General features: G+C 55.2%; 49 protein-coding genes (2 of these 49 running past the window's edge). 31 read left to right on the forward strand and 18 right to left on the reverse strand.

Translation table 11 applies throughout. From position 1 onward, the window contains the following. The 5 genes from aroA to ihfB form a co-directional block, all read left to right on the forward strand. Positions 1–718, forward strand: the 3' portion of a protein-coding gene (aroA, locus tag U9O48_RS08060; protein ID WP_285149146.1) for a 3-phosphoshikimate 1-carboxyvinyltransferase. 566 nt of this gene lie to the left of the window's left edge; only the last 718 of its 1284 coding nucleotides appear in the window; the start codon falls outside the window, past its left edge; its stop codon occupies positions 716–718. 153 nt (positions 719–871) lie between these two features. Further along, positions 872–1639, forward strand: a complete 768-nt coding sequence (locus U9O48_RS08065) for a M48 family metallopeptidase (protein WP_285149147.1) — start codon at positions 872–874, stop codon at positions 1637–1639. Between the two features lie 169 nt (positions 1640–1808). After that, positions 1809–2492, forward strand: coding sequence for a (d)CMP kinase (cmk, locus tag U9O48_RS08070; RefSeq protein ID WP_282492372.1), 684 nt, complete (start codon positions 1809–1811; stop codon positions 2490–2492). Between the two features lie 109 nt (positions 2493–2601). Continuing rightward, a complete protein-coding gene (gene rpsA / locus U9O48_RS08075; RefSeq protein ID WP_100776997.1) occupies positions 2602–4275 on the forward strand; it encodes a 30S ribosomal protein S1 in 1674 nt (557 codons plus the stop codon). Between the two features lie 237 nt (positions 4276–4512). Then, positions 4513–4800, forward strand: a complete 288-nt coding sequence (gene ihfB, locus U9O48_RS08080; RefSeq protein ID WP_012016828.1) for an integration host factor subunit beta — start codon at positions 4513–4515, stop codon at positions 4798–4800. Positions 4801–4856: 56 nt separating this feature from the next. Here ihfB and U9O48_RS08085 read toward each other — a convergent pair whose 3' ends face one another. Then, positions 4857–5015, reverse strand: a complete 159-nt coding sequence (locus U9O48_RS08085; RefSeq protein ID WP_324724031.1) for a hypothetical protein — start codon at positions 5013–5015, stop codon at positions 4857–4859. On the opposite strand from U9O48_RS08085, the gene U9O48_RS08090 reads away from it, so the two are divergent. The 7 genes from U9O48_RS08090 (at position 5014) to U9O48_RS08120 (ending at position 13318) form a co-directional block, all read left to right on the forward strand. Further along, the gene (locus U9O48_RS08090) at positions 5014–7278 is read left to right on the forward strand and encodes a ComEC family protein (RefSeq protein ID WP_324724032.1); all 2265 of its coding nucleotides are present in this window, start codon (positions 5014–5016) and stop codon (positions 7276–7278) included. The two genes, U9O48_RS08085 and U9O48_RS08090, sit on opposite strands and share 2 nt — an antisense overlap. 36 nt (positions 7279–7314) lie before the next feature. After that, positions 7315–9063 carry a lipid A ABC transporter ATP-binding protein/permease MsbA gene (gene msbA / locus U9O48_RS08095; RefSeq protein ID WP_282492375.1) on the forward strand — a complete coding sequence of 583 codons (1749 nt, stop codon included), beginning with the start codon at positions 7315–7317 and terminating at the stop codon, positions 9061–9063. Further along, positions 9060–10037, forward strand: a complete 978-nt coding sequence (gene lpxK, locus U9O48_RS08100; protein WP_324724035.1) for a tetraacyldisaccharide 4'-kinase — start codon at positions 9060–9062, stop codon at positions 10035–10037. Before msbA ends, lpxK begins: the two co-directional genes overlap by 4 nt. Before the next feature lie 43 nt (positions 10038–10080). Next, a complete protein-coding gene (locus U9O48_RS08105) occupies positions 10081–11310 on the forward strand; it encodes a winged helix-turn-helix domain-containing protein (protein ID WP_324724037.1) in 1230 nt (409 codons plus the stop codon). Between the two features lie 45 nt (positions 11311–11355). Then, the gene (gene ycaR, locus U9O48_RS08110; protein WP_282492378.1) at positions 11356–11538 is read left to right on the forward strand and encodes a protein YcaR; all 183 of its coding nucleotides are present in this window, start codon (positions 11356–11358) and stop codon (positions 11536–11538) included. Next, on the forward strand, positions 11535–12281 hold the full coding sequence (kdsB, locus tag U9O48_RS08115; protein ID WP_282492379.1) for a 3-deoxy-manno-octulosonate cytidylyltransferase: 747 nt from the start codon (positions 11535–11537) through the stop codon (positions 12279–12281). Before ycaR ends, kdsB begins: the two co-directional genes overlap by 4 nt. A gap of 143 nt (positions 12282–12424) precedes the next feature. Then, entirely contained in the window at positions 12425–13318 is an 894-nt protein-coding gene (locus U9O48_RS08120; RefSeq protein ID WP_100776991.1) for a YcbJ family phosphotransferase, read from the forward strand. Here the strand turns inward: U9O48_RS08120 and elyC are convergent. Next, positions 13295–14074 carry an envelope biogenesis factor ElyC gene (gene elyC / locus U9O48_RS08125; protein WP_285145421.1) on the reverse strand — a complete coding sequence of 260 codons (780 nt, stop codon included), beginning with the start codon at positions 14072–14074 and terminating at the stop codon, positions 13295–13297. The two genes, U9O48_RS08120 and elyC, sit on opposite strands and share 24 nt — an antisense overlap. A 124-nt stretch (positions 14075–14198) precedes the next feature. On the opposite strand from elyC, the gene cmoM reads away from it, so the two are divergent. From cmoM to U9O48_RS08160, 7 genes are all read left to right on the forward strand, one after another. Then, on the forward strand, positions 14199–14978 hold the full coding sequence (gene cmoM / locus U9O48_RS08130; protein WP_282492381.1) for a tRNA uridine 5-oxyacetic acid(34) methyltransferase CmoM: 780 nt from the start codon (positions 14199–14201) through the stop codon (positions 14976–14978). A gap of 3 nt (positions 14979–14981) precedes the next feature. Beyond that, entirely contained in the window at positions 14982–16304 is a 1323-nt protein-coding gene (gene mukF, locus U9O48_RS08135; protein WP_282492382.1) for a chromosome partition protein MukF, read from the forward strand. After that, positions 16285–16989 (forward strand): chromosome partition protein MukE, encoded by a 705-nt coding sequence (gene mukE, locus U9O48_RS08140; protein ID WP_282492383.1) that lies wholly within the window; start codon positions 16285–16287, stop codon positions 16987–16989. Before mukF ends, mukE begins: the two co-directional genes overlap by 20 nt. Then, positions 16989–21437 carry a chromosome partition protein MukB gene (gene mukB / locus U9O48_RS08145; RefSeq protein WP_285145420.1) on the forward strand — a complete coding sequence of 1483 codons (4449 nt, stop codon included), beginning with the start codon at positions 16989–16991 and terminating at the stop codon, positions 21435–21437. The genes mukE and mukB overlap by 1 nt, the downstream gene beginning before the upstream one ends. 182 nt (positions 21438–21619) lie before the next feature. Then, a complete protein-coding gene (gene ldtD / locus U9O48_RS08150; protein ID WP_285149154.1) occupies positions 21620–23443 on the forward strand; it encodes a L,D-transpeptidase in 1824 nt (607 codons plus the stop codon). Positions 23444–23618: 175 nt separating this feature from the next. Continuing rightward, a complete protein-coding gene (locus U9O48_RS08155) occupies positions 23619–24170 on the forward strand; it encodes a YcbK family protein (RefSeq protein WP_282492386.1) in 552 nt (183 codons plus the stop codon). A 15-nt stretch (positions 24171–24185) separates the two neighbouring features. Continuing rightward, complete coding sequence (locus U9O48_RS08160; RefSeq protein WP_282492388.1) at positions 24186–24833, forward strand: MBL fold metallo-hydrolase; 648 nt, start codon at positions 24186–24188, stop codon at positions 24831–24833. 76 nt (positions 24834–24909) lie between these two features. On the opposite strand, the gene aspC is transcribed toward U9O48_RS08160, so the two are convergent. From aspC to pncB, 4 genes are all read right to left on the reverse strand, one after another. Then, positions 24910–26100, reverse strand: coding sequence for an aspartate transaminase (aspC, locus tag U9O48_RS08165; RefSeq protein ID WP_282492389.1), 1191 nt, complete (start codon positions 26098–26100; stop codon positions 24910–24912). 184 nt (positions 26101–26284) lie between these two features. After that, positions 26285–27388: a porin gene (locus U9O48_RS08170; protein ID WP_285149155.1), complete on the reverse strand. Its 1104-nt coding sequence runs from the start codon at positions 27386–27388 to the stop codon at positions 26285–26287. Between the two features lie 606 nt (positions 27389–27994). Then, complete coding sequence (gene asnS / locus U9O48_RS08175; protein WP_324724040.1) at positions 27995–29395, reverse strand: asparagine--tRNA ligase; 1401 nt, start codon at positions 29393–29395, stop codon at positions 27995–27997. Positions 29396–29559: 164 nt separating this feature from the next. Continuing rightward, positions 29560–30762 carry a nicotinate phosphoribosyltransferase gene (pncB, locus tag U9O48_RS08180; protein ID WP_324724041.1) on the reverse strand — a complete coding sequence of 401 codons (1203 nt, stop codon included), beginning with the start codon at positions 30760–30762 and terminating at the stop codon, positions 29560–29562. 265 nt (positions 30763–31027) lie between these two features. Between pncB and pepN the strand changes: the two genes are divergently transcribed. Beyond that, the gene (pepN, locus tag U9O48_RS08185) at positions 31028–33640 is read left to right on the forward strand and encodes an aminopeptidase N (protein ID WP_324724042.1); all 2613 of its coding nucleotides are present in this window, start codon (positions 31028–31030) and stop codon (positions 33638–33640) included. A 90-nt stretch (positions 33641–33730) separates the two neighbouring features. Here the strand turns inward: pepN and ssuB are convergent, their stop codons facing one another. Genes ssuB through ssuE form a run of 5 tightly spaced genes read right to left on the reverse strand, consistent with a single transcriptional unit; the run spans position 33731 to position 37957 of the window. Beyond that, positions 33731–34498, reverse strand: a complete 768-nt coding sequence (ssuB, locus tag U9O48_RS08190; protein ID WP_285145413.1) for an aliphatic sulfonates ABC transporter ATP-binding protein — start codon at positions 34496–34498, stop codon at positions 33731–33733. Then, complete coding sequence (ssuC, locus tag U9O48_RS08195) at positions 34495–35286, reverse strand: aliphatic sulfonate ABC transporter permease SsuC (RefSeq protein WP_285149158.1); 792 nt, start codon at positions 35284–35286, stop codon at positions 34495–34497. The genes ssuB and ssuC overlap by 4 nt, the downstream gene beginning before the upstream one ends. 10 nt (positions 35287–35296) lie before the next feature. Further along, positions 35297–36442, reverse strand: coding sequence for an FMNH2-dependent alkanesulfonate monooxygenase (gene ssuD / locus U9O48_RS08200; protein WP_285149159.1), 1146 nt, complete (start codon positions 36440–36442; stop codon positions 35297–35299). After that, positions 36439–37389, reverse strand: a complete 951-nt coding sequence (locus U9O48_RS08205; protein WP_285149160.1) for a sulfonate ABC transporter substrate-binding protein — start codon at positions 37387–37389, stop codon at positions 36439–36441. The genes ssuD and U9O48_RS08205 overlap by 4 nt, the downstream gene beginning before the upstream one ends. After that, entirely contained in the window at positions 37382–37957 is a 576-nt protein-coding gene (gene ssuE, locus U9O48_RS08210) for an NADPH-dependent FMN reductase (RefSeq protein WP_282492398.1), read from the reverse strand. The genes U9O48_RS08205 and ssuE overlap by 8 nt, the downstream gene beginning before the upstream one ends. Before the next feature lie 247 nt (positions 37958–38204). On the opposite strand from ssuE, the gene pyrD reads away from it, so the two are divergent. After that, the gene (gene pyrD / locus U9O48_RS08215) at positions 38205–39215 is read left to right on the forward strand and encodes a quinone-dependent dihydroorotate dehydrogenase (protein WP_285145409.1); all 1011 of its coding nucleotides are present in this window, start codon (positions 38205–38207) and stop codon (positions 39213–39215) included. A 166-nt stretch (positions 39216–39381) separates the two neighbouring features. Beyond that, entirely contained in the window at positions 39382–39924 is a 543-nt protein-coding gene (zapC, locus tag U9O48_RS08220) for a cell division protein ZapC (RefSeq protein ID WP_095281468.1), read from the forward strand. Here zapC and U9O48_RS08225 read toward each other — a convergent pair. Continuing rightward, entirely contained in the window at positions 39921–41033 is a 1113-nt protein-coding gene (locus U9O48_RS08225; protein ID WP_285149161.1) for a YcbX family protein, read from the reverse strand. The two genes, zapC and U9O48_RS08225, sit on opposite strands and share 4 nt — an antisense overlap. A 103-nt stretch (positions 41034–41136) precedes the next feature. On the opposite strand from U9O48_RS08225, the gene rlmKL reads away from it, so the two are divergent. From rlmKL to rmf, 6 genes are all read left to right on the forward strand, one after another. After that, a complete protein-coding gene (gene rlmKL / locus U9O48_RS08230) occupies positions 41137–43245 on the forward strand; it encodes a bifunctional 23S rRNA (guanine(2069)-N(7))-methyltransferase RlmK/23S rRNA (guanine(2445)-N(2))-methyltransferase RlmL (protein ID WP_285145407.1) in 2109 nt (702 codons plus the stop codon). Positions 43246–43257: 12 nt separating this feature from the next. After that, on the forward strand, positions 43258–45165 hold the full coding sequence (locus U9O48_RS08235) for an ABC transporter ATP-binding protein (RefSeq protein WP_282492403.1): 1908 nt from the start codon (positions 43258–43260) through the stop codon (positions 45163–45165). Positions 45166–45178: 13 nt separating this feature from the next. Then, on the forward strand, positions 45179–46432 hold the full coding sequence (gene pqiA / locus U9O48_RS08240; RefSeq protein ID WP_285149162.1) for a membrane integrity-associated transporter subunit PqiA: 1254 nt from the start codon (positions 45179–45181) through the stop codon (positions 46430–46432). 4 nt (positions 46433–46436) lie between these two features. Continuing rightward, entirely contained in the window at positions 46437–48077 is a 1641-nt protein-coding gene (gene pqiB / locus U9O48_RS08245) for an intermembrane transport protein PqiB (RefSeq protein WP_282492405.1), read from the forward strand. After that, the gene (pqiC, locus tag U9O48_RS08250) at positions 48074–48640 is read left to right on the forward strand and encodes a membrane integrity-associated transporter subunit PqiC (RefSeq protein ID WP_095281474.1); all 567 of its coding nucleotides are present in this window, start codon (positions 48074–48076) and stop codon (positions 48638–48640) included. The genes pqiB and pqiC overlap by 4 nt, the downstream gene beginning before the upstream one ends. A gap of 254 nt (positions 48641–48894) precedes the next feature. Then, complete coding sequence (rmf, locus tag U9O48_RS08255) at positions 48895–49062, forward strand: ribosome modulation factor (RefSeq protein ID WP_100780687.1); 168 nt, start codon at positions 48895–48897, stop codon at positions 49060–49062. Positions 49063–49137: 75 nt separating this feature from the next. Here the strand turns inward: rmf and fabA are convergent, their stop codons facing one another. Beyond that, a complete protein-coding gene (gene fabA / locus U9O48_RS08260; protein WP_285145405.1) occupies positions 49138–49656 on the reverse strand; it encodes a bifunctional 3-hydroxydecanoyl-ACP dehydratase/trans-2-decenoyl-ACP isomerase in 519 nt (172 codons plus the stop codon). 68 nt (positions 49657–49724) lie between these two features. Beyond that, on the reverse strand, positions 49725–51485 hold the full coding sequence (locus U9O48_RS08265; RefSeq protein ID WP_285149163.1) for a Lon protease family protein: 1761 nt from the start codon (positions 51483–51485) through the stop codon (positions 49725–49727). Between the two features lie 185 nt (positions 51486–51670). Between U9O48_RS08265 and matP the strand changes: the two genes are divergently transcribed. Then, a complete protein-coding gene (gene matP / locus U9O48_RS08270; protein ID WP_282492407.1) occupies positions 51671–52123 on the forward strand; it encodes a macrodomain Ter protein MatP in 453 nt (150 codons plus the stop codon). A gap of 64 nt (positions 52124–52187) precedes the next feature. On the opposite strand, the gene ompA is transcribed toward matP, so the two are convergent. Further along, the gene (ompA, locus tag U9O48_RS08275; protein ID WP_324724045.1) at positions 52188–53243 is read right to left on the reverse strand and encodes a porin OmpA; all 1056 of its coding nucleotides are present in this window, start codon (positions 53241–53243) and stop codon (positions 52188–52190) included. A 356-nt stretch (positions 53244–53599) separates the two neighbouring features. After that, the gene (gene sulA, locus U9O48_RS08280; protein ID WP_282492409.1) at positions 53600–54109 is read right to left on the reverse strand and encodes an SOS-induced cell division inhibitor SulA; all 510 of its coding nucleotides are present in this window, start codon (positions 54107–54109) and stop codon (positions 53600–53602) included. Positions 54110–54327: 218 nt separating this feature from the next. Here sulA and U9O48_RS08285 point away from each other — a divergent pair, with 218 nt between their 5' ends. Beyond that, a complete protein-coding gene (locus U9O48_RS08285; RefSeq protein WP_324724047.1) occupies positions 54328–54954 on the forward strand; it encodes a TfoX/Sxy family DNA transformation protein in 627 nt (208 codons plus the stop codon). Here U9O48_RS08285 and yccS read toward each other — a convergent pair. After that, on the reverse strand, positions 54911–57073 hold the full coding sequence (gene yccS, locus U9O48_RS08290; protein WP_324724048.1) for a YccS family putative transporter: 2163 nt from the start codon (positions 57071–57073) through the stop codon (positions 54911–54913). The genes U9O48_RS08285 and yccS overlap by 44 nt on opposite strands. Positions 57074–57092: 19 nt before the next feature. After that, positions 57093–57539: a YccF domain-containing protein gene (locus U9O48_RS08295; RefSeq protein WP_282492412.1), complete on the reverse strand. Its 447-nt coding sequence runs from the start codon at positions 57537–57539 to the stop codon at positions 57093–57095. A gap of 123 nt (positions 57540–57662) precedes the next feature. Between U9O48_RS08295 and helD the strand changes: the two genes are divergently transcribed. Beyond that, positions 57663–57671: the 5' portion of a DNA helicase IV gene (gene helD / locus U9O48_RS08300; RefSeq protein ID WP_324724049.1), read on the forward strand. 2046 nt of this gene lie beyond the right edge of the window; 9 of the gene's 2055 nt are visible here — the first part of the coding sequence; the start codon lies at positions 57663–57665; the stop codon falls past the right edge of the window.

The following is a 57671-nucleotide window of genomic DNA, read 5'->3' on the forward strand; positions in this document are numbered from 1 at the left end:
TACCATCAAAGGCGAGCTGGTTTCTAAGCCTTACATCGATATCACCCTGCATCTGATGAAGACCTTTGGCGTTGAAGTTGAAAACCAGGCGTATCAGCGCTTTGTGGTGCGCGGTGGGCAGGAGTACCAGTCGCCGGGCAACTACCTGGTGGAAGGCGATGCGTCATCTGCGTCCTATTTCCTCGCGGCGGGCGCGATTAAGGGCGGCACCGTTAAAGTCACCGGTATCGGTCGTAACAGCGTTCAGGGCGATATTCGCTTTGCCGACGTGCTGGAAAAAATGGGTGCCGAAATCACCTGGGGTGATGACTTTATCGCTTGCACGCGCGGTGAGCTGAACGCGATCGATATGGACATGAACCATATCCCTGATGCGGCGATGACTATTGCCACGGCAGCGCTGTTTGCCAACGGCACCACTACGCTGCGCAATATCTACAACTGGCGTGTGAAAGAGACCGATCGCCTGTTCGCGATGGCGACGGAGCTGCGTAAAGTGGGTGCCGAAGTGGAAGAGGGCGAAGACTATATTCGCGTGACACCGCCGGCCAACCTGCAGGTCGCTGAAATTGGTACTTACAACGATCACCGCATGGCGATGTGTTTCTCGCTGGTGGCGTTGTCTGATACACCGGTCACTATTCTTGATCCGAAATGCACCGCGAAAACCTTCCCGGATTATTTCGAGCAGCTGGCGCGCATCAGTACGCTTGCCTGAGTACACATGCCCGATATGAAAAAGCCGACCATGAGTCGGCTTTTTTTTGGTCCCGTTTCAAACTTTTTTAAGGATCCACAGGAGTGCTATCTTCGCGTGAACTTTGTGGGATAACCCATAATTTTTCAATATGTTAATCAACGGAAGATAGATATGAATAATCGTAAACTGCTTTTATCGCTGGCGATTGCTGCCACGCTGCTTTCTGGCTGTAAAAACATGGGCGGCGTCGATGCAAATGGGCTCGCCAGCGCCGGGATGTCCGCCTATCAGGCCGCTACCCTCACGGATGCTGATGCAAAAGCAATCGCCAACGGCGGCTGTAAGGAGCTGGACAGCCAAAATGATATTGCTGGCGCTTCAAGCAAATACACTAAGCGTATCAATAAAATAGCTAAGGCGTTGGGCAATAATATTAACGGCACACCCGTCAACTATAAGGTGTATTTGACCAGCGATATCAATGCCTGGGCGATGGCAAATGGTTGCGTCCGTGTATACAGCAGCCTGATGGATATGATGACAGACAACGAAATTGAAGGTGTGCTGGGTCATGAGCTAGGGCATGTGGCGTTAGGTCATTCCCGTAAAGCGATGCAGACAGCTTATGCCACCGTAGCGGCTCGCGATGCCGTCTCTGCAACCAGCGGGGTGGCGGCTCAGCTTACGCAATCGCAGTTAGGTGATATTGCCGAAGGGGCAATAAACTCTGCGTTTTCGCGTAGTCAGGAATCAGAAGCCGATGATTTCTCTTATGATCTGCTCAAAAAACGCAAAATCAGTACTGCGGGCTTAGCCAGTAGCTTCGACAAACTGGCTGCGCTCGACGGCGCTCATGCCAAATCCCTGTTTGATTCACATCCGCCTTCGGCTGAACGTGCCCAGCATATCCGCGATCGTATTGCGGCAGACAAGAAGTAACGCTTTGACTTACGGGTTGGTTTCACACCAGCCCGTACTTTAATGTCTATTTCTTCTACACTCACCTTCAAACATTCCGTTATTTACACGCAACATTAACGGTTGCTGGCAATGGCGCGTATAATGCGCGGCGTTTATGTAACTGACGCCTCTAATGAAGGAGAGAACGATGACAGCAATTGCCCCGGTAATTACCATTGATGGGCCAAGCGGTGCAGGTAAAGGCACCTTGTGCAAAGCGATGGCGGAAGCATTGCAATGGCATCTTTTAGACTCAGGAGCAATCTATCGCGTTCTGGCGTTAGCGGCACTGCATCATCATGTGGATGTGGCTTCTGAAGAAGCACTAGTCCCGCTGGCAGCACATCTTGACGTCCGCTTCGTCTCGACGAATGGCAATCTTGAGGTCATCCTTGAAGGGGAAGACGTCAGCGGTGAGATCCGCACCCAGGAAGTGGCGAATGCTGCATCACAGGTGGCTGCGTTCCCGCGCGTTCGCGAGGCGCTGCTGCGTCGTCAGCGTGCGTTCCGAGAAGCGCCTGGTCTGATAGCGGACGGTCGTGACATGGGAACCGTGGTATTTCCTGATGCGCCTGTGAAGATTTTCCTTGACGCTTCTTCGGAAGAGCGCGCGCAACGTCGTATGCTTCAGTTGCAGGAAAATGGCTTTAGTGTTAACTTTGAACGCCTTTTATCCGAGATAAAAGAGCGCGATGACCGCGATCGGAATCGTGCTGTAGCGCCACTTGTTCCGGCAGACGATGCTTTAGTGCTCGATTCTACCCGTTTAACTATTGAGCAAGTGATTGAAAAAGCGTTACAATACGCGCGCCAGAAATTGGCACTCGCTTAATCGCGACAGATTTGTAGTACCCCCGCTGCAATGGATTGACGGCGGGTATGTGAAACAACCCCATCCGGCATGGAGCCAGGTGGACGTTATATTAACCTGAAGATTAAACATGACTGAATCTTTTGCTCAACTATTTGAAGAATCCTTAAAAACAATCGAAACCCGTCCGGGTTCCATCGTTCGTGGTGTTGTTGTTGCTATCGACAAAGATATCGTACTGGTTGACGCCGGTCTGAAATCTGAGTCTGCCATTCCGGCAGAGCAGTTCAAAAACGCCCAGGGCGAGCTGGAAATCCAGGTAGGTGACGAAGTTGACGTTGCACTGGATGCAGTAGAAGACGGCTTCGGTGAAACTCTGCTGTCCCGTGAAAAAGCTAAACGTCACGAAGCTTGGATCACGCTGGAAAAAGCTTACGAAGAAGCTGAAACTGTAGTCGGTGTTATCAACGGCAAAGTTAAAGGTGGCTTCACTGTTGAGCTGAACGGTATTCGCGCGTTCCTGCCAGGTTCTCTGGTAGACGTTCGTCCGGTTCGCGACACTCTGCACCTCGAAGGCAAAGAGCTTGAGTTCAAAGTTATCAAGCTTGACCAGAAGCGTAACAACGTTGTTGTTTCCCGTCGTGCCGTTATCGAATCCGAGAACAGCGCAGAGCGCGATCAGCTGCTGGAAAACCTGCAGGAAGGCATGGAAGTTAAAGGTATCGTTAAGAACCTCACTGACTACGGTGCATTCGTTGATCTGGGTGGCGTTGATGGCCTGCTGCACATCACCGACATGGCGTGGAAACGCGTTAAACACCCAAGCGAAATCGTGAACGTTGGCGACGAAATCACTGTTAAAGTGCTGAAGTTCGACCGCGAGCGTACTCGTGTATCTCTGGGCCTGAAACAGCTGGGCGAAGATCCATGGGTCGCTATCGCTAAACGTTACCCAGAAGGTACTAAACTGACTGGTCGCGTTACCAACCTGACCGACTACGGCTGCTTCGTTGAAATCGAAGAAGGCGTTGAAGGCCTGGTGCACGTTTCCGAAATGGACTGGACCAACAAAAACATCCACCCATCCAAAGTTGTTAACGTTGGTGATGTAGTGGAAGTGATGGTTCTGGATATCGACGAAGAACGTCGTCGTATCTCCCTGGGCCTGAAGCAGTGCAAAAACAACCCATGGCAGCAGTTCGCGGAAACCCACAACAAGGGCGACCGTGTTGAAGGTAAAATCAAGTCTATCACTGACTTCGGTATCTTCATCGGCCTAGACGGCGGCATCGACGGCCTGGTTCACCTGTCTGACATCTCCTGGAACGTTGCAGGCGAAGAAGCAGTACGTGAATACAAAAAAGGCGACGAAATCGCTGCAGTTGTTCTGCAGGTTGACGCAGAACGTGAGCGTATCTCTCTGGGCGTTAAACAGCTCGCAGAAGATCCGTTCAACAACTGGGTTGCACTGAACAAGAAAGGCGCAATCGTAAACGGTAAAGTGACTGCAGTTGACGCGAAAGGCGCAACCGTAGAACTGGCTGACGGCGTTGAAGGTTACCTGCGCGCTTCTGAAGCTTCACGTGACCGCGTTGAAGATGCAACTCTGGTTCTGAGCGTTGGCGATGACGTTGAAGCTAAATTCACCGGCGTTGACCGTAAGAACCGTGCAATCAGCCTGTCTGTTCGTGCTAAAGACGAAGCTGATGAGAAAGATGCCATCGCAACTGTTAACAAACAGGAAGATGCAGGTTTCTCCAACAACGCAATGGCTGAAGCTTTCAAAGCAGCTAAAGGCGAGTAATTCAAGAGCTCTAAGTCATTTGAGCGGTAACAAGGCAACGAGCCTGAGAACCCCAGGAGCCTACTTAAGTAAGTGACTGGGGTGTGCAGGCGAAGTTAACGTAGTGACCGCTCGAAGGATAACGAGCAGACTTGACAGATTGCAGGATTCGTTCTGTAATCAATAACAAAGGGCGGCTACGGCCGCCCTTGTTTAATAAGCTGTTCAGCTAATTGGTTTGAAGGAACCGGAGGAATCATGACCAAGTCAGAATTGATTGAAAGACTTGCCAGTCAACAATCGCACATCCCCGCAAAAGCAGTGGAAGATGCAGTGAAAGAGATGCTAGAGCATATGGCCTCGACTCTTGCACAAGGCGAGCGCATTGAAATCCGCGGTTTCGGTAGTTTCTCTCTGCATTATCGTGCTCCACGAACCGGGCGTAACCCGAAGACTGGCGATAAAGTCGACCTGGAAGGCAAATACGTTCCGCACTTTAAGCCGGGTAAAGAACTGCGCGATCGCGCCAATATTTACGGGAACTGAGTTTAGCCTGCGGGCGAAACTGGGTTATCTAAAGAAAGCACCTTCGGGTGCTTTTTTTATTGGCGACAACCCAAACTGGAAGCCTCCACGCATTTCATATTTATCATTGCTGCAAACGGGAATAATCCCTTCGGCAAGGACTGTAATTTCACTTTTTCCTCCCTGACGCCCTGATATTCCTGATGCACACTGCCCCGAAACAGGGAGGTGTTCATGGGTGTTCCTGCAATCAGTGCTTGTCTCATCATGGCGATAATACCGTTGCTGTGGCTGCCTTCGCTGCCCGGTCTGCCAGTCATCTGGGTATGTATTGCCGTTGGCATTCTGCTGGCTGCACAGCGTCTGATCTATCTGCGCTATACCGGCTTATGGCTGCTGTTTTTTGCCTGGGGTGTGTTAGCGGCGCAGGAAGCCGTCTGGCCGATGCAGCATCTAACGGATGGGTCACAGCAGGCTGAAGTGGTGATTACCGCCACTGATGGGGCCACCACGCATCAGGGACAGATTGAGCGCCTGAACGGCAAGCCCTGGCGTTCAACGACCGGTGTAATGCTATACGGCAATTACTTACCGCAGCCCGCGTGTGCGGGACAGCGGTGGGCAATGACACTGCGCCTTCGCGCCGTTCACGGTGAGCTCAACGACGGCGGATACGACTCGCAGCGTAGCGCGCTAGCTTCACATCAGCCTTTAACCGGCAGATTCACTCACGCAGAAGTGCTGGAGGCAAACTGCAGTTTGCGGGCACGATATCTCAACTCCCTCACCGTAGAGCTGAAACCTTATCAGTGGGGCGCCGTTATTCTCGGGTTGGGGATGGGCGAGCGACTGGCGGTCACGCAAGAGGTCAAAAAGCTAATGCGTGAGACCGGCACATTGCACCTGATGGCGATCTCAGGTTTGCATATTGCTCTTGCGGCATCCCTCGTCTGGCTTATCGTGCGTGGACTCCAGTTTTTACTTCCGTGTCAGTGGATAGACTGGCGCACGCCGTTGCTGGCAGGCGTTTGCTTCGCGGCGTTTTATGCATGGCTCACCGGGATGCAACCGCCAGCATTGCGAACGGTCGTCTCGATCGCGGTGCTGGCTACGCTGCGCCTGAGCGGAAGGCAGTGGTCGCCGTGGCAGGTCTGGCTGTGCTGTGTGGCGGCAATTCTGTTTATCGATCCGCTGGCCGTGCTTTCGCAAAGTCTGGCTCTGTCAGCGTTCGCCGTCGCCGCGCTGATTTTCTGGTATCAGTGGCTGCCATTCCCTCAGTGGCCGGTACCCCGGTGGATAAAACAGCTGCTGGCATTGCTGCATCTGCAACTGGGTATGCTGTTTTTGCTCTTACCGCTCCAGGTCAGTATTTTTCACGGGATGAGCATTTCCTCTCTGGTCGCCAATCTCTTTGCCGTGCCACTGGTTACCTTTATCTCCGTGCCGCTGATTTTGGCCGGAATGCTATTGCATCTGAGCGGACTCGGTTTGCTGGAAGCAAAGATCTGGTTTCTGGCCGACAAATCGCTGGATGTGCTCTTTCGACTGTTAAAGGCATTACCGGATGGCTGGATCGATATTGATGAGCGCTGGCTGGCGGCGGCCTCTCTTCCCTGGCTTGCCATTATGGTCTGGCGTGTACATGCCTGGAGATCGGCCCCGGCCGTGTGCATCGCGGGAAGTGTATTGCTGACATTTCCTTTGTGGCGCTCGCACAAAACAGAAGGCTGGACGGTTCATATGCTGGATATCGGACAGGGCCTGGCGATGGTCGTTGAACGTCAGGGGAAGGCGATTTTATACGATACCGGGTTAGCCTGGCCGGGTGGCGACAGTGGGCAGCAGCAGATCATCCCCTGGCTGCGCTGGCATCATCTGACGCCGGAAGGGGTGATTATTAGTCACGAGCACATGGACCATATCGGCGGATTGAACTCGTTGCTTAATGCCTGGCCTGCGATGTGGATAAGGAGTCCGCTGGGTTGGGCCGGGCATCAGCCCTGTTTTCGTGGCGAGCACTGGCAGTGGCAGGGCCTGACCTTTACGGTCCACTGGCCGCCAAAGGAATATCAGGCGCAGGGAAATAACCATTCGTGCGTGGTGAAAATTGACGATGGCGAGCACAGCGTGTTGCTCACCGGGGATATCGAAGCGACAGCCGAGCAGTTGATGTTAAGCCATCGCTGGCAGTGGCTAAGGTCTACACTTATCCAGGTGCCGCATCATGGGAGTAATACCTCGTCTTCACTGCCGCTTGTCCAGCGCGTGGAAGGGAAGGTCGCTTTAGCCTCTGCGGCGCGCTACAACGCATGGCATTTTCCGTCAGTAAAAGTCGTCAGGCGCTATAAAAAGGAGGGCTATTCTTGGTTCGATACACCGCAATCCGGGCAAATCTCAGTCAGTTTTTCGCCACGAGGCTGGCAAATCCTCCGCTTACGAGATCAAATTTTACCTCGTTGGTATCATCAGTGGTTTGGCGCGCCCGTAGATAACGGGTAGAATATGCGGCTATTTCAACAAATGCTGGTTTTATGAATGCATAACGACAAAGATCTCTCCACGTGGCAGACCTTCCGCCGACTCTGGCCGATGATTGCACCCTTCAAAACAGGTCTGATCGTGGCGGGTGTCGCGTTAATCCTCAACGCAGCAAGCGATACCTTTATGCTGTCGCTCCTCAAACCGTTACTGGATGACGGTTTTGGTAAAACGGATCGCTCAGTGTTGCTATGGATGCCTCTGGTGGTTATCGGACTGATGATCTTACGTGGCATCACCAGCTATATCTCCAGCTACTGCATTTCCTGGGTATCGGGAAAAGTGGTGATGACCATGCGTCGCCGCCTGTTCAGCCATATGATGGGCATGCCGGTCTCCTTCTTTGACAAGCAGTCCACCGGGACCTTGCTGTCGCGCATCACCTATGATTCTGAGCAAGTCGCGTCGTCCTCTTCCAGCGCCCTGATTACCGTGGTGCGTGAAGGTGCGTCGATCATCGGCCTGTTCATCATGATGTTCTATTACAGCTGGCAGCTGTCGATCATTCTGATTGTGCTGGCACCGATTGTGTCGATCGCTATCCGCGTGGTCTCTAAGCGTTTCCGTAACATCAGCAAAAACATGCAGAACACGATGGGGCAGGTGACCACCAGTGCCGAGCAAATGCTGAAAGGCCATAAAGAAGTGTTGATCTTTGGCGGCCAGGACGTCGAAACAAAACGCTTCGATAAAGTCAGCAATAAAATGCGTCTGCAGGGGATGAAAATGGTTTCGGCCTCGTCCATCTCTGACCCAATCATTCAACTGATTGCCTCTCTGGCGCTGGCATTTGTTCTCTATGCTGCGAGCTTCCCGAGCGTCATGGAGACCTTAACCGCCGGTACCATTACCGTGGTCTTCTCCTCGATGATTGCGCTGATGCGCCCGCTGAAATCCCTGACCAACGTCAACGCCCAGTTCCAGCGCGGTATGGCGGCCTGTCAGACGCTGTTCAGCATTCTGGATACGGAGCAGGAAAAAGACGAAGGCAAACGCGTGATTGAACGCGCCAACGGCGACGTTGAATTCCGTAACGTCACCTTCACCTATCCTGGTCGTGAAACACCCGCCCTGCGCAATATCAGCCTGAACATTCCGGCCGGTAAAACCGTGGCGCTGGTGGGCCGTTCGGGTTCCGGTAAATCGACTATCGCCAGCCTGATGACCCGTTTTTACGACATCGACGAAGGCGAAATCCTGCTCGACGGCCACGATCTGCGGGAATACACCCTGCAGTCGCTGCGTAATCAGGTGGCGCTGGTGTCTCAAAACGTTCACCTGTTCAACGATACGGTTGCCAACAACATCGCTTACGCCCGTACGGAAGAGTACAGCCGCGAAGCGATCGAGAATGCGGCGCGTATGGCCTATGCGATGGACTTTATCAATAAGATGGACAACGGTCTGGATACGGTCATTGGCGAGAACGGCGTGCTGCTTTCCGGCGGTCAGCGCCAGCGTATCGCTATTGCCCGTGCGCTGCTGCGCGACAGCCCGATTCTGATTCTGGATGAAGCCACTTCGGCGCTGGATACTGAGTCAGAACGCGCGATTCAGTCGGCGCTGGACGAACTGCAGAAAAACCGTACCTCACTGGTGATTGCGCACCGTCTGTCGACTATCGAGCAGGCGGACGAAATCGTGGTTGTGGAAGACGGCATCATTGTTGAACGTGGAAGCCATGCGGATCTTATCGAGCACCGTGGCGTTTACGCTCAGCTTCATAAAATGCAGTTTGGCGCATGATTGCACGCATCTGGTCCGGGGAATCTCCTCTCTGGCTGCTGCTGTTGCCGCTCTCCTGGCTGTATGGCCTGGTGAGCGGCATCATTCGTTTGAGCTATCGCCTGGGGCTTAAAAAATCCTGGCGAGCGCCGGTACCCGTTGTAGTCGTCGGAAACCTCACCGCCGGAGGCAACGGGAAAACCCCCGTGGTGATCTGGCTGGTAGAACAGCTGAAAAAAAGGGGCGTTCGTGTCGGCGTGGTGTCGCGCGGTTACGGCGGAAAAGCCGAGCGCTATCCACTGCTGCTGACATCTGCCACCACTACAGCGCAAGCCGGGGATGAACCCGTACTCATCTTCCAGCGCACCGGCGCACCGGTCGCCGTTTCTCCCAACCGCAGCGAAGCTGTTCAGGCGCTGCTGGCAGAACATCCTCTACAAATCATTATCACCGACGACGGCTTACAGCATTACGCCCTGGCGCGTGACAAAGAGATCGTGGTGATTGATGGCGTGCGCCGTTTCGGCAACGGCTGGTGGTTACCTGCCGGGCCGATGCGCGAGCGTGCCTCCCGTCTGGGTTCCGTCGATGCGGTGATCGTGAATGGCGGCGAAGCGCGGTCCGGCGAAATCCCGATGACCTTAAAGCCAGGTCTGGCGGTGAATTTACTCACGGGCGAACATCGAGAAATCACGCAACTGCCTTCTCTGGTTGCCATGGCCGGTATTGGTCATCCTCCGCGCTTTTTTGCCACTTTAGAAAGCAATGGCGCAACGCTTGAAAACCGAATCCCGCTCGCCGACCACCAGGCGCTGAGTCTGGAGAGCGTTGAGCCTCTGGCCGCTCCTCACCAGAATTTGATCATGACCGAAAAAGATGCGGTCAAATGCCGGGCCTTTGCCAAAGCCAACTGGTGGTATCTGCCCGTTAACGCAGAGCTGAGCGGCGACAAACCCGAACACTTGCTCCAGGAACTGATGGCGCTGGTGCGCTAAGTCGAATGCGGTTCTGGTAGCGCGAAGACTGACAGGAAAACGCATGTCTCTACCGCAACTTTCGCTAAGTGCCGCACGCCATTTACACCTCGCCGCACAGGGGCTGTTGAAAAAGCCCCGCCGTCGCCCACAGCCCGCCGATATTCTCTTTGCCATCCAGCGCATGTCGCTGCTGCAAATCGACACCATTAATATCGTCGCCCGCAGCCCCTATCTGGTGCTGTTCAGTCGTCTCGGGAATTATCCCGCGCAGTGGCTGGATGACGCCCTGAGTCAGGGCGAACTCATGGAATACTGGGCGCACGAAGCCTGTTTCCTGCCGCGCAGCGATTTCAGTCTGGTGCGCCATCGCATGCTTGCGCCTGAGAAAATGGGCTGGAAGTACCGGCAAGAGTGGATGCAGGAAAATGCCGATGAGATTGACCAGCTGATCGCCCATATTCAAGACAACGGCCCGGTGCGCTCCGCCGATTTTGAACATCCGCGCAAAGGCACCAGCGGTTGGTGGGAGTGGAAACCGCATAAGCGTCATCTGGAAGGGCTGTTCACCTCCGGGAAAGTGATGGTGGTGGAGCGGCGCAATTTCCAGCGCGTCTACGATCTGACTCACCGGGTGATGCCGCACTGGGACGACGAGCGCGATCTGCTCGATCAGGCCACGGCTGAAAATATGATGCTGGAAAACAGCGCCCGCAGCCTGGGAATTTTCCGCGGCCAGTGGCTGGCGGATTACTATCGTCTGCGTCAGCCTGCGCTGAAACCGCTGCTCGAAAGCTGGCTGAACAATCAGCGCGTGTTGCGCGTGGAAGTCGAGCGGCTTGGCGAAATGTGGCTCCATGCGGATCTCTTCCCGCTGTTACCTCAGGCTGAGGACGATAAGCTGACCGCGTCACACAGCGCGGTCTTATCTCCCTTCGATCCCGTCGTCTGGGACCGCAAACGCGCCGAGCAGCTGTTTGATTTCACCTATCGTCTGGAATGCTACACCCCCGCGCCAAAGCGTCAGTTTGGCTATTTTGTCCTGCCTCTGCTGCATAAAGGCCGTCTGGTCGGGCGAATGGACGCGAAAATGCATCGCAAAACCGGCGTTCTCGAAATCATTTCGCTTTATCTGGAAGAGGGTGTGAAGGTCAGCGCAACGCTGGAGAAAGGTCTCACTTCCGCGCTCAACGATTTTGCCCTCTGGCAGCAGGCTCGTCAGATCACCCTGGCACGACTGCCGGACGGGTTGTTTGCGGGCTGTCGGAGTGGCTGGGAAATAGACATAGCCTGAAAAAGGAATGTGGTAAGCTTTAGCGATAACCTATACGGAGGAACTATGGATCACCGTTTACTTGAAATCATTGCCTGCCCGGTGTGCAACGGCAAACTGTATTACAGCCAGGATAAGCAAGAGCTGATTTGCAAAATCGACAACCTGGCATTCCCGTTTCGTGACGGCATCCCCGTCCTGCTGGAAACCGAAGCCCGTACGCTGGCGGCAGAAGAGAGCAGACCATGAGTTTTGTTGTCATCATCCCGGCACGTTTCGCCTCAACCCGTTTACCGGGCAAACCTCTGGTCGATATCAACGGTAAACCGATGATTGTTCACGTGCTCGACCGGGCGCGCGAATCCGGTGCCGAGCGCGTCATCGTCGCCACCGATCATGAAGACGTGGCGCGTGCGGTGGAAGCGGCGGGCGGCGAAGTGTGCATGACCCGCGCGGATCACCAGTCCGGTACTGAACGTCTGGCGGAAGTGGTTGAGAAATGCGGTTTTAGCGATGACACGGTGATCGTTAACGTGCAGGGCGATGAGCCGATGATCCCGGCGGTCATTATCCGTCAGGTTGCGGAAAACCTCGCGCAGCGCAAAGTGGGAATGGCAACGCTGGCGGTGCCGATTCATCACGCGGAAGAGGCGTTTAATCCGAACGCCGTAAAAGTGGTGATGGACGCGGAAGGTTACGCGCTCTATTTCTCCCGTGCGACCATCCCCTGGGATCGCGACCGTTTTGCCCAGTCTAAAGAGGCCATCGGCGATACGTTCCTGCGCCATTTGGGCATTTACGGCTACCGCGCTGGCTTTATCCGCCGCTACGTGACCTGGGCACCAAGCCCGCTGGAGCAGATCGAAATGCTCGAGCAGCTGCGTGTGCTGTGGTATGGCGAAAAGATCCATGTGGCTGTGGCCGAGGAAGTACCGGGAACCGGAGTGGATACCCCGGAAGATCTCGAACGCGTGCGCGCAGAACTGAAATAATCTCCATCATCCCCTCGTTCGGGGGGATGTTTTACCGCCACGTTTTATCTCATTTTTCTGGCTTCAAATTGATCTCATGAGGGTGACATCCGTCGGCTACGCGCTCATTATGAAAGCAGTAGTTTTGATGGGGGTAATCTCATATGGAACAATTGCGTGCTGAGCTGAGCCACCTGCTGGGCGAAAAACTCAGTCGGGTGGAGTGCGTGAGCGAGAAGGCGGACACTTCCCTGTGGTCGCTGTATGACAGTAACGGCAATCCCATGCCGTTAATGGCGAGAAGCTTTACCTCCCCGGGCGTCGCCAGGCAGCTGGCGTGGAAAATGTCGATGCTGGCGCGTAGCGGGACAGTGCGGATGCCGACGGTGTACGGCGTCATGACCCACGAAGAGCATCCCGGCCCGGATGTGCTGCTGATTGAGCGGCTGCGCGGTGTCCCGGTCGAAGCTCCCGCCAGAACGCCGGATCGCTGGGAACAGCTCAAAGATCAGATCGTCGAAGGGTTGTTGTCATGGCATCGCCAGGACAGCCGTGGGCTGGTAGGCCCGGTAGACAGCACCCAGGAAAACCTCTGGCCGCTCTGGTATCGCCAGCGGGTGGAAGTGCTCTGGGGAACCCTCAATCAGTTCAACAATACCGGGCTGAGCATGCAGGATAAGCGTATTTTATTCCGCACCCGCGAATGCCTGCCGACGATGTTCGAGGGTTTTAACGACAACTGTGTGTTAGTTCACGGCAATTTTACCCTGCGCAGCATGCTAAAAGATGCCCGTAGCGATCAGCTTCTGGCGATGGTCGGGCCGGGCATTATGCTGTGGGCACCGCGCGAATATGAACTCTTCCGCTTAGGCGAAAGCGCGCTGGCTGAGAGTTTGATGTGGCACTATCTGCAGCGAGCGCCAGTATCGGAATCCTTCCTCTGGCGTCGCTGGCTGTATCTCTTGTGGGATGAAGTCGCGCAGCTGGTGAATACCGGGCGTTTTAACCGCGCGAACTTTGATATGGCGACGAAATCACTCCTGCCCTGGCTCGCCTGACGAGCCTTTCAGCCACTGCCAGAGTCGCCCGAGGGATTCATACCCGACGCGATCGCTGTGCATCAGCCAGGTCGGAGACGGAATGATGCGCTCCCACGGGTTGAGCGGGGCGTCGATCGCCAGCTGATTCGCCGGGGCCGGGAGCGGGTGCAATCCGGCATGTTCAAAGAAAATCATCGCCCGCGGCAGATGCGAGGCGGAGGTTACCAGCAGGAAAGGCGCATCACCGATCGCCTGTTTCACGGCGGCGGCTTCTTCTTCCGTATCTTTCGGGCTGTCGAGGGTAATAATCGCCGAGCGCGGCACGCCAAGGGATTCCGCCACGCGCGCCCCGGCTTCTGCGGTACTGATCGGGTTGGTTTGAGCGGCGGCACCCGTGAAGATCATTTTCGATCCCGGATTGGCCAGCCACAGGCGAATCCCTTCGTTGAGCCGCGGCAAGCTGTTATTGATCAGGTTCGAACTGGGCGCCCATTTCTCGTCCCAGGTGTACCCGCCACCCAGCACCACGATGTACTCCACTTTCTGATTTCCCTGCCACGTCGGGTACTTATCTTCGATAGGGCGCAATAGCCCATCCGCCACCGGTTGCAGACTTAACAGCAGCAACGCCAGCCAACCCGTCGTAATGACGATTTTACCGCTTCGTTGAAAACGGGTGAACCAGACTAACAGCAGCCCGAGCGCAATGAACATCAGCAGGAGAGGGAGGGGAAGCATCATCCCTCCAATGTATTTCTTTAGGGTAAAAAGCATCCTTTTTGGTTCCTTTTTTAACCATACAGCAGGTGATTACACGCGATATTACACCAGAGAGGTTCATTCTCCGCGCGGGTGTGACAAAATAGCGGTTTTGCTGTTAGCGGATGGAACTCTCCCAATGCGGGATCGCAATTTTGATGACATCGCGGAAAAGTTTTCGCGGAACATTTACGGCACCACCAAGGGGCAGTTGCGTCAGACGATCCTGTGGCAGGATCTCGACACCGTACTGGCCACCTTTGGTGACCGAAAGTTGCGGGTTCTGGACGCGGGCGGCGGTGAAGGTCAGACCGCCATTTTAATGGCGCAGCGCGGCCATCACGTCACGCTTTGCGATCTCTCTTCTGAAATGGTCGAACGTGCAAAACGCGCGGCAGAAGAGAAAGGTGTGAGCGACAACATGCATTTTATACATTGCGCCGCTCAGGACATTGCGCAGCATTTGGAAACTCAGGTTGATCTGATATTGTTTCATGCTGTGCTGGAGTGGGTCGCCGAGCCGCAGGAGATGCTAAAAATCCTGTGGTCTGTGCTGACGCCCGGCGGCGCATTGTCGCTGATGTTCTACAATGCTAACGGCCTGCTGATGCGTAACGTCCTGGTGGGCAATTTCGGCTATGTACAGCAGGGCATGTATAAAAAGAAACGGCGCACGCTTTCGCCGGATTTCCCCCGCGATCCGCAGCAGGTCTACGGCTGGCTGGAAGAGATGGGCTGGGAGATCACCGGGAAAACGGGCGTCAGGGTGTTTCATGATTATCTGCGCGATAAACAAAAACAGCATGACTGTCTTGACGCGTTAACAGAAATAGAAACGCGGTATTGCCGTCAGGAACCCTTTATCAGTCTTGGGCGATACATTCACGTCATCGCGCGCAAGCCGCAGAAGCAAGGATAATTTATGAGTGAATTTTCCCAGACAGTCCCCGAACTGGTTGCCTGGGCCAGGAAAAACGATTTCTCCATCTCGCTGCCGGTCGACAGACTCTCATTCCTGCTGGCGGTTGCTACGCTGAACGGCGAACGTCTGGATGGAGAAATGAGCGAGGGTGAACTGGTGGACGCGTTCCGCCATGTCAGTGATGCGTTTGAGCAAACCAGCGAAACCATTAACGTGCGTGCCAACAACGCGATCAACGAGATGGTGCGTCAACGTCTGCTGAACCGCTTTACCAGCGAGCAGGCGGAAGGAAACGCCATCTATCGTCTGACGCCTCTGGGCATCGGCATCACGGATTACTACATTCGCCAGCGCGAATTCTCCACGCTGCGTCTCTCAATGCAGCTGTCGATTGTGGCGGGCGAACTGAAACGCGCGGCCGATGCGGCGGACGAAAATGGGGATGAATTCCACTGGCATCGCAACGTCTACGCCCCGCTGAAATACTCGGTGGCCGAGATTTTCGACAGCATCGATCTGACCCAGCGTCTGATGGACGAACAGCAGCAGCAGGTGAAAGACGATATCGCGCAGCTGCTGAATAAAGACTGGCGCGCGGCGATCTCCAGCTGTGAACTTCTATTGTCAGAAACCTCTGGTACTTTGCGCGAGCTGCAGGACACGCTGGAAGCGGCGGGGGATAAACTCCAGGCGAACTTGCTGCGCATCCAGGATGCGACGCTGGCCCATGACGATCTGCATTTTGTCGACCGTCTGGTGTTTGATCTGCAAAGCAAGCTCGACCGCATTATCAGCTGGGGTCAACAGTCGATCGATCTCTGGATCGGCTATGACCGTCACGTGCATAAATTTATCCGAACAGCCATCGACATGGATAAGAACCGCGTGTTCGCCCAGCGTCTGCGCCAGTCGGTACAGAGTTATTTCGATGCGCCGTGGGCGCTGACCCACGCCAACGCCGATCGTCTGCTGGATATGCGCGACGAAGAGATGGCGCTGCGCGACGAAGAGGTTACCGGTGAACTGCCTCCGGATCTGGAGTTTGAAGAATTCAACGAAATTCGCGAGCAACTTGCGGCAATGATCGAAGAACAGCTCGCCGTCTATAAAACCAGACAAGTGCCGCTGGATCTTGGTCTCGTGGTGCGCGACTATCTGGTGCAATACCCGCGTGCGCGCCATTTTGATATCGCCCGCATTGTCGTCGACCAGGCCGTGCGCCTGGGCGTCGCGCAAGCAGATTTCACCGGACTGCCACCGAAGTGGCAGCCGATTAACGATTACGGAGCCAAGGTACAGGCGCATGTCATTGACAAATATTGAACAAGTGATGCCAGTAAAACTGGCCCAGGCGCTGGCAAATCCGTTATTTCCGGCGCTGGACAGCCAGCTGCGTGCCGGTCGTCACATTGGTCTTGACGAGCTGGATAATCACGCATTTCTGATGGACTTCCAGGAGTATCTGGAAGAGTTTTACGCCCGCTATAACGTCGAGCTGATCCGCGCGCCGGAAGGTTTTTTCTACCTCCGCCCGCGTTCTACGACGCTTATCCCGCGCTCGGTGCTGTCCGAGCTGGACATGATGGTCGGCAAGATCCTGTGCTATCTCTACCTGAGCCCGGAACGTCTGGCGAACGAAGGGATCTTCACCCAGCAGGAGCTGTATGAAGAGCTGCTGAGCCTGGCGGACGAGAGCAAACTGCTCAAGCTGGTCAACAACCGCTCTACCGGCTCTGACCTTGACCGTCAGAAGTTACAGGAAAAGGTGCGCTCTTCCCTGAACCGTCTGCGCCGTCTGGGGATGGTCTGGTTTATGGGCCACGACAGCAGCAAATTCCGCATTACCGAATCCGTGTTCCGCTTTGGCGCTGACGTGCGCACTGGCGACGACCCGCGTGAAGCGCAGCTGCGCATGATCCGCGACGGTGAAGCCATGCCATTAGAAAACAATTTACAGCTCAATGATGAGATTGAAGAGAGTCAGCCGGATAGCGGGGAGGAAGAATAATGATTGAACGCGGTAAATTTCGTTCGCTAACGCTGGTTAACTGGAACGGTTTCTTCGCCCGAACCTTCGATCTGGATGAGCTGGTCACGACGCTCTCCGGCGGTAACGGGGCGGGTAAGTCCACCACCATGGCGGCCTTCGTCACGGCGTTGATCCCCGATCTGACGCTGCTGCACTTCCGAAACACCACCGAAGCGGGCGCGACAAGCGGTTCCCGCGATAAAGGTCTGCACGGTAAGCTGAAAGCGGGCGTCTGTTATTCGGTGCTGGATGTCATTAACTCCCGCCATCAGCGCGTGGTGGTCGGTGTGCGTCTGCAGCAAATTGCGGGTCGCGACCGTAAAGTCGACATCAAACCCTTCGCCATTCAGGGGCTGCCGACCTCGGTTCAACCGACCTCTTTGCTGACGGAAACCCTGAACGATCGTCAGGCGCGCGTGTTGCCGCTCAACGAACTGAAGGACAAACTCGAAGCAATCGAAGGCGTCCAGTTCAAGCAGTTCAACTCGATTACCGATTACCACTCGCTGATGTTCGATCTGGGCGTTGTCGCGCGTCGTCTGCGCACCGCATCGGACCGTAGCAAATACTATCGCCTGATTGAAGCCTCCCTGTACGGCGGGATCTCCAGCGCCATTACCCGCTCCCTGCGCGACTACCTGTTGCCAGAAAACAGCGGCGTGCGTAAAGCCTTCCAGGACATGGAAGCGGCGCTGCGCGAAAACCGCATGACGCTCGAAGCGATTCGCGTCACTCAGTCTGACCGCGACCTGTTCAAACATCTGATCAGCGAAGCGACTAACTACGTGGCGGCGGACTATATGCGCCACGCCAACGAGCGTCGCATTCATCTGGATAAAGCGCTGGAGTATCGCCGCGAGCTGTTCACCTCGCGTAAACAGCTGGTGGCCGAGCAGTATAAACACGTTGAGATGGCCCGCGAGCTGGGCGAACACAACGGCGCGGAAGGGGATCTCGAAGCCGATTATCAGGCCGCCAGCGATCACCTGAATCTGGTGCAAACGGCCCTGCGTCAGCAGGAGAAAATCGAGCGCTACGAAGCCGATCTCGATGAGCTGCAGATCCGCCTCGAAGAACAAAATGAAGTGGTGGCCGAAGCCGCCGACATGCAGGAAGAGAAAGAGGCGCGCGCTGAAGCCGCTGAGCTGGAAGTGGATGAGCTGAAAAATCAGCTGGCCGACTACCAGCAGGCGCTCGATGTTCAGCAGACCCGCGCCATTCAGTACACTCAGGCGTTACAGGCGCTGCAACGCGCGAAAGAGCTGTGCCATCTTCCGGATTTAACGCCGGACAGTGCCGACGAGTGGCTGGAAACCTTCCAGGCAAAAGAACAGGAAGCGACGGAGAAATTACTCTCCCTCGATCAGAAAATGAGCGTGGCGCAAGCGGCGCACAGTCAGTTTGAGCAGGCGTACCAGCTGGTCGCGGCGATCAACGGCCCGCTGGCGCGTAGTGATGCCTGGGGAGTGGCGCGTGAATTGCTGCGCGACGGTGTCAACCAGCGCCATCTGGCGGAGCAGGTGCAGCCGCTGCGCATGCGTCTGAACGAGCTGGAACAGCGTCTGCGTGAACAGCAGGAGGCCGAACGCCTGCTGGCTGAATTCTGCAAGCGTCAGGGTAAGCATGTCGATATCGACGACCTGGAAACTTTGCATCAGGAGCTGGAAGCGCGCATCGCGTCTCTGTCCGACAGCGTCTCCAGCGCCAGCGAGCAGCGCATGGTGCTGCGCCAGGAGCTGGAACAGCTTCAGTCGCGTACTCAGACTCTGCTGCAACGTGCTCCTGTCTGGCTGGCCGCGCAGAGCAGCCTGAATCAGCTGAGCGAGCAGTGCGGCGAAGAGTTCGAATCCAGCTCTGAAGTGACCGAATATCTGCAACAGTTGCTGGAGCGCGAGCGTGAAGCCATTGTTGAGCGTGATGAAGTCGGCGCGCGTAAAAACGCTGTCGATGAAGAAATTGAACGCTTAAGTCAGCCAGGCGGCGCGGAAGATGCCCGTCTGAATGCGCTGGCAGAACGTTTTGGCGGCGTGCTGCTGTCCGAAATCTACGACGACGTCAGCCTTGAAGATGCGCCGTATTACTCCGCGCTGTATGGCCCGTCCCGTCATGCGATCGTCGTTCCGGATTTGTCGCTGATTGCCGATCAGCTGGAAGGGCTGGAAGAGTGTCCGGAAGATCTCTATCTGATCGAAGGAGATCCGCAGTCCTTCGATGACAGCGTGTTCAACGTCGATGAGCTGGAAAAAGCGGTGGTGGTGAAAGTCGCCGACCGCCAGTGGCGTTATTCTCGCTTCCCGACGCTGCCGATCTTTGGCCGCGCCGCGCGTGAAAACCGTATCGAAAGCCTGCACGCGGAACGTCAAACCCTGTCTGAACGCTTCGCGACGCTGTCGTTTGACGTGCAGAAAACCCAGCGTTTACACCAGGCATTCAGCCGCTTTATCGGCAGTCACGTGGCCGTGGCCTTTGAGGCCGATCCTGAAGCTGAAATCCGTAAACTCAACACCCGCCGTGGCGAACTGGAACGTGCCCTGAGCAATCATGAAAATGATAATCAGCAGAGCCGCGTACAGTTTGAACAGGCGAAAGAGGGCGTCGCTGCCCTGAACCGTATCCTGCCGCGTCTGAATCTGCTGGGTGACGAAACCCTGGCCGATCGCGTGGATGAAATTCAGGAACGTCTGGATGAAGCCCAGGAAGCCGCGCGCTTTGTGCAGCAGCACGGCAACCAGCTCGCGAAGCTGGAGCCGGTGCTGTCGGTTCTGCAAAGCGACCCGGAACAGTACGAACAGCTGAAAGAAGATTACGCCTACTCCCAGCAGATGCAGCGTGATGCGCGCCAGCAGGCGTTTGCCCTGACCGAAGTGGTGCAGCGTCGTGCGCACTTCGGTTACAGCGACTCGGCAGAAATGCTGAGCGGCAACAGCGATTTGAACGAAAAACTGCGCCAGCGTCTGGAGCAAGCGGAAGCGGAGCGCAGCCGCAGCCGCGATGCCCTGCGCAGCCACGCCGCGCAGCTCGGCCAGTACAATCAGGTTCTGGCGTCGCTGAAAAGCTCCTTCGATACCAAGAAAGAGCTGCTCACCGACCTGCATAAAGAGCTGCAGGATATCGGCGTTCGCGCGGACAGCGGGGCGGAAGAGCGCGCGCGCATTCGTCGCGACGAACTGCACAGCCAGCTGAGTAACAACCGTACCCGTCGTCATCAGCTGGAAAAAGCCCTGACCCTGTGCGAAGCGGAGATGGATAACCTGACCCGTCGCCTGCGCAAGCTGGAACGCGATTATCACGAAATGCGCGAGCAAGTCGTGACCGCCAAAGCGGGCTGGTGTGCGGTCATGCGTCTGGTAAAAGACAGCGGCGTTGAACGTCGACTACACCGTCGCGAGCTGGCTTATCTCTCGGGTGATGAGCTGCGTTCGATGTCGGATAAGGCGCTGGGTGCGCTGCGCCCGGCAGTGGCAGACAACGAACATCTGCGCGATGTGCTGCGTATGTCTGAAGATCCGAAACGTCCTGAGCGTAAAATTCAGTTCTTCGTGGCGGTTTATCAGCACCTGCGTGAACGTATTCGTCAGGATATCATTCGTACGGACGATCCGGTCGAAGCCATCGAACAGATGGAAATCGAGCTGGGCCGTCTGACGGAAGAGCTGACCTCTCGCGAGCAGAAGCTGGCGATCAGCTCCCGCAGCGTGGCGAACATTATTCGCAAAACCATCCAGCGCGAGCAGAACCGTATTCGTATGCTCAACCAGGGCCTGCAGAGCGTGTCGTTCGGCCAGGTGAACAGCGTGCGTCTGAACGTCAACGTTCGTGAAGCGCATGCCACTCTGCTGGATGTGCTCTCGGAGCAGCACGAGCAGCATCAGGATCTGTTTAACAGCAACCGCCTGACCTTCTCGGAAGCGCTGGCGAAGCTCTATCAGCGTCTTAATCCGCAGATCGATATGGGCCAGCGCACGCCGCAAACCATCGGTGAAGAGCTGCTGGATTACCGTAACTATCTGGAAATGGAAGTTGAGGTTAACCGTGGTTCCGACGGCTGGCTGCGCGCAGAGTCTGGCGCGCTCTCTACCGGGGAGGCGATCGGTACCGGGATGTCGATTCTGGTGATGGTCGTGCAGAGCTGGGAAGATGAAGCGCGACGCCTGCGCGGCAAGGATATCTCGCCGTGCCGTCTGCTGTTCCTCGATGAGGCTGCCCGACTCGATGCCCGTTCCATCGCCACGCTGTTTGAACTGTGTGACCGTCTGGATATGCAGCTGATTATCGCAGCACCTGAAAACATCAGTCCGGAAAAAGGCACGACCTACAAACTGGTGCGTAAGGTGTTCAATAATACCGAGCACGTACACGTCGTGGGCCTGCGCGGTTTTGCACCGCAGCCGCCGGAGTCGTTACCGGGTACGGCAGACGCGTCGTAACGCGTTTTTGATGAAAAGGGCGGCACAAGGGTGCTGCCCTTTTTATTTGCTTAACTTGCGCTTCACGCTGCGTTATCTTTAAACTTCTTTACATAAGGTAAGGCAGTAGCGTCTGTGCCTTTCTATAATGAAGAAAAGCCCCGGTGTTGTGGGCAGGTCGTAAAGCAAACAGGGGGCAAGGGATGTTGCTAAAGAAAATTCATGGTCGTCAGCTGTCCGCACTCAGTGTGTGCCTGACGTTAATATTCGCTCCACTGTTTAATGCCAGGGCCGATGAGCCTGAAGTGGTTCCCGTCGACAGTTCTGCAACGATGGGCGCACAGCCGACTTCGCTGCTACAGCCGCTGGAGCAATCCAGTGCGACCGCCATTATGGCGGGCATCAAACAGCTGCCGGCCGATGTGGACACACAAGCGCTGCGCCAGCAGCTGCAAACCGGACTGCCTGCGGGATATACGCCCGCTTATCTTAATCAGCTCACCTTAATCTATGCCGCGCGCGACATGAAGCCGATGTGGGAAGACCGCGATGCCGTCCGTGCCTTCCAGCAACAGCTGGCGGAAGTGGCCATCGCCGGTTTTCAGCCGCAGTTCACCGCCTGGGTGGAGCTTCTGACCGACCCGACCGTGACGGGCATGGCGCGTGATGTTGTCCTGTCCGACGCGATGATGGGCTATTTGCAGTTCGTGGCGGGAATTCCGGTCAACGGCAACCGCTGGCTGTACAGTGAAAAGCCTTACAAACTGGCGACACCTGCGCTTTCGGTGATTAACCAGTGGCAGGTGGCGCTGGACAAAGGGACGCTGCCGCGCTTTATCGCGAGCCTGGCTCCGGCGCATCCGCAATATGCCACGATGCACCAGTCGTTATTGCAGCTGGTGGCCGATACTCGTCCGTGGCCTCAGCTCAAAAGCACTGCCTCACTGCGCCCTGGCCAGTGGAGTAGCGATGTTCCGGCGCTGCGCGAAATCCTGCGTCGTACCGGTGAGTCTGATGCAGGGGCGAAAATTGCGCTGCCGGGCGATGATCCCCAGAGCGTGGTGGTCAGTCCATCTGCGCCTGTTGTGAAGAAAAAATCTGCTGTGCCAGCCGATAAACCTGCGGCCTACGACCGTGAACTGGTTGCCGCCGTGAAGGCGTTTCAGGCTGCGCAGGGACTGGGTGCCGACGGAGTGATTGGGCAGTCTACGCGCGACTGGCTGAATGTCTCTCCGGCTCAGCGCGCAGGCGTGCTGGCGTTGAATATTCAGCGCTTACGTTTGCTTCCGGGCACCTTATCCACCGGTATTATGGTTAACATCCCGGCCTACTCGCTGGTCTATTACCAGAACGGCAGCGAAGTGCTGGCCTCCCGCGTGATTGTGGGCCGTCCGGATCGCAAAACGCCGATGATGAGCAGCGCGCTGAACAACGTGGTGGTCAACCCGCCGTGGAACGTGCCGCCGACTCTCGCGCGAAAAGACATCCTGCCGAAAGTGTGGAATGACCCGGGTTATCTCGAACGTCACGGCTACACGATGATGCGCGGCTGGAACAGCAACCAGCCGATTGATCCGTATCAGGTCGACTGGTCAACGATTACGGCATCGAACCTGCCATTCCGCTTCCAGCAGGCGCCGGGCGAGCGTAACTCGCTGGGCCGGTACAAGTTCAATATGCCAAGTTCGGATGCGATCTATCTGCACGATACGCCGAACCATAACCTGTTCCAGAAAGATACGCGCGCCCTGAGTTCCGGCTGCGTTCGTGTCAATAAAGCGTCTGAACTGGCTAATATGCTGCTGGGGGATGCGGGCTGGAACGACACGCGGATTTCCGATGCGCTGAAAGAAGGGAACACGCGCTACGTGAATATTCGGCAAAATATTCCGGTCAATCTTTACTACCTGACGGCGTTTGTCGGCGCCGATGGGCGGACCCAATATCGTACAGATATTTACAATTATGATCTCACCGCGCGATCCGGCGCACAAATTTTGCCAAAAGCTGAACAATTAATCAGGTAAATGAAGTAGTTCGGGAAAATTGATTGTCGTAAGTTATGGTAGAGAAGGGGCAATATCGCTGTAAGCCCCGTCTTTACTGGGGTTGGGCACCTTGACGCCAACAGTTCTGGCAGTTATGGTGCCCTTCGTGCGCTAAGCATATTTACGATAACATTGACCTGTAGACCTGATTATCATGGACAAATTTGACGCTAATCGCCGCAAGCTGCTGGCGCTAGGTGGTGTTGCGCTGGGCGCAGCGGCCATCTTACCGACGCCAGCATTTGCCACCCTCTCGACACCACGTCCGCGTATTTTAACGCTCAACAATCTTCACACCGGTGAGACGTTGAAAGCGGAGTTTTTCGATGGCAGAGGCTATATTCAGGATGAATTAGCAAGACTCAACCATTTTTTCCGTGATTACCGCGCGAATAAAATCAAAGCCATCGACCCAGGATTGTTTGATCAGCTTTTCCGCCTCCAGGGCCTGCTCGGAACCCGCAAGCCGGTGCAACTCGTTTCCGGTTATCGCTCTATTGATACCAATAACGAACTGCGCGCCCATAGCCGTGGGGTAGCCAAAAAAAGCTATCACACCAAAGGACAGGCGATGGATTTTCACATCGAAGGCGTTTCATTAGCCAATATTCGCAAAGCTGCGTTATCTATGCGCGCAGGTGGTGTAGGATATTACCCACGTAGCAACTTTGTGCATATTGATACCGGGCCAGCACGGCACTGGTAATAATGAAGGAGCAGTATGAACTATCGTATTATTCCGGTGACTGCGTTCTCCCAGAACTGTTCATTAATCTGGTGTGAACAAACCAAACTGGCCGCGCTTGTCGATCCCGGCGGAGATGCTGAGAAGATCAAGCAGGAAGTCGAAGCGTCCGGCGTGACGCTGATGCAGATTTTGCTGACCCATGGCCATCTTGACCATGTGGGGGCTGCGGCGGAGCTGGCACAACATTACGGTGTGCCCGTGATTGGACCGGAAAAAGAAGATGAGTTCTGGCTGCAGGGTTTACCTGCCCAAAGCCGGATGTTTGGCCTCGATGAGTGTCAGCCTCTGACGCCCGATCGTTGGCTGAACGAAGGCGAGAGCGTTAGCGTCGGAAACGTGACGCTTCAGGTATTGCACTGCCCGGGCCACACGCCGGGGCATATCGTCTTCTTTGACGACCAGTCACGGTTGCTCGTTTCGGGCGATGTGATTTTCAAAGGCGGCGTAGGACGCAGCGACTTCCCTCGCGGCGACCACGGTCAGTTGATCCAGTCGATTAAACAGAAGTTACTGCCGTTAGGCGATGATGTGACGTTTATTCCAGGGCACGGCCCGATGTCGACGTTAGGATATGAGCGGGTACATAACCCGTTCCTACAGGATGAAATGCCTGTCTGGTAAATCCCATTAAAAAAGCCTGCATAATGCAGGCTTTTTTGTAGGTCGGGTAAGCGTAAGCGCCACCCGACAGACTTTTTTACAGCACAGCCACAATCGCTTCGCACAGCGGCGCCATGTTGTCCGGCGTCATACCCGCCACGTTCACACGCCCTGAAGCCACAGCATACACACCAAACTCTTCGCGCAGACGCAGAACCTGCTCTTTAGTCAGGCCGCTGAACGAGAACATCCCGTTCTGTTTGATGATGAAGCTGAAGTCGCGATCCGCGCCTTTCTCCGCCAGCGTGTTCACGAACAGCAGGCGCATGCGCTGGATACGCTGACGCATGTCGTTCAGCTCTTGCTCCCAGATGGCGCGCAGGGCGTCATTGCTGAGGATGGTCGCGACCACAGAGGCACCGTGTGCCGGTGGGTTGGAGTAGTTGGCACGAATGACCGACTTCATCTGGCTGAACGCGCGATCAACGGTTTGCTCATCGGCAGCCACCAGCGTACAGGCACCCACGCGCTCATTGTACAGGCCAAAGTTCTTGGAATAAGAACTCGCGACGATCAGTTCCTGATGAACAGCCGCAAAGGCGCGCAGGCCTTCAGCATCTTCTTCCAGACCGCGAGCAAAGCCCTGATAGGCGAAGTCGAACAGCGGCAGCCAGCCTTTTTCTACGGACAGTTTTGCCAGCTGTTCCCACTGCTCCAGCGTCGGATCAATACCGGTTGGATTGTGGCAGCAGCCGTGGAACAGCACTACGTCACCGGCCTGGGCTTCGTTCAGGCTGGACAGCAATCCGTCGAAGTCCAGCGTGTGGTTCGCCGCGTCATAATAAGCATATTCGCGCACTTCCAGACCCGCGGAGTTAAACACGCTCTTATGGTTCGGCCAGCTCGGGTTGCTCACCCAAACACGCTTCACAGAGGTGTTCTTCGCGAGGAAATCCGCCGCGACGCGTAATGCGCCGGTACCGCCAGGCGTCTGGGCTGTGCGGGCACGCTTATCGCTGATAATCGTGCTGCCTTTGCCAAACAGCAGTTCCTGAGTGCAACGACCAAATTCCGGGATACCGTCGATACCGAGGTAGTTTTTGGTGTTTTCGTTTTCCAGCAGATACTGCTCAGCTTTTTTAACGCTGGTCAGGACCGGAGTCTTGCCGGTTTCATCTTTATAGACACCAATACCCAGGTTGATTTTTCCAGGGCGATCATCGGCACGAAACAGATCGGCCAGGCCCAGAATAGGGTCGGCAGGGGCGGCGGTAATGTTCTCAAACATGACGAGGTTCCATTGTGATTACAGAAGTGAAATCCGCTATCAGGTTAACGGTAGATTTACAAAATGCCAACCGTTTGCGACAAAAAGCGTGCGCCTTTTCAAAAGACGCCATTTTTTTCTTTCAGCCATAAAAAAACAGGACCGAAGTCCTGTTTTCTAGGCATTTAGCAGAGAGGGCTGCTTATTAGAACTGGTAAGTTACACCAACAGTTGCCTGGTTGTCTGAACCAACCCAGCTGGTAGATGCATCTTCGTCATCCAGCAGGTTAAAGCGGTAGTCGCCGTAGACGTTGAAGTTCTTGTTGAAGTAGTAAGTTGCGCCAGTGGTGATGTATTTCGCCAGGTCACGGTCGCCGATACCGTTCAGGTCTTTGCCTTTAGACTGAACGTAAGAAACGGATGGACGCAGACCGAAGTCGAACTGGTACTGTGCAATCACTTCGAAGTTCTGAGTTTTGTTAGCTACGTTGTACACGTTGCCGTCTGCGTCAGGTGTGTTAGTGTCGCCGCTGTTGCCCAGGATGCTCATGTTACGGGTTTCAGCATACACGGTTGCCAGGTAGATGTTGTTCGCGTCGTATTTCGCGCCAACAGCCCAGGATTCAGCCTTATCGCCTTTACCGTCTTGTTTCTGCTCCAGAGTACGGTTTGCAGTGCTGTATGCACCGATCAGACCGAAACCTTCACCGAATTCGTAACCCAGGGACAGACCAACGCCGTCTCCGTTAGCTTGTTTCAGGTTCGTACGGTCGTTTTTACCCTGATACTGAACGCCAAAGTTCAGACCATCAACCAGACCGAAGAAGTTGCTGTTACGGTAGGTCAACAGGCCAGTAGAACGGCTGGTCATGTAGTTATCAGTGTATGCACCACCCCAGGTTTCACCGGAGAAAGATGGCGCCATATCGGTGTAGGATTCTACGTCGTAAACGATACCGTAGTTACGGCCGTAGTCCAGGGAGCCAGCGTCAGAAACTTTGATACCTGCGAATGCCAGACGAGTTACGTTGTCCTGATCACCTTCAGCTTTACCAGCCTTAGCACGGTATTCCCACTGACCGTAACCAGTCACCTGATCGTTAACCTGAGTTTCGCCTTTGAAGCCGATCTGGCCGTAAGAGGAATCAGAGTTTTTGTGTTCGCCGGAAGTGGTGAAGCCATGCTCACCAACAACTTTACCGTAGAAGTCCAGTTTGTTGCCGTTTTTGTTATAGATTTCTGCAGCGTTTGCTGCACCGGCTACCAGCAGGGCAGGGATAACCACTGCCAGGATATTGCGCTTCATCATTATTTATTACCCTCATTGGTTTTTTTATGACACTCGCCACTGCCGTCAATAAATTCTGTCAATAAATATTTCCGGAACTATTGATGAGAGTTAGGTGTCTTTATGTATCTGACAGGCATCTTTCCATTCATATAGCCGTTTCGCTAGCCTGAAAGTGCTACAAAGATAAAGATTGAGTAACAAAAAGAAATAATGTGTAACTAAATGTGAATTATTGGGAACTTTGTGAAGCACCTCAAATTTCAGAACTGATTGCTGAATAAAAACACTAACCCATTCCTATATATATGAATTGCTTATATTTAATTTTGATAAAGGCGTTTCGTGTCAACAGAAGTTAAACAACTCACTTTTTCTTATTGTTTACATTAGCCATCCAGGTGGCTGTGTAAGTGAGCGTTTTTTGTGCTAAAGCATTTCAATGGCATTAGGCGCAATAAGAATGCGGTTTATTTTTTGTTCGTAGATGTTTCGTGGAAATAAAACGTAACAGGTGGAATATTTGGCGGGGTTGCAATTGGAAGTTACTGACTTTCGGCTGACATAAATTGACAGTGCAGAATAAAATAACGGCCAGCAGTTGCTGGCCGTTATTAATAGTTGCGTTTAGAAACTGGCGTTGCGTGGGGTACGTGGGAACGGAATCACATCACGCACGTTCTGCACACCGGTGACATAGGCAATCAAACGCTCGAAGCCCAGACCAAAACCAGAGTGTGGCACGGTGCCGTAACGGCGCAGGTCACGATACCAGCTGTAATCGGCTGGATTCAGACCCATTTCTTCCATACGCGCATCGAGCACGTCCAGACGCTCTTCACGCTGGGAGCCACCGATGATCTCACCGATGCCTGGGGCCAGCACGTCCATCGCGGCAACGGTTTTACCGTCTTCGTTAAGGCGCATGTAGAAGGCCTTAATGTCTTTCGGATAGTTTTTCACAACCACCGGCGCTTTGAAGTATTTCTCAGCCAGGTAACGTTCGTGTTCGGAAGACAGATCCACGCCCCAGTAAACCGGGTTCTCGAATTTCTCGCCGCATTTCTCCAGAATCGCCACCGCGTCGGTGTAATCCACCTGGGCAAAGTCTGCAGAGACGAAACGCTCCAGACGGGCAACCGCATCGCTGTCGACGCGCTCTGCGAAGAATTTCATGTCGTCAGCGCGCTCTTCCAGAACCGCTTTGAAGACATACTTCAACATCGCTTCAGCCAGACCGGCCACGTCATTCAGATCGGCAAACGCCACTTCCGGCTCCAGCATCCAGAATTCCGCCAGGTGGCGGCTGGTATTGGAGTTTTCAGCACGGAAGGTTGGGCCGAAGGTGTAGATTTTGGACAACGCACAGGCGTAAGTTTCGCCGTTCAGCTGGCCGGATACGGTCAGGAACGCTTCTTTACCGAAGAAGTCCTGGTCGAAATCGACTTTACCTTCTGGCGTACGCGGCAGGTTTTCCAGATCCAGCGTCGAAACGCGGAACATCTCGCCCGCGCCTTCGGTATCGGATGCGGTAATCAGCGGGGTAGACACCCAGAAGTAACCCTGCTCGTCGAAGAAACGATGCAGCGCTTGCGCCAGTGTGTGACGAACACGCGCTACGGCACCAATCATGTTGGTACGCGGGCGCAAGTGAGCCACTTCGCGTAGGTATTCGATGCTGTGACGTTTTGCCGCCATCGGGTAGGTGTCTGGATCTTCAACCCAGCCGGTCACTTCGACAGACGTTGCCTGCAGTTCGAAGCTCTGGCCCTGGCCAGGAGAGGCGACGACAGTCCCGGTCACGATCACGGAACAGCCGGTGGTCAGGCGCAGCACTTCGTCATTGTAATTGGGCAGAGAATTATTAATTACGGCCTGTACAGGATCAAAGCAGGAACCGTCATAGACGGCGAGGAAGGAGATGCCAGCTTTAGAATCTCGGCGAGTACGCACCCATCCGCGCACGGTGACTTCTTGGTCAACGGCGACGCGGCCCTGGAGTACGTCGGCTACAGGCACAACGCTCATAATATTCTCTCTGTTAATAGTCGGAAAAAATAGATATTTGTCCGCCCTTATAGGGGGGATATCTATGTTACCTGGCATCCGCCGTCAGACAAGCAGATTTCGCAGCGAAAAGAGAGAAATTAGTAAAAATTTAGGCAGGGGGCCGGTAAGCCCCCACAAGAGGATTAGCTGGCTTTCTTAATCTGGGGCAGATCGAAGGCTTTTCGCAAGGCGCGCACGAAGGCTTTGTCATGACAGATGGTTTTACCCGGGCTGTCAGAGAGCTTGGCGACCGGCTTGCCGTTACATTCCACCAGTTTGATCACGATATTCAGCGGTTTCACCTGAGGGATATCGCAGGTCAGTCGTGTACCGATCCCAAAGCTCAGGTTAACGCGGGAGGAGAACTGGCGGTAGAGATCGATCGCTTTCGGCAGATCGAGGTTATCCGAGAAGACCAGCACTTTGGTGAGCGGATCGATACCCAGCTTCTGATAATGGGCGATCGCTTTTTCACCCCATTCCACCGGATCCCCGGAGTCATGGCGTAGGCCCTGATAGCGGTTGGCAAATTCCGGCCCGAAGTCGCGCAGGAACGCGTCCATCGTAATACAGTCCGTGAGGGCAATTCCCAGCTGGTCCGGATATTCTTCAAGCCAGGCGGCGAGCGCGGCGCGCTGGCTGGTGGCGAGATCGGGGCTGATCTGCTGATGTGCCTGGAACCATTCGTGGGCCTGAGTGCCCATCGGCGTCAGGTTGCGGCGACGCGCTAAATCGTAGTTACTGGTGCCGACAAACCACTGCTCCTGCTGCAAACGTTCGACAATCGCCTGCTGCACTTCGCGAGAGAAACGACGGCGGGTGCCGAAATCCATCAGACGGAAACGGGACATATCCACCGATTCCGTCATTCGATTGAAATCAACCAGTTTGCTTTCGAGTGTTTCCAGCGCCTGCTCAACGCCCACTTCCGGCGAACGGTAGCGGTGCACAATCTCGCTGATCACCGCCAGCAGCGGGACTTCCCACATGATCACTTCCCGCCACGGCCCGGCCAGACGAATGTGCAGTCGACCATTATTATTGGTGACAGTGACCTGTTCGGGGTTGTAGCGGAAATCGCGCAGCCAGTCTAAATAGTCGGCTTTAAAGAAGGGGAGGCCAGAGAGCCACTGGTATTCGTCGTCCTGCAGAGTCAGATGCTGCATGGCATCGACCTGTTCACGGATCGTATCAGCGTAAATACCGAGCAAGTCATCACCACGGCAGCGGAATTCAGCCGCTACTTCTACATCATAGTAATGGTGAAAAACGGCTTGCTGCATATGCAGTTTATACGCGTCGGTATCCAGCAGTGTATGCAGAACAGGGGAAGCGAATTGAGTCATAGGTGCGCAGTAGCATCCTCTCACGGGAGCGTTTAGTACAATAAACAACTATTGAAACCGCTGGAGTATACCTTGTTTAGCGATTTATTGAACCCCGATCACAACATAAGCTGCCGTTATGGTCGAGAGCATTTCGTGCCCCGTGTTATACGAATGTAGCAAAATTGGGTTTTCGCCCTGAAAAGATGAACATTCTGCATAGCGCGTTTTACACAACAGGAATAGACTGGATTCGTTATTCGACAAACGATGCATAAGGTTTTCTATGACACAACAGCCACAAGCCAAATACCGCCACGACTACCGTGCGCCGGAATACCTGATTAGCGATATCGATCTGACTTTTGACCTGGATGCCACCAAAACCGTTGTCACGGCCATAAGCCAGGTCACACGCCAAAGTGCGACGGCTGTACCGCTGCGTCTCGACGGTGAAGACCTGACGCTGGTCTCGATCCACGTCAACGACGAAGCGTGGACAGACTATAAAGAAGAAGAGAGCCAACTGGTCATTAACAATCTGCCAGAGCGTTTCTCCCTGCGCATCGTGACCGAAATCAGCCCGGCGTCCAACACCGCGCTGGAAGGCCTGTATCAGTCAGGCGTGGCGCTTTGCACCCAGTGCGAAGCTGAAGGTTTCCGCCATATCACCTGGTATCTGGACCGCCCGGACGTTCTGGCGCGTTTCACCACCAAAATCATTGCCGATAAAAAACTTTATCCGTACCTGCTCTCCAACGGTAACCGTGTGGGGCAGGGCGAGCTGGAAAATGGCCGTCACTGGACACAGTGGCAGGATCCGTTCCCAAAACCCTGCTACCTGTTTGCGCTGGTAGCGGGTGATTTCGACGTGCTGCGCGATACCTTCAAAACCCGCTCCGGCCGCGACGTGGCGCTGGAGCTGTTTGTCGATCGCGGCAACCTCGATCGCGCGCCGTGGGCAATGACGTCGCTCATCAACTCTATGAAGTGGGATGAAGAGCGTTTCGGCCTCGAGTACGACCTCGACATCTATATGATCGTCGCCGTCGACTTCTTTAATATGGGCGCGATGGAGAACAAAGGCCTGAACGTCTTTAACTCCAAATACGTGCTGGCGCGAACCGACACTGCCACCGATAAAGATTACCTCGATATCGAACGCGTCATCGGCCACGAATATTTCCACAACTGGACCGGCAACCGCGTGACCTGCCGCGACTGGTTCCAGTTGAGCCTGAAAGAAGGTCTGACCGTGTTCCGCGATCAGGAGTTCAGCTCCGATCTGGGTTCCCGCGCCGTAAACCGCATCAGCAACGTGCGCACCATGCGCGGTCTGCAGTTCGCCGAAGACGCAAGCCCAATGGCGCACCCAATTCGTCCGGACAAAGTGATTGAGATGAACAACTTCTACACCCTGACGGTGTACGAGAAAGGTTCTGAAATCATCCGCATGATCCACACTCTGCTCGGCGAAGAGAACTTCCAGAAAGGGATGCAGCTCTATTTCGAGCGTCACGACGGCAGCGCCGCCACCTGCGACGATTTCGTGCAGGCGATGGAAGACGCGTCTAACGTCGATCTCTCCCATTTCCGCCGCTGGTACAGCCAGGCTGGGACGCCGATTGTTACCGTGAAAGACGACTACAATCCGGAAACCGAGCAGTACACCCTGACCATCAGCCAGCGCACGCCGCCGACAGCTGAACAGGAAGAGAAGCACCCGCTGCACATTCCGTTCAGCATCGAGCTGTACGATAACGAAGGCAAAGTGATCCCGCTGCAGAAGGGCGGTCATCCGGTGCATCAGGTGCTGAATGTGACCCAGGCGGAGCAGACCTTTATCTTTGATAATGTCTACTTCCAGCCGGTTCCGGCGCTGCTGTGCGAATTCTCCGCACCGGTGAAACTGGAATATAAGTGGAGCGATCAGCAGCTCACCTTCCTGATGCGTCATGCGCGCAACGATTTCTCCCGCTGGGATGCCGCGCAGAGTCTGCTGGCAACCTATATCAAACTGAACGTGAACCGTCATCAGCAGGGCCAGCCGTTGTCGCTGCCAGTGCACGTGGCCGATGCGTTCCGCGCGATTCTGCTGGATGAGAAAATCGACCCGGCGCTGGCCGCAGAGATCCTGACCCTGCCTTCCGCGAACGAAATCGCCGAGCTGTTCGAGATCATCGATCCGATCGCGATTACCGCCGTGCGTGAAGCCCTGACCCGTACGCTGGCGACCGAACTGGCCGACGAGTTCCTGGCGATCTACAACGCCAACAAACTCGACGAATACCGCGTGGAACACGCCGATATCGGCAAGCGTTCCCTGCGTAATACTTGCCTGCGCTATCTGGCGTTTGGTGAAACCGAGCTGGCGAACACGCTGGTCAGCAAGCAGTATCACGAAGCCGATAACATGACCGACGCGTTAGCGGCTCTGGCGGCGAGCGTGGCGGCAGAGCTGCCGTGCCGCGATGCGCTGATGCAGGAGTACGATGACAAGTGGCATCAGGACGGTCTGGTGATGGATAAGTGGTTTATCCTGCAATCTACCAGCCCGGCGGCGGATGTACTGAGCAACGTGCGTAGTCTGCTCAAACACCGCTCCTTCACCATGAGCAACCCGAACCGCGTACGTTCCCTGATTGGCGCGTTTGCCAGCAGCAACCCGGCCGCTTTCCATGCGGAAGATGGCAGCGGTTATCAGTTCATGGTGGAAATGCTGACCGAGCTGAACAGCCGCAACCCGCAGGTGGCGTCGCGTCTGATTGAGCCGCTGATTCGTCTGAAACGTTACGATGCGTCGCGTCAGGCGAAAATGCGCGCCGCGCTGGAGCAGTTGAAAGGGCTGGAAAATCTGTCGGGCGATCTGTTCGAGAAGATTACGAAGGCGCTGGCCTGAGTGAATGCCCGGTGGCGCTAGCGCTTACCGGGCCTACAACGGCACAATACTTGTAGGCCGGGCAAGGCGAAGCCGCCGCCCGGCTTTTTTCTACCCGTGACGCCGAACCTGCACTTCGGTCGCCCCACGTTTCATCACTCTTTCCAGCACTTCCGCTTCCAGCTCCGCCAGCCGTGCCGATCCTTTGCGCCGTGGGCGCGGAATATCCACCGCCACATCCAGCCCGATTTTGCCTTCCTCAATTAACAAAACCCTATCGGCCATTGCCACCGCTTCGCTCACATCGTGCGTCACCAGCAGCACAGTAAAGCCATGCTCCTGCCAAAGCGACTCGATCAGATCCTGCATTTCAATGCGCGTCAGCGCATCCAGCGCCCCGAGCGGCTCATCCAGCAGCAATAGACCGGGGCGATGGATCAACGCCCGCGCCAGCGCCACGCGCTGTTTTTGACCGCCGGAAAGGGCGGCTGGCCATTCGCCCGCGCGGTTTTCCAGCCCGACAGCGCTCAACGCCTGACGCGCGTTGTCGCGCCAGTTGCCTTTTAGCCCCAGCCCGACGTTGTCGATCACCGTTTTCCACGGCAGCAGGCGCGCATCCTGGAACATCATCCGGGTGTCATCCTGAATATCCGCCAGCGGCGTATTGCCCGCCAGCAGCTCCCCGCCGTTTGGCGCTTCCAGCCCGGCCAGCAGCCGCAGCAGGGTGCTTTTCCCGCCGCCGCTGCGCCCGACCACGGCAACGAATTGTCCGGCAGGAATGTGCAAATCTAAAGCATTCAGAATGGTGTTATCGCCATATCGTTTGGTGACGCCATTAAGCAGGAGCGGCGTGCCCTGAGTTAAACGAGCCGTATTCATGCGTTGGCCTCCTTCGTGGAATAGGCCGGGTTCCAGCGCAGCCAGCTACGCTCCAGCCACTGAGCGCTGACGTCGGCGAGTTTGCCGAGCAGGGCGTAAAGAATGATGGCAACCACCACCACGTCGGTTTGCAGGAATTCGCGGGCATTCATCGCCAGGTAGCCGATACCGGAGTTGGCCGAGATGGTTTCTGCGACGATCAGCGTCAGCCACATCAGACCGAGCGCAAACCGCACGCCGACCATGATCGACGGCAGCGCACCCGGCAGGATCAGGTGAACAAACAAGGCAAAGCCGGACAACCCGTAGCTGCGCGCCATCTCCACCAGTCCACGATCGATGTTACGGATACCGTGCCAGGTGTTGATGTAGATCGGGAACAGGGTGCCGAGGGCGACGAGGAAAATCTTGGCGCTCTCGTCGATGCCAAACCACAGAATCACCAGCGGGATCAGCGCCAGATGCGGCACGTTGCGCAGCATCTGGATTGAAGTATCCAGCAAACGCTCGCCCCAACGGGACAGGCCGCTGATGAGGCCCAGCGTCAGGCCAATCGAGCCGCCGATGGAAAAGCCAATCAGCGCGCGCCAGGAGCTGATCGCCAGGTGCTGCCACAGCTCGCCGCTGGAACTGAGCGACCAGAACGCCTCCACGACGCCCTCCGGGGAGGGCAAAATGCGGCTCGACAACCATCCCACGGACGAGGCGATTTGCCAGACAATTACAATGCCGACGGGCAGAAACCAGGGGGCCAGACGCAGCAGCCATTTTTGGGATGGATTTGCCATAGGGACCTCGTTAGCTCTGCGCGACTTTTCGCGGGATAAACTCATTCGCCACCGCTTCGCCCTGAAGCTGGAGCGTGCGCGGCTGCGGGATTTCCGGGATCGCGACGTCCAGGTGCGGGAAGAGCAACTCACCGACCTTGTACGCCTCTTCCAGATGCGGATAGCCGGACAAAATAAAGCTGTCGATACCGAGATCCGCATACTCGTTAATCCGCGCCGCCACCGTTGGACCATCGCCCACCAGCGCCGTACCCGCTCCGCCGCGAACCAGGCCTACGCCCGCCCACAGGTTCGGGCTGATTTCGAGATTCTCACGCTTTCCTTTATGCAGAGAAGCCATCCGGTGCTGGCCCACGGAATCGGTTTTCGCCAGTGCGGCCTGCGCTTTGGCGATGGTCTCATCGTCAAGGTGCGAAATTAGACGGTCGGCGGCCTGCCAGGCCTCGGCGTTGGTTTCGCGCACGATGACGTGCAGACGAATCCCGAAACGCACTTTGCGCCCGTGTGCGGCGGCTTTGGCGCGAACCTGCTCAATTTTCTCTTTCACCAGTTCCGGCGGTTCGCCCCAGGTCAGATAGAGATCGACCTGCTCGGCAGCCAGGTCCTGCGCTACATCCGAGGAGCCGCCGAAGTAGAGCGGGGGACGCGGCTGCTGGACTGGGGCAAACAGCAGCTTCGCATCGCGAACGCGTATATGTTTCCCCTCGTAAGTGACGGTCTCACCTTCCAGCAAACGTCTCCAGACGCGGGTAAATTCCGCTGATGCTTCGTAGCGTTCCGTGTGATCGAGGAACACGCCGTCGCCCGCGAGCTCCTGCGGGTCGCTGCCGGTCACCAGGTTAAACAGCGCGCGGCCATTTGAAAGGCGGTCGAGCGTTGCGGCCTGGCGAGCGGCGACGGTCGGGGAGAGCACGCTTGGGCGCAGAGCTACCAGGAATTTCAGGCGCTGTGTGACCGGAATCATCGAGGCGGCAACCAGCCATGCATCTTCGCAGGAGCGTCCGGTCGGGATCAGCACGCCGGTAAAACCGATTCTGTCGGCGGCCTGCGCGATTTGCTGCAGATAGCCGTAGTCCACCGGGCGCGCGCCCTCTTCGGTGCCGAGATAATGCCCATCACCGTGGGTCGGTAAAAACCAGAACAGATTCAGACTCATGATTTCGATCCTTCTTTGTCAGAGGGTTGCCAGATGCGGTCGCGAATATCGATTTTCTTCGGCACGAGACGATTCTCGTAAAACAGATCCGCGGTCTGCTGCTGCAGGACGGCGGTTTTGGCGTCAACGGGTTTGATCACCGTGGTTGGGCGATGATCCAGATAGCTGGCGATCACCGGCTCTGGCAGACCCATGGTTTTGGCGAGCAGGGCGATGCTTTCCTGGCGCTGGCTCTGGGTCAGCGCGTCCGCCTCGCTAAAGGTATTCAACACGCCCTGAACAAATTCGCCGTTCTTTTCCGCATACGGGCGAGCGGCCAGGTAGAACGAACCGGTCTGTTTCAGCGTTTCGCCATCTTTCAGCACCCGCACGCCACCCTGCAGCAACGCCGCGGAGTAGTACGGGTCCCAGATTGCCCAGGCGTCGACATTGTTTTGCTGGAACGCCGCGCGGGCATCCGCCGGCGTTAAATAGATGGGCTGAATATCCTTGAAAGACAGGCCCGCCTGCTGAAGGGCGCGCAGGAGTAAATTGTGCGAACTGGAACCTTTCTGGAACGCGACTTTATGGCCTTTCAGATCCGCGACGGTTTTAATCGGGCTGTTCTCGGGCACCAGAATCACTTCCGCTTTCGGCTTCGGTGGCTCAACGCCGACGTAGACCAGATCAGCGCCAGCAGCTTGCGCAAAAATCGGCGGAATGTCGCCGGTACTGCCCAAATCAATGCTGCCAACGTTGAGCGCCTCAAGCATCTGTGGCCCGGCCGGGAACTCGACCCAGGAGAATTGGGTGTTCGGGTAGCGCTTCTCCAGTAGCTGATGGCTTTTCGCCAGCACCATGCTGACGCTGCCTTTCTGATAACCGATGCGCAGGCTTTCCGGCGCGGGTTCCGCCGCCTGTGCCAGCGCAGAGACCGCAACCAGGGCGGTCAAAAGAGTTTTAAACATGGGCGACTCCTTTCAGACGACCAAAGGCGGGGGCCTGCACGTCGCGGCGATGCAGTGCCTGCCAGAAGGTTTCCAGCGCGGTATCGAGGCGCAGGTGTAAGTTGGGGGTGAACTGCGGCTTGTGCTGGTAATCGACAATTTGCGAGTCATCCGCAAACACGCCGTGCAGGATCTCCTGCGCTTTCAGCGCATTCAGAACCGGCTTGAGGGCGTAATCTACCGCCAGCATGTGGGCGACGGTGCCGCCGGTGGCTAGCGGAAGCACCACTTTTCCCTCCAGGGCACGCTCAGGCAGCAAATCGAGCAGGGTTTTTAGTGCGCCCGAAAACGACGCTTTATAAATGGGCGTCGCGACAATCAGCCCGTCAGCGCCTTTGAGCTGCTCAATCAGCGCCTGCAGCGCCGGACTGTCGAAGCGGGCATAAAGAAGATCTTCCGGCTCAAAGTTATGCAGATTCCAGTGACACACCTCCACGTTCAGCGAATTGAGTTGCTCGCGGGCATACTCCAGCAGGGCGCTGGAGCGTGAAGGGAAACGCGGACTTCCGGCCAACGTGATGACGCGCATGTTTGCTCCTTATAACTATTTGTTTGCTTTTACCTAACATTCATAACAATTTTCAGGAGTGTGACATTGCGGGGTTATTCCACTAAATGATTTATCTGAAATTAAAATGCCGAAAATTGCATAAGAAAGAAGCAGAAAGGTAAACGATTGCGCTTTACGAGGATTTTTTGCCGCAGGTCAATTCCCTTTCCCGGCGCGATCGCTGATAATCCGTGTCCGGTTTGCACACCGGAATCCAGGAGAGTTCATGTACTACCCCTTCGTTCGTAAAGCCCTTTTTCAGCTCGATCCAGAGCGCGCTCATGAATTGACATTCCAGCAGTTACGCCGCATTACAGGAACGCCTCTTGAAGCGCTGGTGCGCCAGAAAGTGCAGGAAAAACCTGTCTCGTGCATGGGCCTGACGTTTAAAAATCCTCTGGGGTTGGCAGCAGGCCTCGACAAGAACGGCGAATGCATTGACGCCCTGGGCGCGATGGGGTTCGGCTCCATTGAAGTCGGCACCGTGACGCCACGTCCGCAGGACGGGAATGACAAGCCGCGCCTGTTCCGCCTGGTTGAAGCCGAAGGGTTGATCAACCGGATGGGCTTTAATAACCACGGTGTTGATCACCTGGTAGAGAACGTGAAAAAAGCCCATTTTGACGGCGTGCTCGGGATTAATATCGGCAAAAATAAAGATACGCCGGTGGAGCAGGGAAAAGATGACTATCTGATTTGTATGGAAAAAGTCTATGCCTATGCCGGTTATATTGCGATTAATATCTCTTCGCCAAATACCCCAGGCCTGCGTACTCTCCAATATGGTGAAGCGCTGGACGATCTCTTAAGTGCGATCAAAAATAAGCAGAATGAGCTGCAGAATACCCATCATAAATATGTTCCGATCGCGGTGAAGATCGCCCCGGATCTTTCTGTCGAAGAATTGATCCAGGTGGCCGACAGTTTGGTTCGCCATAATATTGATGGTGTTATTGCGACCAATACGACACTCGATCGCTCCCTGGTTCAGGGAATGAAAAACTGTGACCAAATGGGTGGCTTAAGCGGTCGTCCGGTACAATTAAAAAGCACCGAAATTATTCGCGCGCTGTCGGCGGAATTAAAGGGTCGCTTACCGATCATCGGCGTGGGTGGCATCGACTCCGTCATCGCGGCCCGCGAGAAGATGGCGGCGGGTGCGTCGCTGGTGCAAATCTATTCCGGCTTTATTTTTAAAGGCCCACAATTGATTAAAGAAATCGTTAATCATATCTAATCTTTTCTCCATATCAGACAACCAGGGCTTTATTTCCAGCCCTGGTTGTTTTATATTCCGTCTTTGTTGCTTATTTAGACATTATGGTCTTTTATTATTGATGTTATAAAACGAAGCGACAATTCGGACATTTTAAGAACAGGACGTTGTGGGGAAGGAGAGGAAAATGCGAATAAAACCTGACGATAACTGGCGTTGGTATTTTTGCGATGAGCACGATCGAATGATGCTCGATTTAGCCAATGGTATGTTATTTCGCTCTCGTTTCGCTCGCCGAATGCTGACCCCGGATGCGTTTGCACCGTCAGGCTTTTGCGTTGACGATGCTGCGCTGTTTTTCTCATTTGAAGAGAAATGTCGCGATCTGATCCTCTCTAAAGAGCAGCGCGCCGAGCTGGTGTTGAATGCGCTGGTGGCGATTCGCTTTCTGAAACCGCAGATGCCAAAAAGCTGGCACTTCCTCGCTCACGGCCAGTCCTGGTCGCCGATCACCGGTGATGCGGCCTGCGTCAATTTGAGTGATACCTCGGAAGAGGTGAGTTTGCTGGTGGTCGAGCCGGGCGAAAATGCTGCCCTGTGCCTGCTGGCGCAACCCGGCGTGGTGATTGCCGGGCGCACAATGCAGCTGGGTGATGCGATTAAAGTGATGAACGACCGACTTAAACCACAACTGCGTATGGATTCGTTCAGCCTCGAACAGGCCGTTTAAAGCTCTAGCTGCACAGACGTTTTCGGAATGCAGCTACAGCACAGAATGGTTCCATCCTCGCTTACCGCTGATTTCTTCAGCGCCGTCACTTCGCCATCGACCAGGGTGATGCGACAACTTCCACAGATTCCCGCACGACACGAATAAGGCACGCGGATCCCCGCTTGTTCCAGCTGTTCCAGCAGTACTTGCTGATTATTTCCCGGCAGCGTTTTGCCTTGCCACTGGATGGTCACCGCCGACACCGGCTGGGTGATCGCTTCTGGCTCTTCTTCTTCCTCTGGCCCGTGACCGTAAACTCTGGCCGGCCCCGTTGACAGAATTTCGATTTCATCACCCACGCGGATCACGCCACTGCTGCGAGGGATCAGGTTCTGGCCAAAATCGACGTCGCCGTTATCCTGCGCGGTGCGGAAGGATTGCAGGGTTTTCAGCGGCTCGCCGGAAGGGTGTTTTTGACCTTTCTCCGGGCTGATAGTCGTGAAGATGCAGCGGCTGCAGGGTTTCACCACATCAAAAATCACGCTGCCGATACGGATAACCTTCCAGGTGTCCTCTTCCCAGGCCTGTGCGCCGGTCACCACCAGGTTCGGGCGGAACTGCTCCATTTGCACGCTGGCGGAACAGCGGTTTTGCAGATCGCGCAGGGAGGCGTCGTTGGTGAGCAGGTAAGGAAAACCGTCGGCAAAGGAGAGGGGAACGGCTTCGAAACGCTTCACGCGACGCGTCAGTTCCGGTCCGACCCAGCGCAGCTGTACGGCGCGAGAAAAGAATCCGCTGAGCCAGGTGTTGATCTCTTCGGGGGCGACGCGGGCAGTGAAATGGTTGCCCCAGACTTCGGTAGGCGCATCGACGGCGGCGAAGTCGCTAAAGCGCGCGATCGCGCTGGAACCGTCCGGCGCGGTCAGATGTAAGCCATCGTGTAGCGGAGCAGGAGTAAAGCGCACCATCTGCGGGAACTGGCGGGCGGTGATGAAGGTTCCGTCCGGTTCGGTGATCATAAAAATGCGATCAAAGGCGAAGCCGCTGACGTCAGCAAGCGCATGGGTCAGGCCAATGCCGCGCATGGATTTGACCGGATGAATAAAAAGCCTGGATAACGTCGCCACTGTTCACGCCCTCGAACGATTTAAAATAAGCCCTCAACTTTAGGACATAGCGCACATATTAGCTATAATGCGCAGCAATTTTCTACGAGTAATAAGTGACGATATGAATTCTCTGTTTGCCAGTACGGCCCGTGGGCTGGAAGAGCTGTTAAAAACTGAACTGGAAAGCCTTGGCGCGCTGGAGTGTCAGGTGGTTCAGGGTGGTGTCCATTTCGAGGGCGACACACGGCTTATTTACCAGAGCCTGATGTGGAGCCGCCTGGCGTCGCGCATCATGTTGCCGCTGGGTGCCTGTAAGGTCTACAGCGACCTTGACCTGTACCTCGGCGTACAGGCGACCGACTGGACAGAGATCTTCGCCCCAGGCGCAACCTTTGCTGTGCATTTCAGCGGTCTGAACGACGAAATCCGTAATAGCCAGTACGGCGCGCTGAAAGTGAAAGACGCCATCGTCGACAGCTTTACGCGTAAAAACCTCGAGCGCCCGAACGTCGATCGTGAAAATCCCGATCTGCGCATTAACGTGTGGCTCAATAAAGAGACGGCGCACATCTCGCTGGATCTGTGCGGCGAAGGTCTGCACCAGCGTGGATATCGCGATCGCGCCGGTATTGCGCCGATCAAAGAGAACCTGGCTGCGGCTATCGTGATGCGTTCCGGCTGGCAGCCGGGCACACCGCTGCTCGATCCGATGTGTGGTTCTGGTACTTTGCTGATCGAAGCGGCGATGATGGCGACGGATCGTGCGCCGGGTCTGCACCGCGGACAGTGGGGCTTTAGCGGCTGGGCGCAGCACGACGATGCCCTCTGGAAAGAGGTCAAAGCCGAAGCGCAAGTTCGTGCGCGTAAAGGCCTGGCAGACTACACCTCCCGTTTCTACGGCTCGGACAGCGACGCTCGCGTGATTGAACGCGCGCGCAGCAACGCCCGTCGCGCCGGTATCGGTGAACTGATCGATTTCGAGGTGAAAGACGTCGCCCAGTTAACCAATCCGCTGCCGAAAGGCCCGTACGGTACGGTGATCAGTAACCCGCCGTACGGCGAGCGTCTGGACAGCGAACCGGCGCTGATCGCGCTGCATAGCCTGTTTGGTCGCACCATGAAAGACGCGTTCGGCGGCTGGAATCTGTCGCTGTTTAGCGGTTCTCCGGAACTGCTGAGCTGCCTGCAGTTGCGCGCCGAGCGCCAGTTCAAAGCCAAAAACGGCCCGCTGGACTGTGTGCAGAAAAACTACCATCTGACCGAGAAAGACGGCGACAGCAAACCGTCTACGGTGGCGGAAGATTACGCCAACCGTCTGCGTAAGAATCTGAAGAAATTCGAAAAGTGGGCGAAACAGGAAGGTATCGAATGCTATCGCATTTATGATGCCGATCTGCCGGAATATAACGTGGCGGTTGACCGTTACGCGGACTGGGTGGTGGTGCAGGAATACGCCGCGCCGAAAACTATCGATGCGCAAAAAGCGCGTCAGCGTTTGCTGGATATTATCGCCGCGACCATTGGCGTGCTGGGCATCGCCCCGAACAAACTGATCCTGAAAACCCGTGAGCGTCAGAAAGGGACCAATCAGTATCAGAAGATGGGCGATAAGGGTGACTTTATCGAAGTGGGCGAGTACAACGCGCGTCTGTGGGTCAACCTGACGGATTACCTCGACACCGGTCTGTTCCTCGACCACCGTATCGCGCGTCGTATGCTGGGCCAGATGAGCAAAGGGAAAGACTTCCTCAACCTCTTCGCCTACACCGGTAGCGCCAGCGTTCATGCGGGTCTGGGCGGTGCGCGCAGCACCACTACCGTCGATATGTCGCGTACCTATCTGGAGTGGGCAGAGCGCAACCTTCGTCTCAACGGCCTGACCGGGCGTCAGCATCGCCTGATGCAAGCGGACGTGCTGGGCTGGCTGCGCGATACCGACGAGCAGTTCGATTTGATCTTCATCGATCCGCCGACTTTCTCTAACTCGAAACGTATGGAAGACTCCTTCGACGTTCAGCGCGATCACCTGCGTCTGATGACCGACCTGAAACGTCTGCTGCGTAAAGGCGGCACCATTATGTTCTCGAACAACAAACGCGGCTTCCGCATGGACAATGACGGGCTGGAAAAACTGGGGCTGAAAGCACAAGAAATCAGCCAAAAAACGCTGTCTCAGGACTTCGCCCGTAACCGTCAAATTCACAACTGCTGGTTGATTACCGCAGTCTGAAAGGAAATATAAATGTCATTAATTAGCATGCACGGCGCATGGCTGTCATTCAGCGATGCGCCACTTCTCGACGATACAGAACTGCACATCGAAGACAACGAACGCGTCTGTCTGGTAGGCCGTAACGGCGCGGGTAAATCCACGCTGATGAAGATCCTCAACCGTGAGCAGGGTCTGGACGATGGTCGTATCGTTTACGAGCAGGATCTGATCGTTTCCCGTCTGCAACAGGATCCACCGCGCAACGTGGCGGGCAGCGTCTACGATTTTGTCGCCGAAGGGATCTCCGAGCAGGCCGAGTATCTGAAGGGCTATCACGATATTTCGCATCTGGTGATGACCGATCCGAGCGAAAAAAATCTCAACGAGATGGCGCGTCTGCAGGACCTGCTGGATCACCACGGTCTGTGGCAACTGGAAGATCGCATCAATGAAGTGCTGGAGCAGCTTGGTCTTGAAGCCGATATGGCGCTGGCGTCCCTGTCGGGCGGCTGGCTGCGTAAAGCGGCGCTGGGCCGCGCGCTGGTTTGCGGGCCAAAAGTGCTGCTGCTCGATGAGCCGACGAACCACCTGGACATCGAAACTATCGACTGGCTGGAAGGGTTCCTGAAAACCTTCAACGGCACCATTATCTTTATCTCCCACGACCGTTCGTTTATTCGCAACATGGCGACCCGCATTGTCGATCTCGATCGCGGCAAGCTGGTCACCTATCCAGGCGATTACGACACCTATCTGCTGGAGAAAGAAGAAAACCTGCGCGTGGAAGAGCTGCAAAACGCCGAGTTCGACCGTAAGCTGGCGCAGGAAGAGGTCTGGATCCGTCAGGGCATCAAAGCACGTCGTACCCGTAACGAAGGCCGCGTGCGCGCCCTGAAAGCGATGCGTAACGAACGCAGCGAGCGCCGCGAAGTGATGGGCAGCGCGAAGATGCAGGTAGAAGAAGCGTCTCGCTCCGGCAAGATTGTCTTCGAAATGGAAAACGTCAATTACCAGATCGATGGCAAAGTGCTGGTGACCGATTTCTCCGCTCAGGTTCAGCGTGGCGACAAAATCGCCCTGATTGGCCCGAACGGCTGTGGTAAATCCACGCTGCTGAAACTGATGCTCGGCCAGCTGCAGGCTGACAGCGGTCGCGTTCACTGCGGGACCAAACTGGAAGTGGCCTATTTCGACCAGCACCGTACTGAGCTGGATCCGGACAGAACCGTGATGGACAACCTGGCGGAAGGGAAGCAAGAGGTGATGGTTAACGGTAAACCGCGCCACGTGCTGGGCTACCTGCAGGACTTCCTGTTCCATCCTAAACGCGCCATGACGCCGGTTCGCGCGTTGTCCGGCGGGGAACGTAACCGCCTGCTGCTGGCGCGTCTGTTCCTGAAGCCAAGTAACTTATTGATTCTCGATGAACCGACCAACGATCTGGATGTCGAAACTCTGGAACTGCTGGAAGAGCTGATCGACGGCTATCAGGGCACCGTGATGCTGGTCAGCCACGACCGTCAGTTTGTGGATAACACCGTGACCGAGTGCTGGATTTTTGAAGGCGAAGGCCGGATTGGTCAATATGTCGGCGGCTATCAGGATGCGCGCGGGCAGCAGGCGCAATCTTTGGCGACTAAACAGTCAAAATCCAAAACTGGATCGCAAACTCCTGTCGCAAAAGCAGAAACTGTCAAAAAATCGACGGTCAAAATGAGCTATAACCTGCAGCGCGAACTGGAAGGGTTGCCGCAACGTCTGGAAGAGCTGGAAGCGAATCTGGGTACATTGCAGGCTCAGGTTGCTGATGCCTCCTTCTTTAGCCAGCCACACGACTATACTCAGAAAATATTGGCGGAGCTTTCCCAGGCTGAAAAGGCGCTGGAAGAAGCATTTGAGCGCTGGGAGTACCTTGAGGCTCTCAAAAACGGCGCATAAACAGGGATACCCGATGTGTGATCAGCACCATGCCGACCGGCATATTCTATGCTCGCAATGCGATATGCTCGTGGCGCTTCCTGAGCTGGATCACGGACATAAAGCAACTTGCCCCCGCTGCGGGGCAACGCTGACAACTGAGTGGGACGCGCCTCGTGCGCGTCCTACTGCATATGCGCTCGCGGCACTCTTTATGCTGCTGCTCTCTAATCTTTTTCCGTTCATCTATATGAAAGTCGGCGGGATGACCAGCGAAGTAAATTTGCTGGAAATTCCCGGCGTCATGTTCTCGGAAGATTACGCCAGTCTCGGCACCTTCTTCCTCCTTTTCGTGCAAATCGTTCCGGCTTTTTGTCTGGTGGTGATCCTGCTGCTGGTCAACCGCGTCCGAATGCCCGACAGCGTGAAAATTATGCTGGCCAGGGTGCTTTTCCAGCTGAAAAGCTGGGGAATGGCTGAGATTTTCCTGGCGGGAATTCTGGTCAGCTTCGTCAAGCTGATGGCCTACGGCGACGTCGGGATCGGCAGCAGTTTTATTCCCTGGTGCCTGTACTGCATCCTGCAACTGCGCGCCTTCCAGTGCGTGGACCGCCGCTGGGCCTGGGATGATATCGCGCCTGCGCCAACCCTTAATCAGACGGTAAAAGTGGGCGTGCCGGGGATTCGCCAGGGATTACGCTCCTGTTCGTGCTGTACCGCGATTTTGCCTGCTGACCACGAGGTGTGTCCGCGCTGCGGGACAAAAGGGCATGTGCGGCGTAAAAACAGTCTGCAATGGACAATGGCGTTATTGGTCACGTCGATCATGCTGTATCTACCCGCCAACATTTTACCGATCATGATTACGGATCTGCTGGGGGACAAAATGCCCTCGACGATCCTCGCGGGTGTGGTTTTGCTGTGGGGCGAAGGTTCGTATCCGGTCGCTATGGTGATCTTTATCGCCAGTATCATGGTTCCGACCTTAAAAATGATCGCGATTGCCTGGCTGTGCTGGGATGCCAAAGGGCACGGGAAACGCGACAGTGAACGCATGCATCTGATTTATGAAGTCGTCGAATTTGTTGGCCGCTGGTCAATGATCGACGTATTTGTGATTGCCGTCCTCTCCGCGCTGGTGCGCATGGGAGGACTGATGAGTATTTATCCCGCTATGGGCGCGCTGATGTTTGCGCTGGTCGTTGTGATGACGATGTTTGCGGCCCTGACTTTTGATCCGCGTTTATCCTGGGATCGTGAGCCAGAGTCAAGCCATGAGGAAGAGTGAGAGCATGGAAAATAAGAGTGGAGAGGCGAAAGTGCAGAAGGTCAAGAACTGGTCGCCGGTGTGGATCTTCCCCATCGTCACCGCGCTGATCGGAGCCTGGATCCTGTTTTATCATTACAGCCATCAGGGGCCGGAAGTGACGCTGATCACCACCAACGCGGAGGGCATTGAAGGGGGGAAAACCACCATCAAAAGCCGCAGCGTGGACGTGGGTGTGGTCGAAAGCGCAACCCTGACGGACGATTTGACGCACGTTGAGATCAAAGCGCGTTTGCACTCAGGAATGGAAAAGCTGTTACATGGTGATTCCGTCTTCTGGGTGGTCAAACCGCAGGTCGGACGGGAAGGGATCAGTGGTCTGGGGACGTTGCTTTCCGGGGCTTACATTGAGCTGCAGCCCGGCTCGAAAGGCAGCCAGCCCGGAAACTATCAGCTGCTTGATGCTCCGCCTCTTGCGCCGCCGGACGCGAAAGGTATTCGTGTCACCCTCGACAGTAAGAAAGCAGGGCAGCTCAGCCCGGGCGATCCGGTGCTGTTCCGTGGTTATCGCGTAGGTTCCGTGGAAACCAGCACCTTTGATGCGCAAAAACGCGCCATCAGCTACCAGCTGTTCATCAATGCGCCAAACGATCGTCTGGTCACCAACAACGTCCGCTTCTGGAAAGACAGCGGCATTGCCGTGGATCTGACGTCGGCGGGCATGCGCGTTGAGATGGGATCTCTGACCACGCTGTTCGGTGGCGGGGTGAGCTTTGATGTGCCGGAAGGGATGGATCTGGGTCAGCCGGTCGCGCCAAAAACCGCGTTCAGACTGTTTGACGATCAGAAAAGCATTCAGGATGCGCTCTATACGGATCACGTCGACTACCTGATGTTCTTTAAAGATTCGGTTCGTGGCCTGCAGCCAGGTGCGCCGGTCGAGTTCCGCGGTATTCGTCTGGGTACCGTCGGTCAGGTACCGTACTTCGTTCCGGGCCTGCATCAGGTGCTGGATGATGACTATCGCATTCCGGTGCTGATCCGCATTGAGCCTGAGCGCTTGCTGGCCCAGATCGGTAAGGATCAGGATATCGGGGAGCATATTAATCAGCTGATGAATCGCGGATTACGCGGCTCGCTGAAAACCGGCAACCTGGTGACGGGCGCGCTGTATGTGGATATGGACTTCTATCCGAAAGCCCCAGCGATGACCGGTGCGCGCGAGTTCGGCGGATACACGATTATCCCGACCGTCAGCAGCGGCCTGGCTCAGATCCAACAGCGTCTGATGGAAACCCTGGATAAGATAAACAATCTGCCGTTGAATCCGATGCTTGAGCAAGCGACCAACAGCCTGACCGAAAGCCAGGCCACGATGCGTCGTCTGCAAACCACGCTGGATAATATCAACAAAATTACGGCTAACCAGTCGATGCAGCAGCTTCCGCAGGATATGCAGAAAACGTTGCGCGAGCTGAACCGCAGCATGCAGGGCTTCCAGCCTGGCTCGGCGGCGTACAACAAGATGGTGGCGGATATGCAGCGCCTGGATCAGGTCCTGCGTGAACTGCAGCCGGTTTTGAAAACGCTGAACGAGAAGAGCAACGCGCTGGTATTTGAAGCCAAGGACAAAAAAGATCCTGAGCCGAAGAGGGCAAAAGAATGAAAAAGTGGCTATTAATCGTCGGAGCACTGGTTTTAACAGCCTGCAGTTCAGGAAGTGACACCAAGAGCTACTACCAGCTGCCGCTGGGAGCGCAGACGGGCGGGCAAAGCACCGCCAGCCAGGGGCATCGTCTGCTGTGGGTTGAGCAGGTGACCATTCCTGATTCCCTCGCCGGAAACGGCGTGGTGTATCAGACCAGCGAAGTGCAGTACGTGATTGCGAATAACAATCTGTGGGCCAGCCCGCTGGACCAGCAATTACGTAATACGCTGGTGGCGAACCTGAGCAGCCAGCTTCCGGGCTGGGTAGTGGCCTCTCAGCCTCTGGGCAGCGATCAGGACACCCTCAACGTCAACGTGACGGGTTTCCATGGTCGTTACGATGGGAAGGTGGTGATCAGCGGTGAGTGGCTGCTGAACCATCAGGGACAGCTGATTAAGCGTCCGTTCCACCTGGAGCTGAAACAGCAGCAGGACGGTTATGACGAAATGGTGAAGGTGCTGGCGCAGGGCTGGGCCCAGGAATCGGCCAGTATCGCGCAGGAGATTTCTCGTCTGCCATAAGTAAAATTCATCACTCAAAGCCGCCATCCGCGTTTCGCTGATGGCGGCTTTTTTTTCGGTTTTTGTTCAGGCTGTTACTTGTGCCAGCTCACAATTTTTGTACAAATGATCTTCTGTGTAGCTCACAAATATGACACTGGCGTGAATTTTGCGCATTGACGCTGAGGGAGATTCGGGTTATTCGTTATCTGTGTTTGCACGTTTTGCATACACTGTTTTCTTTCCACCAGACCAAAGAATGAGGGAAACGAGGCATGAAGAGACAGAAACGAGATCGCCTGGAAAGGGCTCATCAACGTGGTTATCAGGCTGGCATCGCTGGACGCTCTAAAGAAATGTGTCCTTATCAGACGATAAATCAAAGGTCACAATGGCTGGGAGGCTGGCGAGAAGCCATCGGAGACAGGGTACTTCTTGCTTGATAACGTCTCTTTAAAACAGAAACCTCCGCCATGCGGAGGTTTCGCCTTTCATGCTTAAACGATTTTAAGCAATCATCAGAACGCGGACGTGTCCTGGAACAGACCGACTTTCAGGTCGCTGGCGGTGTAGATAACACGGCCATCAACCAGCACTTCGCCATCCGCCAGACCCATCACCAGACGACGGTTCACAATGCGTTTGAAGTGAATACGGTAGGTGACTTTCTTCGCGGAAGGCAGAACCTGACCGGTGAATTTCACTTCACCCACGCCTAGCGCACGGCCTTTACCTTCGCCGCCCAGCCAGCCCAGATAGAAGCCAACCAGCTGCCACATCGCATCCAGACCTAAACAGCCAGGCATTACCGGGTCACCGATAAAGTGGCAACCGAAGAACCACAGTTCAGGATTGATATCGAGTTCCGCTTCCACGTAACCCTTGTCAAAGTTGCCGCCGGTTTCGGTCATTTTCACGACACGGTCCATCATCAGCATGCTCGGAGCAGGTAACTGCGGGCCTTTAGCGCCAAACAGCTCTCCACGACCAGAGGCAAGAAGATCTTCTTTTGTATAGGATTCGCGTTTATCTACCATGTTCTCAGTAAGCCTTATTTTAGTGAAGCACGCAGGATAGCTAACACGTGTACGCTGAACAAGTCCGATCAGTTCGGACTAAACCAGCTCAGCCAGCGTAACGGCCACGGATAACGATGACGCGCGTCCTGCTGCATGGCCTGAGCAATGCGGTCCTGGATCGCCTGCATCAGCGTCGTTTGGACTTCGCCGTCCCAGACCTGGTTCGTCAGTAAGGGTAGCGCATCCGTAATATCTTCGATGGCCCAGATGCTGAATTGTTCTGCTTCCACGGCATCAAGTACCGCCTGACTCAGACTCAGATGGCGCGCATTTGGCGCAGGGATAATCACCCCCTGTTTCCCGCTAAACCCGCGCTGCTGGCAGATGGAGAAGAAACCTTCGATCTTCTCATTCAGGCCGCCAACGGGCTGGGCGCGACCAAACTGATCGACAGAACCGGTGATCGCAATGCTCTGGTTAATCGGCACATCCGCAAGGGCACTGATCACCGCGCACAGCTCAGCCATAGAAGCACTGTCGCCGTCCACTTCACTGTATGACTGTTCAAATGTCAGCGAGGCAGAGAAGGGGAGCTGTTGTTCCAGCTGCAGCTGAGACATCAGGAAGGCCTGCATGATCATCATGCCTTTCGCATGAATGTTCCCGCCCAGTTCAGCTTTGCGCTCCACGTCAGTAAATTCGCCGTCGCCAATATGAATGACGCAGCTGATACGTGAAGGCTCGCCGAAGGCGCGCGGATGACCAGGGAACTCAATGACGGACAGGGCGTTGATTTGGCCTACGCGCTCGCCTTCGGTTTCCACCAGAATTTGTTCAAGCAGGATCTCATCCTGCATGCGGTCAGCCAGATAGCCTTCGCGCCATTCGCGCTGCGCCAGCATCTGAGCAAATTGCTCGCCGGTAAATTCGCCGGAACCGCTAATGACACCGACTTCACGCAGCTGTTTGCTGATCCACAGCGGGCAAAGCGGCAGGGTTTCCTGATCGCCCGTATCACGCGTTGCTTCACGAATCAGGCCAGTCCAGGCATCTGCCGCAGGCGTTGGCAAAGCGAAACGCTCAGCGACGGCCAGCACCCACTGGCACCATTGCGTCACGTCGTCCGCGTCGGCGATCTGGATGTTGTCTTCAAATTCGCTGTAGACCGCCTGATCGGCGAGCTCCGGTTCCATCTCCTGGAAATCTGCCAGCGATTCGCGATCGCCGGTCAGGATCACTTTCAGTGACAGGGGCATCGACGGAACGGCGACAGGCAGTGGACGAGATTCGTCGTAAGCGACCCAGTCAAAGCGCTGATGCGTCACGATGTTCTTCAGACGCATCCACAGCAGCGGCTGTGCCAGCAGGGTGCGCAGCGAGATAATCAACACACCGCCGTTGGCTTTGTGTACCAGCCCTGGCTGAATGCTCAGCGAACCGTTGAAGTGACGCAGGCAGCCAAATAACTGTTCCGCTTCGGCCCACTCGGCGGTAATGACGTCGCCGGTGGCAGCAAAATTTTCATCAGCAGTTTTTGCGGGTTCGAAAGTGACATCACTTCCCACGATACGATATTGCCCACCAAAAACGTTGTCCGCTTCTGGCTGCAATTGACGCACGGCATCGGCCATCAGCGCCAAATATTCGGCTTCTTCTGGCGCCTTCAGTAACATGAAGGGGGAGGTTGTCCATGGGCTTAACGTTTGCTCCAGCGCGTAATGTAAACGCGGTTGCGTGTCGCTAAGGATGAAGTCGTGTTCTTTTGCGAGGTCTGGCTGTGCAAACAGTTCCTGATAGCTTTCAGTATCCGGAACCAGGTCACGCCATGCTAGTTTCGTAATGGTCAAAGTTGATGTTTTTTAGTTAGATGTAAAGCGGTGGATTATACCGCAAGCGTTGACCCATTCCCACGTGGTATTCGGGATTTCAGAGGGTGAATGCGACGCAAGGCTCTCAGGATATGATTTCTTTTCAGCAGATTGCCAAAAAACTGATATTCTGAACATAGTTACGAGGTAACACTGAGATCGCGATGAAATATCAACAACTGGAAAATCTCGAAAGCGGCTGGAAATGGAAGTATCTGGTCAAAAAGCATCGAGAAGGCGAGCTGATCACCTGCTACATCGAAGCCAGTGCTGCAAAAGAAGCGGTGGATGTTTTGCTGACCCTCGAAAATGAGCCGGTACAGGTCAACGGGTGGATCGAAAAGCACATCAATCCGGCGCTGTTAAACCGTATGAAGCAGACCATTCGTGCGCGTCGCAAACGCCATTTTAACGCTGAACATCAGCACACGCGTAAGAAGTCTATCGACCTGGAGTTTATGGTCTGGCAGCGGTTAGCCGGTTTGGCCCAGCGCAGAGGAAAAACCTTGTCGGAGACGGTGGTGCAGCTGATTGAAGATGCGGAGCATAAAGAGAAATATGCTAACCAGATGTCAACGCTGAAGAATGACCTGCAGGCCATGCTTGGCAAAAAATAGTTTTTCACTTTTCTTCAGGCAATAAAAAACCCCGCATGGCGGGGTTTTTTTATAAGACGATAACTTATGCCGCAGGCTGAGTTACAACGTCTTTGATACCTTTAACTTCGATCTCAACGCGACGATCTGGTGCCAGGCAATCGATCAGTGCAGCGCGAGCTTTCACGTTGTCACAGGTGTTGCCAGTCACTGGGTTAGATTCGCCCATACCACGTGGGGAGATCTTGTTAGCTGGGATACCTTTAGATACCAGGTAATCAACTACAGACTGAGCACGTTTCTCGGACAGATTCTGGTTGTATGCGTCAGAACCGATACGGTCGGTGAAGCCCAGAACCACTACTGAACCGTCTTTCGGGTCAAGGTTGCTCAGCTGGGTGTACAGCTGATCCAGTGCCTGCTGACCTTCTGGTTTCAGAGTTGCTTTGTTGAAGTTGAACAGAACGTCAGACTTCAGAGTGAAGTGCTTGGTCTGTACTTCTGGAGCTGGAGCCGGAGCTGGAGCAACGATCGGAGCTGCATCTTCCTGCTGGCCGAAACGGTAGGAAACACCTACGCTCAGCATGCCGTTGTCAGGACGAACGCCAACGGTAGCACCGTCGCCGATGTTGTTAACCCACTGGTATTCCAGACGAGTAGCGATATCACGGGTCATTGCCCACTCTACGCCACCAGCGAATACTGGGGAAACACCCGTGTCGTGGTCGTCGCCAGCACGGCTGTTGCTGGAGTCAGCGCGCCATACCATGCCGCCCAGACGAGTGTACACGTCCAGATCGTCAGTTACTGGGTAACCCAGTTTAGCGGTCAGCTGAACGCCTTGAGCTTTGAATGCGCCGTTAACGTTGTCGCCTTTGTATGGCATACGACCTAACCAGTCGTAACCCATTTCAAAACCAACATACGGGTTAACCTGATAGCCACCAAACGCACCTGCACCGAGCTGGCTTTCGTGAGTTGGGCCATCGTTGTTCAGGGAGCTGTTGTACCAGCCAGTGTCGTGGAACTGAGACCAGCCCAGTTTGCCACCTGCATACCAGGTATTATCTTTCGGAGCGGCCTGCGCTACGGTAGCGAAGCCAGCCAGTGCCACTGCAATCGCGATAGCTGTCTTTTTCATTTTTTGCGCCTCGTTATCATCCAAAAATCGCCATGAAGATCTCGTCGAGAAATCACGGTTAAATCCTTCACCGGGGGGCGAGCTCAAACTAGTAACTCTACCGATATCTTCGGCTTAGACCGAGCACCCCTGGCGATGTAAAGTCTACAACGTACTCGAAAACTTACAAGTGTGAACTCTGTCAGGCATATGAAAAAAAAAGTTCCGTATACGCAATATTTAACATTTTTAGCGAGAATTTTATGCTGTAAAATTAACGGAAACCGCGCCAGACAAGCTTTCTCGAAGTTTTGAGTTGTGGAACTTTTTGCGTCAACGGATGTCAAAAAAAGTTCCAGGAATACTCTTAAATTTACTCAATGATACAAATTTGAGTGAATTTTTAGCCCAGACAGGTGTCCTCTGCCGAGAGTATCGAGACGAACCGGACGCATAATGAACCCTATCGCGTCACCTTCTTCTGCCGCATTCGCCAGGCGAATATGTTCTTCTTCTGTTAATTCTTCTGCCAGCCAGCCAATCACAACGCTGTAGTTCCCGGTGCGCAATGCGCGAACCATCGAATCCACCGTATGGCATGGCGCGACCTGGCTGCTCTGCATCATTTTGGTGAGGGGCAGCCCAGATGCCTGTACCCATTCCCGGCTCAACTTCTGCTGCGGCGTCAGCCAGAGCTGCCAGCGCGACTGCTGGCCAAGTTGTTGTAAAAGCGGCAATAAAAGCAATTGTGTCATCATGGGCTGGTCTTCGCGATATACCACTTCACTGATCAAACCGGTAGAGACACGCCCGGCCGTTTTTTGCGCGCCATTGCCAGCGGAAGAGGTAAAAGATGTTAAGCGATTTGCATAGCCTGAAGTGTGCATAATCATTCCAGCCCTGTAGTTACTGTATGAATATACAGTAACCCCTGTACGCCCAAAGATCAACCTCATTTTCGGAAAGCGTCTCGCAAATTTAGTTCGATATTGGCGTGTCCTGCAAAATAATCTTGCCGAGTGACAATAAGTTTTCTATGTTCCTGCTAACGGATCCGGTAGTAAGTAAATGGTGTTGTTACTCTATGATTTATATGGTGAATATCATGAAAAAGATATCTTATGAACGGATCTATACATCCCAGGAATACCTCTCACCTTTGGGTGAAATCCACCATCGGGCTCTCTTTGGCGGATACACATTAGCCGTCGACGAAGCGGTCTTTGCAATGGTGTCTGATGGCGAACTCTATCTGCGGGCGTGTGAGCAAAGCGCCCAGTACTGTGTAAAACAGTCCTCCTCCTTTTTAACCTTACTCAAACGGGGCAGACCGGTTCTGTTGAATTACTACCGCGTGGATGAAGGATTATGGCAGGACCGCGAAAGGCTGTTGCAGCTTTCAAGCTTTGCGCTCGAGGCAGCCCGGCATGAGCGTTACCAGCGGCATCAGCGGCGGCGACTCAAAGATTTGCCCAACCTGACGTTCCAGATTGAAATTCTCCTGTGTGAGGCGGGCGTCACCAGTGAAGCGATGTTACGGACGCTGGGGGCAGAAGCATGCTGGCTGAAAATCAGAGCCCTGAACCGGCACCTTGGCGTCAAAGTGTTGTTTGCACTGGCCGGGGCGATTGATGGGCTGCATGAGGCGGCGCTCCCGACGATCAGGCGTCGGGAGCTGATGGAGTGGTTTAACGCGCTTCCTGTACTGCCGGAAAATCATTCCGGTAAGTAGCGATTTGCTGCTGCAGGCGGCAAATCTCAGGCAGAAGGGCGATGAGCAGACCGATTTGCTGGAGCACGAGCGGAGCCTTGGTGTCCGCACCGGGGTCGAAATGCGCAATACGCTGGCTAAGTTCATCTATTGCATTTCGCACGCGCGGCTCGTCGACCGGACGGTGATGGAGCGCATCATCGACGTAGCACACAGCATCATCCAGCAGTGCGAGGATGTTCGGATCGGTGAGCTGCTCGCGATGCGCACCCAATGTTGAAATGTAACTGGTGAAGGTGTGGTTCAGACACAGCAGGCGGAAAGCGACTTCACGAATTTCTGCGGTCGCGCGCGGCTCCGTTGACATGTTTGACACCACCGACGCCAGTTCCGCATCGCGATTATGGGCATCACGACGGGCAATGCGATAGGCCAGACGGTTGTCGCGGCCCTGATGATACTGCTCGAGGATCGCGTCCAGATAGCGGCAGTTGGCATTTATCGCCAGATCCAACGCGCGCGGCAGATTGCGAAAACGCCAGTCCGGCCAGATAAAGCTCACCGCAGCCCATGCGATGGCGCAACCAATCAGCGTGTCGATGATGCGTGGCAGAGCGACTTCGAATCCTTCGCCCAGCAGGTTGAAGCACAGTAACACCAGCAGGGTAATAAACATGGTCGCATGAGCATACTGGACATTACGAAAGGCGAAGAACAGCACGCCGGTAATGACGATCAGGATGAGCTGACCTTCTACGGAAGGGACAAAATAGAGCACCGGCAGACCAATGGCGACACCGACGAGCGTGCCGATCACGCGCAGCGCCAGGCGATGGCGGGTGGCGTTGTAGTTTGGCTGGCAGACAAACAGGCTGGTGAGCAAAATCCAGTAGCCGTGGTGCAGGCCGGTGATCTGTATAAAGGCATAACCAACGCACAGGACGGCGGACATCCTCACCGCATGGCGAAAGAGGGCAGACTCCGGCGTGAAATTGCGGCTCAAACGCAGCCACATATCCGCGAAGCCGTGCGGGCTGTCGTCCGCGAGCTGGTTTTCCGCTTCGTTACCCGGCATGGAGAGCGCCTGCTCAGACTGGATCGTCGCCAGTTGCGCATCGATGGCGCGCAGATTGTTCAGCAAGAACCCCAGGGCTTTCATCTGTTCTGGCGAGGTGCCGCTGGCCTGCACGCGATCGAGCGCCGCATCAAGATGGCTGAACGCCCGCTCGAAGCGAGGATCGTGCTGGTAAGGTGTTCGTAAGAGAATCGATCGCGCCAGCTGCTGGCATGCCTGGGACTGCATCGACAGCAGTCGCTGGAAGCGGAACATCACGTCGCTATAGCGGAACTTCTCGCGCAGGGCGGCGTATTGTACATGCGACGAGCTGGCTCGCTCGTGAATATCCTGAGCCACAAAGTAATAATGCAGCGTTTGTCGGGTGCCGCGCTGACCGCGATCGCCGCGCAGACGCGTGAGTAGCGAGGCTTTGGTCTGATTCAGCGTGGTGACCAGCTGTCCGTTGGCCAGCGCCAGATCGTAAAGCGGGGCCTGGCTCTCTTCTTCGATGTCCGGGTCGAACAGCCGGGATTTGAGTTCCAGATAGTGCGCCAGCTGTTCATAGCTGCGCGCGAGATTGTCCTGTAGCGGACGAATCGGGAAGATCAGGTGCCCGGTCAGGGTCAGCAGGTTATACCAGATCGCCCCCACAAGCAGCAGAAGCGGCTGTTGATACCACTGGTCGTAAAGGGACACGCCCAGCATGGTGTAGATCGCAATCAGCAGTGCGCCAAAGGCGATAGTCGCGTAGCGCTGTCCCAGCCCGCCCAGCAGAATAAAGCCGGTGGTGGAGATCATCAGACCCAGGGCAAAAAGCCACGGCCAGGGGAAGAGCAACTCGACGGACGCTGAGGCGATGAAAAAACAGATCAGCGTAATCACCAGATTGCGCAGCCGTCCGGCCAGGCGATCGTCAAGGTCGGCCAGCGCTCCTGCCACCACGCCAAGGGTCAGCGGAATGGTCAGCTTAACCTCGCCGAGCCACCAGGGCACGGCTGCCGCGCCGCAAAGCGCGATAAAAATCCTGACGTTATAGAGCCAGGCACTGTTCCATGTGTATCTGCGAAGCAACGGGCTTAGCATAGGGGCGGCGTATCCTTAGTTACTGAAAACGACGGCGGGCATTGGCTTCGCGCGCAGCCTGCGCGACTTCTACCGGCACCACGCGGCGACCGACGGGCCACAGGGCAATCGCGGCGATCTTAAAGTTGGCGATCCCGACCGGGATCCCAATAATCGTAATGCACTGCGTGATCCCGACCGCGATGTGCATCAGGCACAGCCACCAGCCGAAGAAGATTAGCCACAACATATTGAGCAGCGTTCCGCCCGTATTCATCAGGACGCTTTTGCTCTCCGGATTAAGTTCATCCACATGAACGGCTTCGTTGCCGTAGGGCACCAGGGAGAGTTTAGTGATCTCCCAGCACGAGCGCGTCAGGGGGAGCGTGAAGATCAGAACAATGCTGACCAGCGTGGCAAATAGCCAGGAAAGGGTGGTGGCAAAACCGCCAAGGACAAAATTCAAAATATTCAGAACGGTACGCATAAAGCCTCACTTCCTTTCGATATGATTAAAGCCTGATGATTGTAACGTTTTTTTAGGCTGGAGCACCTGAAAACTGGCGGTTAAACTAATGGGCAAACACTCTCTTCGTGGATCAGGCTGGACATGGAACTA

Origin of the sequence: Lelliottia sp. JS-SCA-14, assembly GCF_035593345.1 — a bacterium.
In the GTDB taxonomy this organism is placed as follows: Bacteria; Pseudomonadota; Gammaproteobacteria; order Enterobacterales; family Enterobacteriaceae; genus Enterobacter; species Enterobacter wanjuensis.

What these genes read in the sequence shown, in the direction of transcription:
- ldtD (WP_285149154.1), top strand. Translation starts at nt 21,620, where the DNA reads ATGTTGCTAAAGAAAATTCATGGTCGTCAGCTGTCCGCACTCAGTGTG.
- cmoM (WP_282492381.1), top strand. Translation starts at nt 14,199, where the DNA reads ATGCGGGATCGCAATTTTGATGACATCGCGGAAAAGTTTTCGCGGAAC.
- ssuC (WP_285149158.1), bottom strand. Translation starts at nt 35,286, where the DNA reads ATGGCAAATCCATCCCAAAAATGGCTGCTGCGTCTGGCCCCCTGGTTT.
- U9O48_RS08085 (WP_324724031.1), bottom strand. Translation starts at nt 5,015, where the DNA reads ATGAACACCTCCCTGTTTCGGGGCAGTGTGCATCAGGAATATCAGGGC.
- rmf (WP_100780687.1), top strand. Translation starts at nt 48,895, where the DNA reads ATGAAGAGACAGAAACGAGATCGCCTGGAAAGGGCTCATCAACGTGGT.
- kdsB (WP_282492379.1), top strand. Translation starts at nt 11,535, where the DNA reads ATGAGTTTTGTTGTCATCATCCCGGCACGTTTCGCCTCAACCCGTTTA.
- pncB (WP_324724041.1), bottom strand. Translation starts at nt 30,762, where the DNA reads ATGACTCAATTCGCTTCCCCTGTTCTGCATACACTGCTGGATACCGAC.
- matP (WP_282492407.1), top strand. Translation starts at nt 51,671, where the DNA reads ATGAAATATCAACAACTGGAAAATCTCGAAAGCGGCTGGAAATGGAAG.
- ssuB (WP_285145413.1), bottom strand. Translation starts at nt 34,498, where the DNA reads ATGAATACGGCTCGTTTAACTCAGGGCACGCCGCTCCTGCTTAATGGC.
- fabA (WP_285145405.1), bottom strand. Translation starts at nt 49,656, where the DNA reads ATGGTAGATAAACGCGAATCCTATACAAAAGAAGATCTTCTTGCCTCT.
- elyC (WP_285145421.1), bottom strand. Translation starts at nt 14,074, where the DNA reads ATGCTTTTTACCCTAAAGAAATACATTGGAGGGATGATGCTTCCCCTC.
- U9O48_RS08285 (WP_324724047.1), top strand. Translation starts at nt 54,328, where the DNA reads ATGAAAAAGATATCTTATGAACGGATCTATACATCCCAGGAATACCTC.
- pqiA (WP_285149162.1), top strand. Translation starts at nt 45,179, where the DNA reads ATGTGTGATCAGCACCATGCCGACCGGCATATTCTATGCTCGCAATGC.
- ssuE (WP_282492398.1), bottom strand. Translation starts at nt 37,957, where the DNA reads ATGCGCGTCATCACGTTGGCCGGAAGTCCGCGTTTCCCTTCACGCTCC.
- mukB (WP_285145420.1), top strand. Translation starts at nt 16,989, where the DNA reads ATGATTGAACGCGGTAAATTTCGTTCGCTAACGCTGGTTAACTGGAAC.
- pqiC (WP_095281474.1), top strand. Translation starts at nt 48,074, where the DNA reads ATGAAAAAGTGGCTATTAATCGTCGGAGCACTGGTTTTAACAGCCTGC.
- sulA (WP_282492409.1), bottom strand. Translation starts at nt 54,109, where the DNA reads ATGCACACTTCAGGCTATGCAAATCGCTTAACATCTTTTACCTCTTCC.
- yccS (WP_324724048.1), bottom strand. Translation starts at nt 57,073, where the DNA reads ATGCTAAGCCCGTTGCTTCGCAGATACACATGGAACAGTGCCTGGCTC.
- ompA (WP_324724045.1), bottom strand. Translation starts at nt 53,243, where the DNA reads ATGAAAAAGACAGCTATCGCGATTGCAGTGGCACTGGCTGGCTTCGCT.
- mukF (WP_282492382.1), top strand. Translation starts at nt 14,982, where the DNA reads ATGAGTGAATTTTCCCAGACAGTCCCCGAACTGGTTGCCTGGGCCAGG.
- U9O48_RS08105 (WP_324724037.1), top strand. Translation starts at nt 10,081, where the DNA reads ATGTCTCTACCGCAACTTTCGCTAAGTGCCGCACGCCATTTACACCTC.
- zapC (WP_095281468.1), top strand. Translation starts at nt 39,382, where the DNA reads ATGCGAATAAAACCTGACGATAACTGGCGTTGGTATTTTTGCGATGAG.
- cmk (WP_282492372.1), top strand. Translation starts at nt 1,809, where the DNA reads ATGACAGCAATTGCCCCGGTAATTACCATTGATGGGCCAAGCGGTGCA.
- lpxK (WP_324724035.1), top strand. Translation starts at nt 9,060, where the DNA reads ATGATTGCACGCATCTGGTCCGGGGAATCTCCTCTCTGGCTGCTGCTG.
- aspC (WP_282492389.1), bottom strand. Translation starts at nt 26,100, where the DNA reads ATGTTTGAGAACATTACCGCCGCCCCTGCCGACCCTATTCTGGGCCTG.
- U9O48_RS08205 (WP_285149160.1), bottom strand. Translation starts at nt 37,389, where the DNA reads ATGTTTAAAACTCTTTTGACCGCCCTGGTTGCGGTCTCTGCGCTGGCA.
- U9O48_RS08065 (WP_285149147.1), top strand. Translation starts at nt 872, where the DNA reads ATGAATAATCGTAAACTGCTTTTATCGCTGGCGATTGCTGCCACGCTG.
- U9O48_RS08235 (WP_282492403.1), top strand. Translation starts at nt 43,258, where the DNA reads ATGTCATTAATTAGCATGCACGGCGCATGGCTGTCATTCAGCGATGCG.
- U9O48_RS08120 (WP_100776991.1), top strand. Translation starts at nt 12,425, where the DNA reads ATGGAACAATTGCGTGCTGAGCTGAGCCACCTGCTGGGCGAAAAACTC.
- mukE (WP_282492383.1), top strand. Translation starts at nt 16,285, where the DNA reads ATGTCATTGACAAATATTGAACAAGTGATGCCAGTAAAACTGGCCCAG.
- U9O48_RS08170 (WP_285149155.1), bottom strand. Translation starts at nt 27,388, where the DNA reads ATGATGAAGCGCAATATCCTGGCAGTGGTTATCCCTGCCCTGCTGGTA.
- msbA (WP_282492375.1), top strand. Translation starts at nt 7,315, where the DNA reads ATGCATAACGACAAAGATCTCTCCACGTGGCAGACCTTCCGCCGACTC.
- U9O48_RS08090 (WP_324724032.1), top strand. Translation starts at nt 5,014, where the DNA reads ATGGGTGTTCCTGCAATCAGTGCTTGTCTCATCATGGCGATAATACCG.
- U9O48_RS08295 (WP_282492412.1), bottom strand. Translation starts at nt 57,539, where the DNA reads ATGCGTACCGTTCTGAATATTTTGAATTTTGTCCTTGGCGGTTTTGCC.
- rlmKL (WP_285145407.1), top strand. Translation starts at nt 41,137, where the DNA reads ATGAATTCTCTGTTTGCCAGTACGGCCCGTGGGCTGGAAGAGCTGTTA.
- ssuD (WP_285149159.1), bottom strand. Translation starts at nt 36,442, where the DNA reads ATGAGTCTGAATCTGTTCTGGTTTTTACCGACCCACGGTGATGGGCAT.
- ihfB (WP_012016828.1), top strand. Translation starts at nt 4,513, where the DNA reads ATGACCAAGTCAGAATTGATTGAAAGACTTGCCAGTCAACAATCGCAC.
- ycaR (WP_282492378.1), top strand. Translation starts at nt 11,356, where the DNA reads ATGGATCACCGTTTACTTGAAATCATTGCCTGCCCGGTGTGCAACGGC.
- pyrD (WP_285145409.1), top strand. Translation starts at nt 38,205, where the DNA reads ATGTACTACCCCTTCGTTCGTAAAGCCCTTTTTCAGCTCGATCCAGAG.
- rpsA (WP_100776997.1), top strand. Translation starts at nt 2,602, where the DNA reads ATGACTGAATCTTTTGCTCAACTATTTGAAGAATCCTTAAAAACAATC.
- pepN (WP_324724042.1), top strand. Translation starts at nt 31,028, where the DNA reads ATGACACAACAGCCACAAGCCAAATACCGCCACGACTACCGTGCGCCG.
- U9O48_RS08155 (WP_282492386.1), top strand. Translation starts at nt 23,619, where the DNA reads ATGGACAAATTTGACGCTAATCGCCGCAAGCTGCTGGCGCTAGGTGGT.
- asnS (WP_324724040.1), bottom strand. Translation starts at nt 29,395, where the DNA reads ATGAGCGTTGTGCCTGTAGCCGACGTACTCCAGGGCCGCGTCGCCGTT.
- U9O48_RS08160 (WP_282492388.1), top strand. Translation starts at nt 24,186, where the DNA reads ATGAACTATCGTATTATTCCGGTGACTGCGTTCTCCCAGAACTGTTCA.
- pqiB (WP_282492405.1), top strand. Translation starts at nt 46,437, where the DNA reads ATGGAAAATAAGAGTGGAGAGGCGAAAGTGCAGAAGGTCAAGAACTGG.